This is a genomic window from Streptomyces sp. A18 (assembly GCF_059026065.1).
Window position 1 is genome coordinate 113710 of sequence record NZ_JBWLKL010000004.1, and the last position, 56439, is coordinate 170148.

Sequence of the window (56439 nt, forward strand, 5' to 3'; positions counted from 1 at the left end):
GGTGGAGGAGAGGCGGGGACGGGGGCGGGGGGTTGGCCGGAGACGTATTAGGGGGACGTAACAGTGGCAAAGGGGGAGCGGGTCCGTGGATGGCAGGGCCAGGCCGTGGCCGCTCCCCTGAGCCACGGCCTGCCCGCCTCAACCATGGGCCGACCATGCGGGAGTGTGTCGGCCTTATGGGAGTCCGGGACTCTCGGGTACCCGGGGTGGGGCTGTCGACACAGGTTGAATGCGGGAGGACTCAGGACGCAGGGCTCAGGCTCAGGGCCCAGGGCCACGGGAAGCTTGGACAGTCGGACGGGAAGCCTGGACGGTCGGACGGGAAGCCTGGACGGTCGGCCGAGGCGGAGTGGGAGAGCGCGGGCTAGCGTCCTTCTCGGCAGGAAACACCAGTGAGGGGAAGGGCCCGATGGACCAGCGAACGTCCGACCGCAACGCCGGCACGACCACCGAGTTCGAGAGGGACGTCGTCAAGCTGTTGCTGGAGACGATGGGCAAGGTGGCCAAGGAGGGGCGTGAGGACGTCGGTACGGAGAGCGTGCTGAACGCGCTCGTGTCGGGCGACTGGGCCGCGGGTAACGCCATCGCCCCCGGCGTGAGGGCCTCCGGCTCGCTCGGCGCCTCGATCGGGCACCGGGGGACATCCGTGTGGGTCAGTGGCGACGCGGGTGACGGCGCGGTGGGAACTGCGGACGACGAGCGGGAGATCGACGCCCTCTGGCGTGAGGTGCGGTACGACGAGGCCAAGAGGCTGCGCTGGAAGAACCGTAAGAAGAAGAGGGAGGAAGAGGCGGCGGGGCGGCCCCCGGGCGCCCTTGAACTCCCGCCGATGACCGGCGCGTTGAGGACCTGCCTGCGCAAGTCGCTGGAGGCCGCACGGGAGGAGGGTGCCGTTTCGGTACGCGTCAGCCACGTGGCGCGGGCCCTTGTCGTGCTGCCCGATACGCGTGCCCGTGAGGCTCTGGTGGTGGAGAAGCTGGACGTCACGGCTGCCTCGACCGCGCTCGACGCGTTGCGGGGAAGCGATGAAGTGCCGGAGCCCGGCACGGTGTTGGTGCTGCGCAAGGCGGGGACGTTCGGGAAGAGCGGCAATCCGCTGACCCGGAAGTTCACCTCCTGGATCTTCGGGGGCGGCGCTGGGTTCGGCTCTGCGGTCGTGGGCGTGGTGCGCTCGGAGGCACAGCGAGTGGCGGTGCGACGCGGGACGCCGGAGCGGGAGCCCATCGATGCGGTGCTCGGCATCCTGGCCCTGGAGCGGTCGTTGGCCGTCGCGGGGCGTGAGCTGCCCGAGAAGCTGGCGGCGGCGAACCAGGGGGCGGAGTTGCTGCGCCGACACGGCGCGCGATTGGACGCTCTCGCCCGACTGCTGCTTCCCTCTACGGGGTCCGCCGAGGTCGGGGAGGGGGAGCCCCCGGAGTTCGACGGCGGCGCGGACTACGAGCGGCGGCTCCTGCACGTCACGCAGCTCACCGCTTCCGCTCAGGACTCGCCCACGGTCGGTACGACCCACCTGCTGGCCGCCCTGCTGGACGAGACCGGGACGGACGCGGAGACCGCGGCGGAGATCGCGCGGGTGCTGACCGAGGCCGGGGTGGACGTCGCGGGGCTGCGGGCGGAGCCGGAGCTCCGGGTGCCGGGTGGGGCGGCAGAGGCGGCTTGAGGCTGCAGCAGTAGCCCAATGTGCTTGACAGAAAACGCCGTTGAGAGCGGCACCCACACGGAGGAAGACATGAGCCCGGCAGTGCGACCGTGGAGGCGGATGTGCCGCGAGGCCGCCGCGATTCGGGATGCGGTGCGCGGCGCGCCCCGGCGGACGGTCGTCACCGAGTCCGTACTCACCGGCGTGGTCCTGCTGTTCACGCTGGCGCCGTTTCCGCTGATCCCCCCTGCCCACCCGGTGCCGGCGGCCCTCCTGGGGGTGTGGGCGGCGCTGCTCGTGCCCGCGCGGCGGAGGTATCCGTCCCTCACGGTGCTGTGCTGCGTGCCGGTGATCGCCGGGGACAACGTGTGGGCGGCGGTCGTGGTGCCCGCCGTCGTGTGGTCCGCCGCGCGCCGCATCACGCCCGCACGGCGCGCCTGGGCGGTGGTCGGGACGATCGGGGCGTGCGGTGTCGGAGCCGTGGTCGTGTCGATCGCCGCGCAATCCCTCGGCGGGCTCCCGAAGACGCCGTACCTGGCCGCGGGCGTCGGCGTGGTCGCGCTGTTCATCCTGCTGCCCGCGCTGTCCGGCCTGATGCTGGGCCGTCGCCGTCCGCTGTCCGGGCTGCTGCGGGAACGCAACGCGTACCTCGAACAGGCCCGCTTCCTCACCGAGGAGGCGGCCCGCATGGAGGAACGGGCGCGCATCGCCGCCGAGATGCACGATCTGCTCGGCCACCGCATCGGCCTCATCTCGGTGCACGCCGGAGCCCTCCAGCTCGCCGCCGAACGGCAGGCACCCCCGCTGGCCCCCCAGGCCGAACTCCTGCGCACCACCGCCGGAACGGCCATGGACGAACTGCGCGGCATCCTCGGCGTCCTGCGTCATCACTCCGGCGAGGAGACCGCCGAGCGGGGGACCCGCGAGGATCTCGCGGCCCTGGTCGCGGATTCCCGGAGCGCGGGGGCCGACGCCGAACTGCACTGGAACGCGAGCGCGACCGTGGTGGCGGACGCGGACGCACGCACTCGGCAGGCCATCCACCGTGTCACCCGCGAAGGGCTCGCCAACGCGTTGAAGCACGCGTCCGGCGCTCCTGTCCGTGTGATGGTCCACGACGAGGGGGGCATGGTGGTGGTCGCGGTCGTCAACGACGCTCCTCCAACGCCCGGTTCACCCGGGGGCGGCAACCGCAGCGGACTGGTCGGCCTCCAGGAGAGGATCGGCCTGCTCGGCGGAACGCTCGACGCGGGGCCGCGCCCGGAGGGCGGTTTCGTGCTCGCCGCCCGGATACCGGCCCGGCCCGACGTGCCGCCGGTGTACGCCACTTCGTCCGGGCCGGTGGTGTCCTCCGGCGGGGCGGGCTCCCGGGGCTCCCGGCCCCCGCTGTCCACGGAGGTGCTCACGTGGCCCCGACTCCTGGGCGGGGGCTGTGCGGCGATGCTGGTGCTGTTGCCGACGGTCGGCGGGACCGTCGTCCTGCTGATCATGGCGGTCCTACACTGAACCGATGATCCGAGTGCTGATCGCCGACGACGAAGCGCTGATGCGCACCGGGATCCGGCTGATCCTGGAGAACGACGACGAGGTCGTGGTCGCGGCCGAGGCGCAGGACGTCCGCGAGGCCGTCGAAGCCTGCCGCACCCACCCCGTCGACGTCGCCCTCCTCGACATCCGCATGCCCGGCGACGGCATCGCCGGCGCCGCGGAGATCCTCCGCCACTCGCCCCGCACCCGGGTGGTGATGCTGACGTCCTTCGGCGAGGAACCGAGCGTCACCCGCGCCCTGCGCGCCGGAGCCCACGGCTACCTCCTCAAGGACATCGGCCCCCGTGACCTCATCGACGCCGTACGCCGCGCCGCCGCCGGAGAGCCCGTCCTCGCCCCGCAGGTCACCCGCCAACTCGTCGACTTCCGGACCAGGTCGGGCGACGGCAGCGAGGCCGCGGCACGCCGGACAGCGGACCTGACCCCGACTGAACGGGACGTACTCCGGCTCCTGGGCACCGGCCTGTCCAACGCCGAGATCGCCGCACGACTCCACCTGAGCTCCGGCACGGTGAAGGCCCACATCAGCAGCATCCTCACGCGTACCGCCTGCACGAACCGCGTCCAGGCGGCGGTCCTTGCGCAACAGGCGGGGCTGCACGATCGCGACTGACGCGGTCATCCGCGGCTCCGAGCTGCACCGGACGAGCCGTGACCCTGGCCCTGGAGGGCCGGCAGAGGGCCGCGCACGAGCTGGGTGCGTCGCTCGTCGCCGGCTCCCATAGCGCGGAAGTTCCTTCCCACCTCGGTGAGGGTCAGCCGGTCAGCCCGCGGTTGGGGCCGCCTCGAAGCTGAGCCACGACCTCGAGCCGCGGAACATCCACCGCTCATCCACTCGCGTCGATCTGGATGCCAGAAGGGGGCCACCGCCGGAAAACCGGAGGAGGATGGTCCCAGAGATCAGAAGGTGCGTCGTCCCAATCATTCGTACGCTTGAAGTCGGTCCACCCATGGGCGAGGACCAGCCGGCGGCAGTTGGCACATCGATAGGCTTCGAATCCCACGTTGAGACGGCTGTCCTGATCGGGGACCACTTCGGCACCGCCGACCGGTCTCATGTGAGCCAGCCGTCCGCACCACCCGCATGTCGTGCTCGCCATAGTCGGAGACTGGTGCGCAACGCCCCGATGGGCATGAGATTTGTGACCGTTGCGCTCGCGGACCAGAGCAAGCCGCAGGGCAGGCCCGTGCCGACGGCTTCGGAGCCCTCAGCTTGGGAAGCTGCGATGATCTAGGGATGATTGGTCGCTGAGCTGGCCAAACAAAGGAATCACGGTTCACGTTGGTGTGGTGGCGAAACCGTGATTCCCCGTGGCTCCCCTCCCGATCTGGTGCGACTGTGGTGCGGGGCGACGCTGCTCGTGTTGGCCTTCTGATGGTCTTGGCGCCCTGGTGGGTGAGGCTGTCTACTGCCCGCGTCGAGCCCCGGGGAGGCCAGGAGGTGTCTGGACATCAGCGTTGACTTGGCCTCCCAAGGTCATGACGTTGAGGGTTGCAGAGTTTTCGTTGGCGATTGCGCTCTCAACGCGAGCGACGAGCGTGGTGAACGCTTCATCCTCTGAGAGCTTTTTGTACGGGCCGACCTTGGTTTCGAAGTAGATCCGCTCGTGACCGAGGAGTTGTTCGGTCGATCTGTAGTTCTTCCACTGCTCGCGGTAGCGGTACACGCTCTCCAGCGAGACGGAGCCGACTACAACCAAGCTCAGCACTGTGGCGGTGAGCTTCGCGAACGACAGATCGAGATTGACTAACACGGGAACCAGTGCGCCTCCGACTACGGAGACTGTGCGCATCCGAAGGTGCATAGCCTTTGTCTTGACAGCCTTCTTGTCGTACCACGCTTGGTACTGAGACAGCCGGTCCTCCACGTAGTCCTGTGCAGAAGCAACAGGACTGGAGGTTGAGGGGTGAGTCTCAAGTGACTGATTGTCATTGGTCCCTGGCATGCGGGGAGTACATCGGCGGTGGCCTGGTGTAGTCAACTCTTCGGTGACGCTCGATCTCGACCGTTCGCCGCTGTTGGTGTCAGCGGCTGGTGTCGTGAGAGGAACGGGGGCTTGCCAGTCGTTCCAGGATGGGCCGTGATCCCTGAAGTGGGGACGAGCTACCGATTACTCCAGCTTCCGCGAGGACAATGAGCGTCAGCTTTGCACCGACACCCCCGATGGTGTTCGAGATCATGCCCACCACCACCTCTCGGATCTTCAACTTACTTGTGTGCTGCCGCGCTTTGGCCACCTTGGGCTCGATCACCCGCGTGATCAGCTGCTTGGTTCCCCACGCCAGGATCACGCCGACGATGAGGTAGATCGCCATTACCTTGCAGTCAAGCACCCACGGAAGCCCCAGGTTCGAACTGAGGCTTCCCCCTTTCAGGGATCACGGATGTATCCAGCGTACGTGGCGTCGCTGAGGCACGCGGTCGGTGGAGCGGCTGCCTAAAGTCGTGGAGCCGACCGGCCCCAGTCACAGACGTTTGAACCTTGGAACCCCTCAGGCCAGACTTTCTAGGCCGAGCTTCGCCAGCCGCGACCGAATGGCGCTGGGCTTCCGGCCGAACTGCTCCCCAAGGGTGTCGAAGTCACGTTCCCCTTGCTGGTAGAGCGCAAGGAGCTGCGCGTCGTCCTCCGGCGTCCATGGATGCCCCATCCGCGGGTAGTGAGCGCGTAGTTCTTCCGGCGACTCGCGCTTCCTGCTGGCATCGCCGTGAGGGCAGACAGACTCGATGATATTGAGCGGGAACTCTCCGACGTGAGTACCTGCGAGCCAGAGGTTCAGGTTGCCGTCATCGAACGTGATCCGGTCGGCCTGGATGGTGACTGCTCGCCGAAGCACGTCGCTGTCGTCCGGGTCTTCGTGAAAGTCGGTGAACGTGAGACGGAACGCTGCGCGCACGGTGAATTCCCCCATGGGCCTCATCCTGGCGCGTTCAGCGGGTACGCGGAAGATCAGTTCTCGCCCTTGCCCGGCGGCGCGCGCCCGCGCCGTGCGCGGGCCTTGATGAAGTAGGGAAAGTTCCACCGCGCCGTGACCCCGACGAACCGGTGCGGGGTGTCGGCAGTCAGTCCCCTCGGCTGCGGTGCAATTCATGCCCTCTGCACTGGACACGCCCCAAGGAGCGTCCGAGCTCGCCGAGTCCCTGTTGCCGTCGCTCGGGAACCGCTGGCTGCACACGCAAGCCGTCGCCGCCCGTGCTCAGGAGGCTTCAGCAGCAGTGCCCGAGGGTGAACGTGACCTCCTTGTCGCCGCGGCCTGGCTGCATGACATCGGCTACGCCCAGGAGTTGAAGGAGACCGGGTTCCATCCACTCGATGGGGCTCGCCACTTGGAGAAGTCGGGTGCGCCGGCGCGACTCGTGCGGCTGGTCGCCCATCACTCTGGCGCCGTCTATAAGGCAGAACAGCGGGGACCGTCCGCAGAGTTGGCCGTCCACGAGGGAGAGGATTCACCGCTCCTGGACGCTCTGATCTACGCCGACATGACCACCGGCCCCGCCGGACAGTCCTTCGACTTCGACCGTCGCATGGATGAGATCTTGGAACGGTACGAGCCCGGCAGTGCAGTTCACACCGCGATCACGAAGGCACGCTCGTACCTCGGTGCTGCTGTCGAGCGGACGCGTGCCCGCCTCGGCGAGTGATCAACCGATGTAGGGCTCTTGCCCACCGGCTAGGCCGTGATCGATCCGCATGCGCATGGACGGGTGGATGTTCAGCTCGTCCAACTTGGTCGGCTCGACGAATGCGACTTCCTTGCTCTCGCTGCTCGTACGGAGTGAGCCCCCGGTGATCCGGGCCGTGAAGCAGATCGAGAACTGCTGCCGTACCTCGCCGTCGTCGTACGCCATGACGTGAGTCGGGTTCGTGTAGAGCCCACCAGGCCGGTCACCTCGACGTCGAAGCCCGTCTCTTCCTTCGTCTCGCGCACCGCGGCATTCGCAACAGACTCGCCGACGTCGACTCCGCCGCCGGGCAGTGCCCACAGGTCGTTGTCGGTCTTGTGGATGAGTAGGACCTGTCCCGCCTCGTTGAGCGCGACGGTTGTCACTGACGGGACGATGCTGTTTGCCTTGGGAGCGTTCGGGTCGTTGACGTAGTCGACACGGGCCATGACTCCAGCGTCGCACGTCCGCCGGCGGTTGTGGCCAGTGCCGCATCAGCCAACGTTCGCCCTGGTGCGATATCTGTCCCCACCCGTCGACCGGTAGGCGTCAACTGCGATGGTTGGGGGATGAACGGTGACTTCTTGGTCCGGCACCATCACCAGTTGACCGCGTGGCTGAGGGATGGAGACGCAGAAAGCCTCGACGCATTCCTGGGCGCGCACCACGACGCCTTCGTACTCGTGACGACAGATGGTGTGATCCTCGACCTTGAGACGCTGCGAGGATCCCTGCGTAGTGCGGGCGGCAGCCAGCCTGGATTGTCGATCGAGGTCGAGGAGATCACCAGCGTCACCCCCGAGGTGTACCGGTTCCTGGAGCGCCACAGCGTGGGCGGCGCTGTCGTGGGCGTGCGGGTGGTGACGGCCGTGATGGGCGACGGGTTGCTGCTCAGTGTGCAGGAGACTGCCCGCCGGTAAGGGCAAACGTTGCCTGATGCGGCTCTAGACGGCGTTCGCTCGATCCCATGCGTAGTCGAAGCTCTTCATGTAGTGCCGGAAGCTGCGGGCGCCTGGGAGGTAGCGGAAGTGCAGGACCGGCTCCTCAGGAAGAGGCGACCCGGTCGCCCGTGACCGCCCGCGTTGATGTCAGAAGTAGATGTCAAAGGCCCCGGACCAAGATCGGTCCGGGGCCTTTTCGCTTGTGCCCCCGGCAGGATTCGAACCTGCGACACCCGCTTTAGGAGAGCGGTGCTCTATCCCCTGAGCTACGAAGGCGTACTGGTGCCGCCACGGATGGCGGTTCCAGACAGGGTAGCGGATCGGGGTGGGGCGGCGGTGTCTGGGCGGGGGGTGGGGGAGTCAGGCGGGTGGGGTCCAGGGGCCGAGCCAGTCGGCGATTTCCTGGTCCGCGGCCTGGGCGGCGGTCAGGTGGGGGCGGTCTTCGCTCTCCGTGCCCGAACCCGCGCCCGTGTTCTCGTACTCCGCGAAGCGGTCGTCCTTCCAGGGGAAGCCGCCCATGTCCGACCACGGAGCGGTACGGATGGCGCCGCTCAGGGTGGTGTCGCGGATCGTGGTCTGCGGGTCGAGGCTCGCGTCGCCGCCCGCGTGCCAGTTGCGTCCCAGGTGGAAGCTGCGCGCGGACACGTCGCCGGTGATCGTGCTGTTCGTGATCAGGAAGCCCTTGCGGTCGGCGGGGGTGCTCGGTGCCGTCACGTAGCCCTGTGACGTGCCGTCCCAGCGCTTCTTGAGCGTGATCACCGAGCGGTCCACCACTGCTGTTGCCCTGCCGAAGATGAAGTCCGTGTTCCCGATGATGTACGAGTTCTTGATGTATGCCCGGCCCTGTTTGTCCTTCGCCGCCGTGTCCAGGAGGAGCGTGTCCTGGTCTCCCTCGATGATCACGCCGTCCAGGTACGCCTTGTCGGCCGCCGTGCGCAGGGCCACCGCCTGGTGTCCTGCCATGTCCTGGTTCGCCTTCTCGTCGAAGTCGTTGGAGATCGTCAGGTTCCTGGCCCGGAACTCGTCCGCCTCCGCGGCCACCGTCGCGCTGCCCGATGTGCCGTAGGTGCCGGAGCCGTCCGGCTTCTGCGTGCCGGCGGCGTTGTCGTACACGATCACAACGTCCTTGCGGCTGCCGCCCGTGCCCTGGAGCGTGATGTGCGGCTTGGTCGCCGGGATCTTCACCGTTTCCCGGTACGTGCCCGGTGCGATGGAGACGGTGACCCGCGAGGAGTTGTTCGGCGGTACCGCGTCGATCGCCGACTGGACCGTCTTGTACCGGGCGCTGCCGTCCTTCGCCACCGTGAGGACGTCGTCCGCCGAGCCCTTCGCCACTGCCGCACGTGGGCCCGCCCCCGCCTTCACCTTCGCCGGGACCTCCGTCCCCTCGTCGAGCTCGTACGCGTAGAAGCTCTTCGGGTCGAACGCCGTGCCGCCGCTCTCGTTGCGCCCGCTCGTCCCTGCGAAGACATTTCCGCGCTGCACCACCGAGGCCGAACTGTCCTTCGTCACCGGGTTGTTGATGCCCTCGAAGTAGCTGTTCTCCAGGAGCATCTTCGTCTTGCCGCGCGAGTAGTTCCCGTACGACGACGTGATGTCCGTGCCCGCGACGTCCTGGAGGTAGTTGTTGTAGAGGTGCGCGTGGGCCACGTTGTCGGTCGACGGGTTGCGCTGTTCCGTCTCACGGATCCAGTTGTGGTGGATCGTGATGTCGGCCGTGGTGTTCTCGGTCCAGCCGATGCCGAACGTCTTGTTGTTGTCGCTGAGTTTGTTCCAGGACACCGTCAGGTAGGTGGTGTCCTTGCGGCTGTCTATCAGGCCGTCCGCCATGTGCCGCAGGTCGTTGTGGTCGATCCAGACGTGGTGCGCGCCGTCCATCTGTACGGCGTCGAAGTCGTGCTCCTTGTCGTTCCACGTGCCCGCGTAGGAGTCCCGGATCGTGAGGTTCCGGAGGATCACGTTGTGCACGCCCTGGCCCAGGAAGAAGCCGCCCCCGACGATCTGGCCCGAGGTGCCGGAGCCCACGATCGTCTTGTCGGACGCGACCTTGATCTCCTTGCCCTTGGGGTCCATCGTGATCGTCGCGGCGACGACGATGACGTACGGCTCGGAGGCCGTCGCGTACTTCTCCAGGTCGGCGAGTGTCTTGACGGTGACCGTCTTTCCTTCGCGGCCGCCGTAAGTTCCGTTCTGACCCAGTGCGTTGACCGATGCGAAGCCGTCGGCGATGTCGTCGGCGATGTCGTCGGCGGCGTCAGCGGCCCACGTCGCGGTACTCGCCGCCGACGCCCTCGGCTGTGCGTCCTCGCCGAAGATCCCGAACGTCGTGCCGTACGCGAGACCCGCCGCGGCCACCATGGCGACCGGGACGCCGACCCTCAGGCCCAGTCGCCCCCTGCGGTGCCGCGCCCCGCGATCGTGCTGCTTGATCTCTGACATGTGCTTCATCCGCCCTGGCAGTCGTGGGTGTGCGTTGCGCAGGGCAGTCGCCACCACCGGGCGGATTGGTTGCCGGAGCCGTCGGAGGCGCCGGACCCGCAGGGTCAGTCCGAGCCGGCCGTCGCGGCCCCGTCCCGCTCCGCGAGATCCGCGTCGATCGCCGTCCGCAGCTCCGCGAGCAACGTCTCGAACCTCTCGATGAGTTCGGGCGGGTACTTGGCCATCGCCGCGTCCATCCGCACCGCGAGCGGCGTGAAGAACTCGTCGGCGCGCTCCCGGATGTCCTGGCGGCTGCGCAGCGTGACCACGCGGCGGTCGGCGTGCTCGCGGGTGCGGACGATGTGGCCCGCGCCTTCGAGGCGGTTCAGGAGCGCGGTCGTGGCGCCCGATGAGAGCAGGATGCGCTTGCTGAGGCGGGCCGGGGAGAGCGGTGTGCCGCGGTCCTCCGCGGTGACGATCTCCAGGAGGGCGTCCGCGTCCGTGGAGTGCAGGCCGAGCCAGATGGCGAAGCGGCGACTGAGCTCGTTGTAGCGCTCGCCGTAGCCCCTGAGTCCGTCCATGAGGCGCTCGCGCTGCGCCGTCACCTCGCCGGGTGTCGGTTCCGCCGTCGGTTCCGCCGTCGGTTCTTCCGTCGGTCCCGCCGCCGGTTCATCCGTCGCCACCGCGCCCGCCTTCTCTCCCTGCACCTGCCGCACCTGCCGCCTTCGCCGTTCGCGCTCGTGCTTTGACAACTTACCGGCCCGATATTACCTTCACCATCAAATTACTTCACCATGGAGGTATCTCGTGTGCGATCCGTCCCCCGCCCGTCGTGACCCGTCCCCCGCCCGCCGATGGCTCGGCCTCCTCGCCATCGCCCTCGGAGTCGCCCTGATCGTCGTGGACACCACGATCGTGAACGTGATCGTCCCCTCGGTCATCCAGGACCTGGACACCGGCTCCGCCCAGGCGCAGTGGATCCAGGAGTCGTACGCGATCGTCTTCGCCGCGCTGCTCCTGCTGACCGGGCGCCTCGCGGACATCTTCGGTGCCCGCCGGATCTTCGTCGTGGGCGTCGTCGTCTTCGGCGCGACCAGCGTGCTCGCCGGGCTCGCGCCCGGCAGCGGGCTGCTGATCCTGGCCCGCTTCCTGCAAGGCGCGGGCGCGGCGATGATCCTGCCGACCTCGCTCTCCCTCCTCAACGCGACCTTCACCGGAAAGGCGCGCGGCCAGGCCTTCGCCATCTGGGGCTCGACCATCGGCGCCGCCGCCGCGCTCGGCCCGCTGCTCGGCGGCTGGCTCGCCGAACACGTCTCGTGGCGCTGGGCGTTCGGCATCAACGTGCCGTTGTCCGTCCTCGTCGCCGCCGGGGTGCTGCTCTGCATGGCTCCCTCGCCGCGGACCAAGGGCCGGTTGGACGTGGCCGGTGCGGTGCTCTCCGCGGTGGGGCTCGGACTGCTCGCCTTCGGGCTCGTCGAAGGGCGTACGTACGGCTGGATCGTCAGTATCGAGCCGCTGGAGGTGCTCGGGGTCAGCTGGGGGAGCGGGCCGTCGCCCGTTCTCGTCGCCCTCGTGCTCTCGGCCGGCACGCTGTTCGCCTTCGTCCGGCGGCAGATCGTGCTCAGCCGGGACGAGGACTCCGCACGCGTCCTGATGGACGTACGGCTGTTCTCGATCGCCTCCTTTCGCAACGGCAACATCGCGACCCTGATCATCGGCCTCGGCGAGTTCGGCATCGTCGCGGTGCTCCCGCTGTGGCTGCAGTTCACCCTCGGCTACAGCGCCCTGGAGGCCGGGCTCGCGCTCGTGCCCATCGCGATCGGCAGCTTCGTCGCGACCGGGGCCGGCTTCCCGCTGGCGGCCAGGGTCCCGGCGCTCGGGCAGGTGCGCATCGGGCTCGCGCTGGAGGTCGCCGGGCTGGCCGGGGTCGGGTTCATCGCCGCGCCCGACAGCTCCTGGTGGGCCGTCGCGCTCATGCTCTTCGTGTACGGGATCGGCGTCGGGTTCGCCACCGCCCAGGTCACCAACGTGGTCCTCGCCGAGGTGCCGCACGAGAGCGCGGGGCAGGGATCCGGCATCCAGAGCGCCTTCCGCCAGCTCGGTTCCGCGCTCGGGATCGCCGCCCTCACCACCGTCTTCTTCACCACCCTCAGTACGCACCTGCGCGACCGGCTGAGCGATGCCGGGCTGCCGGAAGGACGCGCCGACCATCTCACCGGCGCCGTCACCGACAGCGCGGGAGCCGCCATCGGGCCCCTCGCGGACCGCCCGGAGACCGCGTCCGTCGCCGCCGCGGCACGGGCGGCGATGACCGACGGGGTCGCGCTCGGCTGCTATGTCGCCGCGGGCTTCGTCGTCCTCGGACTTGTGGCCACCTTCCTCGTGAAACCGGCCGCCACCACCGCGCACGAGGCCACGACCGCCGAGGATCAGGGCGACGTGGTCGCCCAGGTGTAGGCATGCAGCCGCAACGCGAGCTGGATCTCCAGGGAGCGCTCCGGCGACTGCCAGTCGCCGCCCAGCAAATGGCCGATCCTGTCCAGGCGTTGGACCACGGTGTTCACATGGACGTGGAGGGAGTCCTTCGCCTTGGACTGGCTCATTCCGCACGCGTAGTAGGCCCGCAGGGTGTGGATGAGTTCCGTGCCCCGCTTGGCGTCGTAGTCCACGACCGGGCCCAGCGTGCGGCGTACGTACGAGTCGAGGTTCGTGTCCTCGCCCAGGAGTACGCCCAGGAAGCCGAGGTCCGGCAGGTCCGCGCCCTGGCCCGTGTGCCCGAGCGCGCGCAGCGCGGACAGGCACCGCAGCGCCTCGGCGTGGGCCAGGGCGAGGGCCTCGGGGCCCGTGGCGGGGCCCGCCGCGCCGACCGTGACCGGGGCGCCGGCCGCCTGGGTGAGCTCCGCGGCGAGCGCGCGGGCGCGGGAGCCGGTGTCGTCGGCCGGGGTCACCAGGACCACGTGGTCGTGGTGCAGGCCGGACAGGCCGTGGTGGGTGCGGGCCGCGCGCGCCGCGGAGGAGAGCAGGAGCCGGCGCGCGGCCGTCTCGCTGTGGGCGACGAACACCGAGTGGGGTAGCCGCAGATCCACGTCAAGGCGGCGGGCCCTGGCCGTGAGGCGGCCCGGGGTGCCGGAGAGGGAGAGCAGGTCGCCGAGGAGTTCGCCGCGTACGCGGTCCTCGGCCTCGGCGGCCGAGCGGCGCAGGAGCAGCAGCAGCGCCGTGACGACCCCGGCGCGCTCGAACAGGCGGCGGTCGGCCTCGCCCAGGTCGGCGCGGTCGGTGAGGGCGATGCTGCCCAGGAGCTCCGGTCCCGCGAGGACCGCGCACACCCAGGTGCCGTCGAGGGGGACGGCCCGGCCGCTTGCGCGCGAGGCGGAGACGGCCTTGGCGGGCGTAGTACGGGGGTCGGCGGCCACGCGGGCCAGTTCCGTGCCGTCCGCGTCGTGGATGAGGGTGCCGCCGCGCAGGAGGGCGCCGATGGCCGTGGCGACCTCCGTGAAGTCACCGCCGCGCAGCACGAGATCGGTCAGGCGGTCGTGCGCGTCCTCGGCCCGGCGCAGCGCCTCGCTGTGCGCCTGGATCGTCCGCGAGGCCTCGTTCAGGTCGACGAGCGCCGCCCTGGTCTCTTCCATGAGGCGTGCGCTGTCGATGGCGATCGCCGCGTGGTCGGCGAGCGAGGACAGCAGCGCGCCCTCGTCCGGCGTGAAGGCGCGGGCGGTGCGGTCGGCGGCGTACAGGACACCGATGACGTGCGTGCCCTGCCGCAGCGGCACGCCGAGGATGGCGTGCAGGCCTTCTTCGAGTACGGCGCTGTCGATGGGGTTCGTGTGCTGGAAACGGGGGTCGACCTCGTAGTCCCCGGTGGCGTACGGGCGGGCGGTCTGGGCGACGAGGCCGCCGAGCCCCTCGCCCATGCCCAGGCGCAGATTCTGGAACGCGGCGGAGACCGAACCGTCCGTCACACGCATGTAAGTGTCGCCCGCCACCGGGTCGTTGAGGGAGAGGTACGCGACGTCCGTACGGAGCAGCAGCTTGGCGCGGTGCACGATGGCGCGGAGCACCGCGTCCAGGTCGCGAAGCGCCGCGAGGTCGCCCGCCGTGTCGAAGAGGGCGGTGAGCTCGGCCTCGCGGCGCTGGTGCTGGTTCAGGGTGCGGCGCACGCGCAGCGCGGTCTGCGTGGCCTCGTCGATCGCCGTGAGCTCGGCGCCGCTCGCGCCCGCCGCGCGGGCCGCGGCGGCGGGGCGCGCGAACTGCTCGGCGGGCGCGTCCTGGGCGAGCAGGTCGAGCAGCTCGCGCAGGGCGGCGCACGCCTGCTCCCGGCGGGCGGCGTCCGAGGAGCCGGACACGTCTGGGGAGTTGGGCATACGACGGGTCGCCTCCGGGAGCGGGTGCACGTGCTGGTGGTGCTCGTGCTGATGGAGTGCTTCAGCTTCCGATTGTCGCCGAGGCCGTCCTTGCCGCACCCTCGGACGGAGATCCCTTTTCGGCGAGCGAGCGGCCTCGCGTCTCCTTCGCCACAAGCACGGTGAGCGTCGTGATCACCACCGTCACGCAGACATACAGCGCCACCGGCGTCGCGGAGTCGAAGTCCTTGAGCAACTCCACGGCGATGATCGGCGCGAGCGCACCGCCGATGATGGACGCGAGCTGCGAGCCCATGGACGCCCCGGAGTAGCGGACCTTCGTGTCGAACATCTCGGAGATGAAGGCGGCCTGCGGCCCGTACATCGCGCCGTGCAGGAGCAGCCCGACCGTGACCGCCAGGGTGATCACGGTGAAGGACTTGCTGTCGACGAGGGCGAAGAACGCGAACGCCCACGCGGCCATGCCCACCGAGCCGATCAGGGTGACGGGCCTGCGGCCGATGCGGTCCGAGAGCGCGCCCCACAGGGGGATCGTCACGAAGTGCACGGCGGAGCCGATGAGTACGGCGTTCAGGGCGGTGCTCTTGGGCAGTTCCAGGTGCACGGTGACGTAGACCAGGACGAAGGCCGTGAGGATGTAGTACGAGACGTTCTCGCCGAGCCGGGTCCCGATGGCGGTGAGGACGCCGCGCCAGTTGTGCCGGAAGACCTCGACGACGGGCGCGTCCTGCTTGGGGGCCCCACCCGAGGCCAGAGCCGCCTCCGCCTCCGCGCGGGCCTGCGCCTCCAGGAAGAGCGGGGACTCCGAGACCGAGACCCGTATCCACAGGCCGATGATCACGAGCACGCCGGAGAGCAGGAATGGGATGCGCCAGCCCCAGGCGAGGAACGCCTCGTCGGACTGGATCGCGGCCAGGAGCGCGAGGACGCCGGTGGCCAGGAGGTTGCCGCCGGGGGCGCCCGCCTGCGGCCAGGACGCCCAGAAGCCGCGGTTCTTGTCGTCGCCGTGCTCGGAGACGATCAGGACGGCGCCGCCCCACTCGCCGCCGAGGGCGAAGCCCTGGATCAGGCGCAACACCGTGAGCAGGATCGGGGCGCCGACGCCGAGGGTGGCGTGGGTGGGCAGCAGGCCCATCGCGAAGGTGGCGCCGCCCATCATCAGCAGGCTCAGGACGAGCAGCTTCTTGCGGCCGATCTTGTCGCCGTAGTGGCCGAAGACGACACCGCCGAGAGGCCGGGCGGCGAAGCCGACCGCGTAGGTGAGGAAGGAGAGGAGCGTGCCGACCAGGGGGTCGCTGTCGGGGAAGAAGAGAGTGTTGAAGACCAGGGCGGCGGCGGAGCCGTAGAGGAAGAAGTCGTACCACTCGATGGTGGTGCCGATGAGGCTGGCGCTGATGATGCGGGCGATACCTGGCTTGCCCGGGGTCTTGCCCTGGGCACGCGGCGTTGCGGCTGCCATGGCGTGATCCGTTTCTCGATGGGGACGTTTCTCGATGGGGGCGTGGAATGGCGCTGGACGTGGAATGGCGCTGGGGAAGCGGGAGTTCAGCCGGCGGTCCAGCCGCCGTCCAGGGGGAGCGAGGCGCCGGTCATGAAGCCGGTGTGCGGGCCGCAGAGCCAGAGCGCGGCGGCGGCGACCTCCTCGGGCTCGATCAGCCGCTTGGTGGCCGAACGCTTCAGGAGTACGTCGGTGAGGACCTGCTCGGGGGCGATGCCGTGGGCGGCGGCCTGGGCGCTGATCTGGTCCTCGACCAGGGGGGTCCGGGTGTAGCCGGGGCAGAGGCAGTTGCTGGTGACGCCGTGCTCCGCGCCTTCCAGGGCGGTGACCTTGCTCAGGCCCTCCAGGGCGTGCTTGGCGGCGACGTAGGCGGACTTGAAGGGGCTGGCGCGCAGGCCGTGCACGCTGGAGATGTTCACGACGCGGCCCCAGCCCTGGGCGTACATGTGGGGCAGCGTCCGGCGCAGCAGGAGGAACGGCGCGGTGACCATGACCTTCTGGATCAGGTCGAACCGCTCCGCGGGGAACTCCTCGATGGCGGCGACGTGTTGGAGCCCGGCGCTGTTGACGAGGATGTCGACGCGCGGGGGCAGGGTGTGCAGCGCGGCCGGGTGGGCGAGGTCCACCGGGTGGGCCTCGCCGTCGATCTCGCAGGCGACGTCCTTGGCGGCGTCGGCGTGCACATCCACGACGTGGACGAAGGCGCCGGCCTGGGCCAGGGCCACGGCGCAGGCCCGGCCGATGCCGCTCGCGCCGCCGGTGACCAGGGCGGTGCGTCCGGTGAGGTCGGTTCCGGCGGGGGCGAGGCCGCGGGACACGGCGTGGGCGGCACCGCGGGGATGGGGGCTCGTCATGGCCGGAAACGTAAGGGTGCGCCGGGCGGGGATCCCATGTGTGCGGCCCACATAACCGGGGAGCGTGTCATGTGGTCGGGTGCGCCCGAACGGGTACGCATGCGGTGACCCACGTCACCCCGGGCGGCCCGAAAGCTGTGCTACCTTGCGAACAGCACGTGTGTACGCCGCCTTCTGCGGCGCCGGTGCCGATCTTCTTTTCTTCCGCCTCAGCGAGGCTCCCGCAGCTCCGTGGCTTCCGTGGTTTCTGTCATTCCGCGCAGCCCTGTGCCGCAGTTCTTCTCTCCGCCCGACATACGGGACGTGAACACACCGTCCCGCCGGGCCCCTTCATTCGCATGCCTGCGAAAGGACCCCACCATGAGTACCGCAACCATCACCCGCAACAAGACCACCACCAACACCACCAACAACACCACCACGACGAACGCCGCGGCCCCTGCCGTCGCCGCCTCCGGCATCCTCGACGTCAGTCACAACGCCAACGGCCATCTGCGTACCGGCGATTGCCTCCCCACCCCGAACGACGTACAAGTTCCCTCCGCCCTCATCCGCCGGCTCGGCCTGCGCGCGGGTGACGTGGTGCAGGGTGAGTGCGGGCGGCCCCGCACGCTCACCTCCGTCGAGCGCGTCAACGGGCACTCGGCCGAAGCCCTGCACCGGCGCGCACGCTTCGGTGACCTCACCCCGCTGCACCCCCGCGAGCGGCTGCGTCTGGAGACGCCGGGCACGGGCGGCGGCAGCATCGCCACCCGCCTGATCGACCTCGTCGCTCCTGTCGGCAAGGGGCAGCGCGGCCTCATCGTCGCGCCGCCCCGCACCGGCAAGACCGTCCTGCTCCAGCAGATCGCCGCCGCCGTCAGCGCGAACCACCCCGAGGCGCACCTCATGGTGGTCCTGCTCGACGAACGGCCCGAAGAAGTCACGGACATGAAGCGTTCCGTACGCGGCGAAGTGCTCGCCTCGACCTTCGACCGGCCCGCCAAGCAGCACATCGCCCTGGCCGAACTCGCCGTCGAGCGCGCCAAGCGGCTCACCGAGGAGGGCAAGGACGTCGTCATGCTCTTCGACTCCCTCACCCGGCTCTGCCGCGCCTACAACAACGCGGCGTCCAGTGGTGGCCGCACCCTCTCCGGAGGTGTCGACGCCGCCGCCATCCAGGGGCCCAAGCGCCTCTTCGGTGCCGCGCGGCTCGCGGAGGAGGGCGGGTCCCTGACCATGCTCGCCACCGTGCTCGTGGAGACCGGATCGCGCGCCGACGACTACTACTTCGAGGAGCTCAAGGGCACCGGCAACATGGAGCTCCGCCTCGACCGCGGCATGGCCGAGCGACGCGTCTTCCCCGCCGTCGACGTCACACCTTCTGGTACCCGCCGTGACGAACTGCTCGTGCCCGCAGACGAGTTGACCGCCGTACGCGGCCTGCGGCGCGCCCTGCACGGCAGGGACGCGCAGACCAACCTGGAGGCGCTGCTCGACCGTCTGCGCAAGACGTCGAACAACGCCGCCTTCCTGCGTCAGGTGCAGCAGACCGTGCCCGGCGCCGGTTCATCGAAGGTCAACGGCGGCTGAGCTGTGGCCTCAAGGGCGCGTGACATGCACCCGGTAGCGGCCCTCGGTGTCGATGTCCGACACCGTGATGCGCACGCCCGACTTCTTGTCCGTGAAGGTCTGGCCGGGCTCGTAGGTCGCGTCGGAGAGCTCCGCGTGGACGTTCGGCTGGCGCGTGCAGCCGCCGCTGTCCTTCGTGGAGTCGGAGACGGTGACCGGTCCCTGGCCCGTGTCGACCTCCGCGTCCACCCGGTAGACGAGCACCCCGGGCTTGCAGATCGCCTCGTCGTTGCCGCCGCGGGTGCGCACCTCGACCGCGTACCCCGTCGTCGCGCTCAGCGGCACGAAGGCGAGCTTGGTGCCGCCGTCCGTGGGCAGCGGGCTCAGCGTGTGCTCGGTGGTGCCCGCGTTCGACGCGCAGCTGATCTGGTCGTCGCCGATCCAGCCGAGCTTCCACTTGTGCCAGGCCAGCAGGTCGTTGTTGGCGCCCCAGTCCTCGCTCATGATGTCCCAGTGGCCGACCGCGCCGCCGCCCTCCTGCGTGTAGAGGTCGGGCAGGCCGAAGACGTGGCCGTTCTCGTGGGGGAGCACGCGGTAGCCGGTCTCGCGGTAGCTGCCCGAGCCGTCGTCCTGGCGGCTGTAGACGAAGGACGCGTTGGAGACCGGGACGCCGTCCGCGACGGGGGCCTCGGTGTTGCCCGCGAAGGTCACCGAGAGGACCGTGTCGAGCGCGGAAGGGCCGGCGTTCGGGGTCATGAGGATGTTCACCAGGTCGTACTCGCGGAAGTCCACTTCCGGGTCGGCCGCCGTCACGATGTCCTGGACCAGCTCCCGGTAGCCGGGATCGAAGGGTGCCCCGCGCTCTATCCCGTACTGCTTGAAGCTCTTCGGCATGCGCAGCCAGTCGGGGATCGGCGATTCCGGGCGGTAGTCGAGACGCCCGTAGGAGCTGGTGCGGAACCAGTCCGACGTCTGGGGGAAGAACTCCCCGAGGCGGTCGAGGGCGGTGCCCTCGCCGGGGGCGTCCGAGAAGTCGATCATGAGGTTCAGGGCCCGTACGGTGCCCGTGGAGCGGGAGTAGCCGGCGGGTGTCGGTACGCCCTCGGACATCTGGACCCCCATCGTGCCGTTGATCATGCACGGGCTGAGTGCCGTCGCGCGGGCCAGGGACGCGGGGCCCGCCGCCGTGGGGGACTCCTCCATCAGGCGGCCGGTGCTCGCCGATGTGGTGACCGTGAGGGCGAGGACCGCACATGTGGCGAGTGCCGCGCCACGTCGTGCTCCGCGTATCTGCCTCCAGGTCGGCTGCTGCATGCGTGGGCCTTCCCCTTGCGGCAGCCCCCGGTCCTGGCTGCACCCTTTCGATCACCCTGTGCCGGAGGGTGCGCGGGCGCTCGCTGGGTGCGACCGATCGTGGGTTTCCCGCTCAACGAGGGGCGTGACGCGGGTCACAGGAAGAAAGTCGAGCGACGGGAAATATCCGGGGACTCTCTCCCCGTTTAGACCTGTGTCCGAGCGAAACGGGGAGTGATTCCCCGCATCGCGCATCCGAGGCCGCGGAACCGCCCAGAGCCTCGATCACCAACTTGATCACCAGCTTGATCACCAGCTTGAGGAGAGCCGCCGTGGAGACCGCAACCGCCGCGCAGCGCCGCACGCCCCGCCCGCGGGCCGACGCCCTGCGCAACCGGGAGCGGATCGTCGCCGCCGCACGCGAGATGTTCGTCGAGTTCGGCCCCGATGTGCCGCTCGACGAGGTCGCGCGCCGCGCCGGCGTCGGCAACGCCACGGTCTACCGGCACTTCGCCGACCGTTCGGAACTGGTCCACCAGGTCGTCCTGCTCGTCACCGACCGCGTATCGGCGCACGCAGATGAGGCGATCGCGGCGGCCGACGCCGACCCGGGCGTCGCGTTCGAGGCCCTGCGCCGCTTCGTGCACGCATCGGCCGAGGAGCGGATCGGAGCCCTGTGCCCGATCCTCCAGGAGGCCTTCGACCCCGAACACCCGGATCTGGTCGACGCCCGTGAGCGGCTCGAGGCCGTCACCGACGGGCTCATGCAACGGGCGCGCGCGGCCGGGCAACTGCGCACCGACATCGCCGTCGGAGACCTGATGATCGCCCTCTCCCAGCTCACCAGGCCGCTGCCCGGTACGGCGTGCCCGAACATGGACCGCTTCGTCCACCGCCATCTGCAGTTGTTCCTCGACGGCCTGATGGCACCGGCCCGCTCCGAGCTGCCCGGTGAGGCGGCGACCTTGGAGGACCTGCGCCAGTCCTGAGTCCCGCCTGACCCGCCCGACCCGCTCGACTGCACTCGACTTCATTCGGCCCGATTCGTTCGACCCGACTTCTTCGCTCGACCGCTGCGTATGCGGCACGCGCTGTTCGCGCCGCACGCGTCGCTTTCCGTCACTTTTTCACCACTCGTACCGCTAGGTGGCTATTCCCATGTCAGAAACAGATCCCAGGCGCTGGAAAGCGCTGATATTCATCGCGCTCGCGCAGCTGATGGTCGTGCTCGACGCGACCATCGTGAACATCGCGCTGCCCTCCGCCCAGCAGGACCTGGGCATCTCGGACGGCAACCGCCAGTGGGTCATCACGGCCTATGCCCTGGCCTTCGGTGGCCTGCTGCTCTTCGGTGGCCGCATCGCCGACCTCTGGGGCCGCAAGCGCACCTTCGTGACCGGCCTGATCGGCTTCGCCGCGGCCTCCGCGCTCGGCGGCGCCGCGACCGGCGAGGCCATGATGCTGGGCGCCCGCGCCCTCCAGGGTGTGTTCGGCGCGCTGCTCGCGCCCGCCGCGCTCTCGCTGCTCGCCGTGATGTTCACCGATGCCAAGGAGCGCGCCAAGGCGTTCGGCATCTACGGTGCGATCGCCGGTGGTGGTGGCGCCGTGGGCCTGATCCTCGGTGGCTTCCTCACCGAGTACCTGAACTGGCGCTGGACGTTCTTCGTGAACATCCCCTTCGCCGTCATCGCGGCGCTCGGCGCGTACTTCGTCATCCGTGAGCCGGCCGGTGGCCGCAACCGCTCGCCGCTCGACATCCCGGGCGTGATCCTCTCCACCCTCGGTCTGGTCGCGCTGGTCTACGGCTTCACGCGCGCCGAGTCCGAGGGCTGGTCGGACTCCGTGACGATCGGCATGTTCGTCGCCTCCGCCGTCCTGCTCGCCGCGTTCGTCTTCACCGAGGCGAAGGTCAAGTCGCCGCTGCTTCCGCTGCGCGTCCTGATGGAGCGCAACCGCGGCGGCGTCTACCTGTCGCTCGGCCTCGCGATCATCGCGATGTTCGGCCTGTTCCTCTTCCTCACGTACTACCTGCAGATCGTCCAGGGCTACTCGCCGGTGAAGACCGGCTTCGCGTTCCTGCCGATGATCGTCGGCATGATCACGGGCTCCACGCAGATCGGCGCCCGCCTGATGACCCGCGTCCCGCCGCGGCTGCTCATGGGTCCCGGCTTCCTGGTCGCCGCCGGCGGCATGCTGTTCCTGACGCAGCTCGAGGTCGGCACCTCGTACGCCGGTGTGATCCTGCCCGGACAGCTGCTGCTCGGCCTCGGCATGGGTACGGCGTTCATGCCCGCCATGTCGCTCGCCACGCACGGTGTCGAGCCGCGTGACTCCGGTGTCGCCTCCGCGATGGTCAACACCTCGCAGCAGGTCGGCGGCGCCATCGGCACGGCTCTCCTGAACACCATCGCCGCCTCCGCCACGACCGCGTACATCACCTCGCACGCGGCGGGCGCGACGACTCCCGCGGCGCAGAAGCTCCTCCAGGCACAGGCCATGGTCGAGGGCTACACCAGCGCGATCTGGTGGGCCGTCGGCATCCTGGTGGGCGCGTCCGCGATCGCCTTCGCCCTCATCAACACCGGTGCCCAGGGCGGCGCTCCGGCAGCCTCGGGCGACGGCGAGGGTGTCGAGAAGTCCGACGAGATCCGGATCCCGGTGGTCGCGCACTGACCCCGGGCAACCGGCTCTCCATACGGGGGGCCTAGCGGAGCCAGGGCAGGTCCGCCCCCGCCTCCTTCGGCTGAAGTCCCTCGGCGACGATCATCATGATCTCGCCGAGGGACTTCTGCTGTTCCGGGCTGAGCCGGTCGAAGAGTGCCTGGCGCACGGCGGCGACATGGCCGGGCGCGGTCCGGCGCAGGACGTCGTACCCGTCGTCGGTGAGGATCGCGAACTGGCCGCGCTTGTCGGATGGGCAGTCCTCGCGGCGCACCCAGCCGTTCTTCTCCAGGCGCGCGATGGCGTGCGAGAGACGGGACCGGGTGATCTTGGTGTTCCTGGCCAGCTCCGTCATGCGCAGCCGCCGTCGCGCGGCCACGGACAGCTGGACCAGGAGGCCGTAGTAGATGTGCGGCATGCCGGCGTCGCGCTGCAACTGGCGGTCGAGGTGATCCTCCAGGAGCGTGGTGGCCTGGAGGTATGCGAGCCAGGTGCGCTGTTCCTCGCCGTCGAGCCAGCGCGGTTCCCCGTCGGGGGGAGAAGTGGGTGCCGTGTCCATGTACTCCACTGTACGCAGCCCTTGATTGAGAGTTAAAGTAAATTGTCATTGTGAGTTCACGCGTGGTCCCGGAGGCGCCGTCATGACCGATATCCAGGAGCGCATGCCCGCCCTGTACCTCAGCCACGGAGCCCCGCCGCTGGCCGACGACGCGCTCTGGCCCGACCAGCTCCGCGCCTGGTCGGCGCGGCTGCCGCGCCCCAAGGCCATCCTCATGGTCTCCGCCCACTGGGAAGAGGCCCCGCTCGCGCTCGGCGCGACCGTGACAACGCCGCTGGTGTACGACTTCTGGGGCTTCCCCGAGCACTACTACCAGGTCACGTACGCCGCCCCGGGCGCCCCTCAACTCGCCGATTCCGTACGCAAATTGCTGCGTGGGGCGGGCACGCCGGTGCAGGACGTCCCGGATCGCGGGCTCGACCACGGAGCGTATGTCCCGCTCGTCGAGATGTATCCGGACGCGGACGTCCCCGTGCTCCAGATCTCCCTGCCGACCCTCGACCCGCGGCGCCTGCTCGACATCGGCCGCAAGCTGGCCCCGCTGCGGGACGAGGGCGTGCTGATCGTCGGCAGTGGCTTCTTCACGCACAATCTGGCGGCGCTGCGCCAGGGCGGTACGCCGTCGTGGTCGGTGGAGTTCGACGCATGGGGGCACGAGGCGCTCGACGCGGGCGACGTGGACGGCCTCCTCGACTTCCGGCACAAGTCCCCGGCGGGCGAGCTCGCCCATCCGCGTACGGAGCACTTCGCGCCCCTGTTCGTGACGCTGGGGGCGGCGGATGCCTCGGGCGACCTCGGCGGGCAGCGGAGTGTGATCGACGGGTTCTGGATGGGGCTCGCCAAGAGGTCGGTGCAGTTCGGCTGAGCCGAGCCGAGCCGCGCCGAGCTGAGGCGAGCTGAGCCGAGTCGAGCCGAGCCGAGTCGAGCTGGGCGCTAGGCCAGTGGCTCGCTGATCTCGATCGCGCGCAGGGCGGACGTCAGGGCCCGCTCGTCGCCCACGTCCAGCGCCGTGTCGGTGAACTTGATGACGTGCTCGTCGCCGTGCGCCAGGGCCCGTTCGAAGACCTCATCGGGGGAGAAGGTGCCGGGTGCGGTGTACGCGACCGGGGCGTCCGGGGCGTACATCGACGTCACGGCGGCCGATGCCGTCCAGGCCGCGTGGAGGCTCGGCGCCCACAGGGTGCGGGGGAGCGCGGGCAGGGCGCGCAGGACGGCGTTGGGTGCGGTCGACGCGTGCACCAGCATCGTCTCCTCGCCGTGGCCGTGGGTGGCGTACCGGTGGGTGGCGGCGCGCACCAGCTCGGTGAGCCCGCGGTGCGCTTCATCCGGGTCGCTCACGCCGGCCGCCCACGCGGGGAGGCCCGCGACCCGGCCCAGCCTGGCGGGGAAGCTGCCCTCGGCCCGGTCCGGGATGGGCGCGACGGCGTCCAGGGCGTCGGCCGCGTTGCCCGCGCTCACCGGCAGGAACTCGACGCCGGTGACGGGGTGGTGGCGGGCGGCCCAGTAACCGAGGCCGTGGGCGAGTTCGGTGAGGCGGGGTCCGGTCGCGCCGCCCGGCCCGTCGCTCGCCAGGAGCGTGCGGACCGCGTGGCCCACCCGGATCACGGGGTGCGTGGAGCCGCCGTACAGGCCGGGCAGCAGGCGCGGCCACCACGCGGCGAGTACGTCCCGCCAGGGGCGTTCGCCGATCTCCCGGCCGAAGTACGCGATCCAGTCCGCCGCGCGGCGCGGATCGCCCAGCGCATCACGCCAGTTGTCGCCGGTGATTGACTCGACCGCACTCGGGTACGCGTCCAGCTTCGGCGTGTACAGGTCGAGCCAGCGGTGGACCGCCGCGGACCGCCCGCGCGCGGCGAGCGCCTCGACGGCCATCGGCGCGTGGTTGGTGAGCCGTCCGAGCCGCTCGGGGCCCGAGGCGTGCAGGCGCTGCAGGGCTTCGTCGAGGGTGCCGTCGCGGGTGCCGGTGGTGTCTGCTGTGGCGTCCATGGGCGCACGCTAGGCGGGGCGCGAGCGGGGGCGTACGGTCGTGCGGCCTAGGTCAGGGCCTAGGTCAGGGCTTAGGGCGGGCCGGGTCAGGACCTAAGACCCGGGTCAGGGCCGGGGGCCCAGGGGACGCTCGTACCAGGCGACGTCCCAGTAGCGGCCGAACTTCCGGCCCACTTCGCGGTACGTGCCCACGTGCCGGAAGCCGAAGCGTTCGTGGAGGCGGCCCGACGCGTCGTTCGGCTGGGCGATCCCGGCGTAGGCGCGGTGCAGGTCCTCGCCCTCCAGGGCCTCGAAGAGCGCCTTGTAGAGCAGGGTGCCGATGCCGCGTCCTGCGGAGTCCGGCGCGCAGTAGACGCTGACCTCCACCGAGGTGGCGTACGCGGGCTTGGCCCGGAAAGGAGAACTGGTGACGTACCCGAGGATCAGGCCGGAATTCCGCTCCTGGGCAACCAAGAGGCGGTGGGGGCCGTCTTCAGGGTGGGAGAGCAGCCAAGGGCGGCGCTCTTCCGGCAGGAAGACGGCCGTGTCGAATGTGATCGCCGTCTCACGTACGTAGTGGTTGTAGATAGCGGTCAGGGCCTTGAGATCGGCCTCCGTGCCCGCCCTGACCTGCACCTCTGTACGTTCCGACGGCATCTGGCCCCCTCTTGTGGCGGCACAGGGTACTGCAACGTCAGGAAAATAGATGCGCGGCTTGGGAATTCTGTCCGGATTCCAGTCGTTGTTTCCATCGGAAGCAGGGCACCCGGAAGGGTGTGGTTTCCACCACAGAGGCCCGTGAGAAGGGCCGACCAGGACCTCCACACGCAAGGGAGCACGCATGGCAACCCGTGCCGTCGCCCGTCGTAAGTCCGCCACCTCCGGCGAGACCGACGCGGCACGCAGTGTTCGCGCCGTAGGCGGGGAGATCGCCGACCGCGACCTGGTCGGCATGTACCTCGACGAGATCGCGCGAACGCCGCTGCTCGACGCCGCCAAGGAAGTCGAGCTGTCCCAGATCATCGAGGCCGGGGTGTACGCCCGGAAGATAATCGACGGCGAGGTCGAGGACTCCGTCACCGGTGCTTCCGCCTCCCGCGAGGAGCTCGAGGCGCTGGTCGCCGACGGCGAGCGGGCGAAGGACGTCTTCATCCGGTCGAACCTCCGGCTCGTCGTCGCGGTGGCCCGTCGCTATCCGCGCAGTGGCCTCCCGCTCCTGGACCTGATCCAGGAGGGGAACGCGGGCCTGGTCCGCGCGGTCGAGAAGTTCGACTACGCCAAGGGCTTCAAGTTCTCCACGTACGCCACGTGGTGGATCCGCCAGGCCATCACGCGCTCCATCGCCGACCAGTCCCGCACCATCCGGCTCCCCGTCCACCTGGTGGAGGAGCTGGGCCGGATCCGCCGGGTCATGCGTGAGTTCAACCGCAAGCACGGGCGCGACCCGGAGCCGGAGGAGGTCGCCGCGGAGCTCGACTCCACGCCGGCCCGCGTGACGGACGTCCTTGACTGGGCGCGCGACCCGGTCTCGCTGAACATGGGCGTGGACGACAGCGGGGACACGCAATTCGGTGACCTGCTGGAGGACACCTCGGCCGTCTCCCCCGAGCAGTCCGTCCTGACCCTGCTGCGCAGCGAGGAACTGGACGACCTGATCGGCCGCCTCGACCAGCGCACGGCCTCCATCATCAAGATGCGGTACGGCATCGAGGACGGCCGCGAGCGGACCCTGACGGAGGTCGGCAAGCAGCACGGGCTGACGCGCGAGCGGATTCGGCAGATCGAGAAGCACGCGTTGCTCGAACTGAAGAAGCTGGCCAGGGACACGGGCTTCGACGCGGCGGCCTAGGCCTGAGGCGGCCCGCAGAGCCATCACCCATAGCTCCCCCACCCATTGCTCCCCCATAGCTGAGCCCCGGTGCCATCCCCCCCCCGGCACCGGGGCTCATTTCTTTGCCTTGGGGCGGTGGGGGGCGGGCAGCCCTCGGGCTGGGGGCGGCAGCCCTCGGGTCACGCTCCCGATGCTCGGGTCAGGCGGGTGCCCAAGTCCCTTAGGGCAGCCCGCAATTCCGGGGGCTCGTGGGCCTCGAAATCGCAGCCCGTCAAGGCGATCCGTACCGCCAGCCATTCGATCGCGTCCGTCACCGTGGCCCGCACCCGGCACGTCGTGGCCGTCACGGGCTCCGGCGTGCCCAGGGGCGCCGGGAGCCTCGACGCCACCGTCTCCGCGGACGCCGCGAACGTCACGTCGATCTCGTACGAAGGCTGGCCCCGCCACATCGACCGGCGGATGAACTCCGCGGCGTCCCCTGTCGGAAGCTCTCGCGGGACGAAGCGGGCGCCGGTCGCGAAGGGGGACGACACCCGGTCCACCCGGAACGTGCGCCAGTCGTCGCGGTCGATGTCGTACGCGACCAGGTACCAGCGCCGCCCCGTCGACACCAGCCGGTGCGGCTCCGTCAGGCGGCGGGACTCCGTGCCGTCGCCGGAGCGGTACGCGAAGCGCAGGCGCTCCTGGCCCGCCGCCGCGGACGCCATGACCGTGAGCGTCTCCGGCGCGATGCTGGCGCCGTCCCCGCTGGTCAGAGGCGTCGTCGCGATCTGCAGGTTCTGCACCCGGTGGCGCAGGCGCGAAGGCAGGACCTGCTCCAGCTTCGCCAGGGCCCTGACCGACGCCTCCTCCACGCCCTCCACCGCGTGCCCCGCCCCCGCCCGCAGGCCCACCGCGATCGCCACCGCCTCCTCGTCGTCCAGGACGAGCGGCGGCATCGCCTTGCCCGCGACCAGGCGGTATCCGCCGGCCGCCCCCTGGCTCGCCTGCACCGGATAGCCGAGGTCCCGCAGCCGGTCGATGTCGCGCCGCACCGTACGGCGGCTGACGCCCAGCCGCTCCGAGAGCTCACCGCCCGGCCACTCGCGCGGGGTCTGGAGGAGCGAGAGGAGCTGAAGGAGCCGAGCCGGGGTGTCCGTACCGCCGGACCGTGGTGAGGACTCGGCCTTGGTTTCCGAGGTCGTTCCGGGAGTCGAAGTCATGTCTTTCAGGATGCCGCGCATCTAGGACATGCACTGGCCTATATGACTCCTAGTCTCCTCTCATGACTTCCAGCAGCCCCGCCACAGCACCGACCGGAACGGCCGCCACAGCCGACCGGCGTCGCTGGTTCGCCCTCGCCATCGTGATGACCGCGGCCTTCATGGACCTCGTCGACGTCACTATCGTCAACATCGCCATCCCGTCCATCCAGGAGGACGCAGGCGCCTCGTACAGCCAGATCCAGTGGATCACCGCGGGCTACGCGCTCGCCTTCGCGGCCGGACTCATCACCGGTGGGCGGCTCGGCGACATCCACGGGCGCAAGCGGATGTTCCTCATAGGGATCGGCGGCTTCACCGTCGCCTCCGCGCTCTGCGGATTCGCCGCCAACCCGGAGATGCTGGTCGCGTCCCGGATCCTGCAGGGCGGCATGGCCGCGATGATGGTGCCGCAGGTCCTCTCGATCGTGCACGCCACCTTCCCGGCGCACGAGCGGGGCAAGGTCTTCGGGCTCTTCGGGATGATCGTCGGGCTCGGCGCCGTCTCCGGGCCGCTGCTCGGCGCGCTGCTCACGCAGTGGAACCTCTTCGGGCTCGAATGGCGCCCCATCTTCCTCATCAACCTGCCCGTCGGGATCGCCGGACTGATCCTCGGCAGCAAGTTCATCAGTGAGTCCAAGGCACCGAAGGCCCTCAAGCTCGACCTCGTCGGCGTCGTCCTCGTCACGCTCGGCCTGCTGATGGTGCTCTACCCGCTCACCCGCGGGCGGGAGTTGGACTGGCCGCTGTGGGGTTACGCCATGATGGCGGGCGGTCTCGTCGTCTTCGGCGCGCTCATCGCGTACGAGAAGGTGAAGGCGGCGAAGGACGGTTCGCCGCTCGTGGAGCTGTCCCTGTTCAAGGTGAAGAGCTTCGCCGCGGGCATCGCGGTGCAGACCGTGTTCGGCGTCGTGATGGGCATCTTCTTCCTGGTCTGGACGATCTACATGCAGACGGGGCTCGGCTGGACCGCGCTGCGGGCAGGCACGACCGGGATCCCGTTCTCGATCGCCGTCTCGGTGGCGGCCGGCATGTCCGTGCAGAAGCTCGTCCCGCGGTTCGGGCGCAAGGTGCTGCAGGGCGGCGCGCTCCTCATGGCCGCCGGTGTGCTGCTCTACATCTGGGAGGCGGACCGGTACGGCGCGGGCATCGCGTCCTGGCAGATGGCTCTGCCGCTGCTCGTGATGGGGGCGGGCATGGGCTTCATCGTCGCGCCCCTGACGGACGCCATCCTGTCGGACGTGCCGCGTGAGCACTCGGGGTCCGCGTCAGGGCTGCTCAACACCGTGCAGCAGATGGGCACGGCGCTCGGACTCGGCCTGGTCTCCGTGGTGTTCTTCGGCGTGATCGACGAGAAGGCGGCGCGGAGCGAGATGCCGATGGAGATCGCGGGTGCGTTCCAGAACTCGCTGTGGTGGGTCGTGGGTGTGCTCGTCGCCATCTTCCTGCTGATGTTCGCCCTGCCGGGCAAGCCGCGTCAGCATGTCGAGGGCGGGGGCGTGACGGATGGGACGGACATGACGGACGGGACGGACGTGATGGGTGTGACGCCCGAGGGCCTCGGTGAACTTCCGGAGCGGGAGCACGCGTTGACCCCCTGAGCGGGTAGCGGAGTTGACCCCCTGAGCGGGTAGCGGCGGGGCGCGGCCCGGGTGGAGCCTAGAGCTCCGCCTGGGCCGCCGCCGTGTCCAGGGACTCGAGTACGGCACCGGGGTTGCCGTCCTTCGCCACGGCGGCCCCGATCTCCTTGCGGATGGCGGCCCGCACTGTCGGCCACGAGCGCAGGTTGACCGGCTGGAACTGCGCCTGCGGCATTTGGTCGATGAACTTCCACAGCGGGCGCTGGGCCGTGTCCGCGCGCAGTGCCGCGGAGGCGGAGCTGGTCACCGGGAGCGCGGCCTGGCCGCCGCCGTACGCCTTCGCCGACTTGCGGCCGTAGAGGTAGCCGAGGAACGTTCCGCACGCGTCGCCGTGGCCGTTCCGCTTGAACGCCATCAGCCAGTCGCTCAGGCCGACGGGCGCCGCCGCCCCGCCGCCGCGCGTCGGGAACGCGGCATGCGCGTAAGGGAACTTGACCTTGTCGGCGGCGCCCATGAGAACCGGGTGCGCGATCAGCATCCCGATGTTGCCGCGCAGGAACTGCTCGTACGCTGCCGTCCTGTTGAGCCCGGCCGGGTCCGCGCCCGCGAGCCCCTTCGCGACCAGCTCGTCCCGCAGCCAGGTCAGGGTCTGGACGTTGCCTGCGGTGTGGAAGTCGTAGCCGGCCAGGCCCGAGTAGCCGCCTTCGTCCGCGAGCAGCCAGGACAGGACCTCGTCCTCGGCGGCCTCAGGGCCCAACTGCAGCCCGTACGGAGTCTTCACGCCGATGCCCTTCAACGCCTGGGCCGTCTGGCGCAGCTTGTCCCAGGAGGTGGGGGCGCCGGTGAGGCCGGCCTGCTTGAAGAGGGCCTTGTTGTAGAAGAGGCGCGGGGTGCTGGCGAGGAAGGGGATGCCGTACTGGATGTGCTTGACGGAACCCGCCTCGGCGTACGAGCGGGTGAAGTCGGCCTCGGTGCGGATGTCGAAGAGGTCGGACGCGCCGTAGAGCTGATCGTCCTCGGCGTAGGGGGCGAAGACGTTGGACTGGGCGATGTCGGGGGCGTTGCCGTCCTTCACCCGGCGGGCGAGCGTCCGGTCGAGCTTGTCGAAGGGGACGCGGTCCAGGGTGATCTTGACGGTGGGGTGCGCCTTCTCGAAGGCGGCGATGAGGCCGTCCCACTGGTCGCCGATGGAGGAGCCGACGCTTTTGTCGTAGCTGGCGACGAGGACTTTGAGGGTGGTGGTGTCGCTGCCGCCGGCCGAGCAGGCGCTGAGGCCGACTCCGGAGAGGCCGAGGGTGGTGGCGCCGGTGAGGCGGGCGGAGTTGGTCAGGAACTGTCGACGACGCACGGGGCTTGCCACCTTCGTAAACGCACTGGATCTCACCACATGTGGAGCGGTGGCAGATTCTGTCACATGGGCATGATGTGACACGGGTGGGTGGGTGGCTGTGGGGCTGCTGGCCGCCTGGCCGTGAGCTGCTGGTCGGCCGGCCTGCTGGCCGTGGGGCTGCTGGCATAACCTGCCTCGCATGCCCGGAAGCCCGCTCAACTCGCCCGATTCGTACGGCTCGCTCGGTCCGCTCGGTCCGCTCGGCTCGCTCACGGAGCGCCGTAGGGCGGAGACACGCCTGGACATCGCCCGTACCGCGGCGGCGCTCTTCGTCGAGAACGGGCTGCGGGCCACTCGTGCCGAGGACATCGCCCGCGCGGCGGGCGTCGCGCCGCGTACCTTCTACCGCTACTTCGCGACGAAGGAGGATGCCGTGGCACCGCTGTTCGCGGCGGGCGCGCAGCAGTGGGCCGAGGCGGTGCGGGGTGCGCCGGCGGGGCTGTCGGTGCGGGACGCGCTGCGGCATGCGGCGGCGAGGGCGCTGGTCCCTGACAGCGACGCGGCGCCGGGGCTCGCGATCGGGGACGCGGAGGCGTTGGAGTGGGTGCGGGCGCTGCTTCGGATGGCGGGGGAGAGCGCGGCGCTCCGGGCGGTGTGGTCGGACGCCTGCCACGCCTCGGAGCAGACGCTGCTCGCGGTGTTGGCGGAGCGGGAGGGCGCGGGCGAGGCGCCATCGCTGCAGCTGCAGCTGCAGCTGCAGCTGCGGCTTACGGCGGGGGTGGCCAGCGCGGCGGTGCGGGTGGCGGTGGAGACGTGGGCCGCCGGCGATGAGCGGGCCGGGGGGCCGGGGGGTCCTGCGGCCCTGGCGGCGCGCTGCATCGAAACCCTGGAGGGCTTCCGCTGGCCGTAGGGCCCCCGCCCGGCTGTGGGTGCGGGGCCGTGCCGGTATGTCCGTCCTCGCTATCGTCCAATGGCCGTGGGGCTTCTTCGGTTCCGGAGTCGTCGGGAGCCGTGCTCCGGGCGGACATACCGGCACGCCCCCTCCCGAGCGCTGCCGACTGCGGATACGCGCGTGCTGCGGGCCCGCCCACTCTGGTCGTACGTGCTCCCCACCCTGCGTGCTGTACGCGCAGCCGATTCGCCCACCCCTGCTGTTGAACGCACCCCCAACCACCCCCGCCTGTCGACCCCCTGACACCCGCGGGGCAATCGGGTGGGTGGGAAAGGCTTGTTCGGGCAGGGGTGGACGCGGGGTTTCGGTGGGGGGTGATGCCGGGGAGTGGGGGTCCTTGGGCCCGGCAGGGCAAGGGAGGAAGTCCGTTTGTGTCCGGGTTGAGTCCGAGCCTGTTTACTTTGCGGCGGCGCAGCCGTACTCTGCGGGTGAAACCACAGGTTCGGGCATCAGTCGGAGGCAAACAGACATGTACGCACCGGAGCGCCAGCAGGAGATCCTGCGGCTCGCGCGCGACGGCGGGCGAGTCGACGTGCTGTCGCTCGCCGAGGAGTTCAAGGTCACCGCCGAGACCATCCGGCGCGACCTGAAGGCCCTCGACCGCGCAGGTCTCGTCCGGCGCGTACACGGCGGTGCCATACCGGCAGGACGCCTCGACTTCGAGCCCGACCTCGCGGAGCGGGAGGGCACATCCGCCGATGAGAAGGACCGCATCGCCCGCGCAGCCCTCGCCGAGCTCCCCGCGGAGGGGAGCGTCATCCTCGACGCCGGGTCGACCGTGGCCCGCCTCGCCGCCTCCCTCCCGCTGGAAGCGACCTTCACCGTCGTCACCCACGGCCTCCCCACCGCCGCCCGCCTCGCCGACCACCCCGGCATCCAGCTCCACCTCATCGGGGGCCGGGTCCGCAGCCGTACGCGCGCCGCCGTCGACGCGTGGGCGCTGCGGGCGTACGGGGAGATCCGCGCCGACGTCCTCTTCGTCGCCGCGAACGGCTTCTCCGCCGAAGGCGGGCTCACCACCCCCGACCTGGCCGAAGCGGCCGTCAAGCGCGCGGCGATCGGCGCGGCACGCCGCGTGGTGCTCCTCGCCGACTCCACCAAGCACGGCCAGGAGCACTTCGCCCGCTTCGGCGGCCTCGACGACGTGGACCTGCTGATCACCGACACCGGACTCACCCCCGAGGACGCCGCGGCCATCGAGAGCGGCGGCACGGAGGTGATCCGGGCGTGAGCGGCAGGGACATGAACACGGGCAGCAGCACTCAGGTCGGCAATGAAACGGTACGTACGCGCATGATCCTCACCGTCACCCCCAACCCCTCCCTCGACCGCACCTACGAGGTCCCCTCGCTGGACCGCGGCGAGGTCATCCGGGCCACCGGCGACCGGATGGACCCGGGCGGCAAGGGCGTCAACGTATCGAGGGCGGTCGCCGCGGCGGGCGCGGAGACGCTCGCCGTGCTGCCCCTCGGCGGCGCGCCCGGCGCGCTCGTCGCCCAGCTCCTCGACGAGCAGGGCATCAAGGTCGCCCCGGTCCCGGTCGCGGGCCAGACCCGCTCGAACATCGCCGTGGCCGAACCGGACGGCACCCTCACCAAGATCAATGCCGCCGGGCCCGAACTGACCTCAGTGGAAGCCGAGTTGCTGCTCTCTGTGGTGCGGGAGCGGTCCTCGGGTGCCGATTGGATCGCCTGCTGCGGGAGTCTTCCGCGCGGCCTCGCCCCCTCCTGGTACGCCGACCTCGTGGCCCGCGCGCACGCCGCAGGCGCCCGTATCGCCCTCGACACCTCAGGCCCTGCGCTCCTCGCCGCGCTCGCCGAGCGTCCCGACGTCGTCAAGCCGAACGCCGAGGAGCTCGCCGAAGCGGTGGGCCGCCCCCTGGCGACGGTCGGCGACGCGGTCAAGGCCGCCGAGGAGCTGCGGGAGTCGGGCGCACGGGCCGTCCTCGCCAGCCTCGGTGCCGACGGGCAGTTGCTCGTGGACGACTCGGGCGTCTACTTCGGCAGCGCACCGGTCGACGCCGTACGCAGCAACGTCGGCGCCGGCGACTCATCCCTGGCCGGTTTCCTCATCGCGGGCGGCACCGGCGCCGCCGCCCTCGCCTCGGCCGTGGCGCATGGCGCCGCAGCGGTCCAGCTCCCCGGCAGCGCGATGCCGACCCCGTCGGACCTCGCGCCCGACGCGGTCACCGTGACGTCGGAGGTCCCCCTGGACCGCGTACTGACGGAGCCCGTGTCATGACTCCTCACCTCTGCCCCACCCCCGTCCCCACCCCCGCCCTCCGGGCGATACGCGTGCGAAGGAGCCCGCGATGAGCGAGATGATCACCGCGGAACTGGTCGACCTCGAAATCGACCGGTCCGCCGGAACCAAGGAAGCGGCGGCCCGTGCCCTCGCCGAGCGCATGGTGGCCCTGGGCCGGGTGACCGATCTGGAGGGTTTCCTCGCCGATGTGGCGGCCCGCGAGGCGCAGATGCCGACCGGCCTCGACGGCGGCATCGGCATCCCGCATTGCCGCAGCGCCCACGTCACCGAACCGACCCTGGCCTTCGGCCGCTCGGCCGAGGGCATCGACTTCGGGGCGCCGGACGGGCCCGCCGACCTGATCTTCCTGATCGCCGCTCCTGCCGGGGCCGATGACGCCCACTTGACGATTCTGTCGTCGCTGGCACGGCAGTTGATGGACGAGGAGTTCACGGGTGCGCTGCGGGCCGCGACGGACGCGGAGTCGGTGGCCACCTTGATCAGTGGCGATAGTGGGCGGGCGGAGGGGGAAACCGTCGCGCGCAGCGCGGCGGAACAGCCCGCGGACCCGCAGCCGGAAGACGCCCCAGCCCCGGCGGAGCCGTTTCGCATAGTCGCCGTCACGTCCTGCCCAACAGGCATCGCCCACACCTACATGGCCGCCGAGTCCCTCGAAAACGCAGCCCACGCGGCAGGCGTGGACATCACGGTGGAGACCCAGGGGTCAGCGGGCTTCACCCGCCTCGACCCGGCGCTCATTGCCTCCGCGGACGCGGTCATCTTCGCGCACGACGTCCCCGTACGGGACAAGGACCGCTTCGCCGGGAAGCCCACGGTCGACGTGGGCGTGAAGGCAGGCATCAGCAAGCCCGCCGAACTCATCGCGGAGGTCCGGGCGAAGGCCGCCCGGGGCGAGACCACCGCGGACGTCGGGCCGAGCCCCGTCGACAACGCCGGGGACAGCGGCGACGGTTACGGCACCAAGCTGCGCAAGTGGCTGATGTCCGGCGTCAGTTACATGGTCCCCTTCGTCGCCGCGGGCGGCCTCCTCATCGCGCTCGGCTTCGCCATCGGGGGCTGGCAGATCGACAAGGCCCCCTCCGTCGCCGAGCACTTCGCGTGGACTGAGGCCACCAGCTGGGCCGCGCTCCTCTTCCAGATCGGCGGGCTCGCCTTCGCCTTCCTGGTGCCGGTCCTCGCGGGCTACATCGCGTACGGAATGGCCGACCGGCCAGGACTCGTCCCCGGATTCGTCGGCGGCTCCGTCGCCGTCACGATCAACGCGGGCTTCCTCGGCGGTCTCGCGGCGGGTCTGATCGCGGGTGCGGTCGTCATGGGCATCCAGCGCGTGAGGATCCCGACCGTCCTTCGCGGGATCATGCCCGTGGTCGTGATCCCGCTGATCTCGTCCGCGATCGTCGGCTTCCTGATGTTCTTGGTCATCGGGAAGCCCATCGCCTCGCTGCAGAGCGCGCTGACGGACTGGCTGGAGGGCCTGTCCGGCGCCAACGCCATCATCCTGGGCGTCATCCTCGGCCTGATGATGTGCTTCGACCTCGGCGGCCCGCTGAACAAGGTCGCGTACGCCTTCGCCGTCGGCGGCCTCGCCAACCCGACCGAGGGCAGCCTCAAGGTCATGGCCGCGGTGATGGCGGCCGGTATGGTCCCGCCGCTGGCGATGGCCCTGGCCACCACGGTCCGCGGCCGGCTCTTCACCAAGACGGAACGCGAGAACGGCAAGGCGGCCTGGTTCCTCGGTGCCTCCTTCATCACGGAGGGCGCGATCCCGTTCGCCGCGGCCGACCCGCTGCGGGTGATCCCCGCCTCGATGGCGGGCGGTGCGGTCACCGGCGCCCTGTCGATGGCCTTCGGCTGCACGCTGCGGGCACCGCACGGCGGCATCTTCGTCGTGCCGCTCATCGGGCAGCCCCTGCTGTACCTGGTGGCGATCGCCGCCGGTGTCGGCGTCTCGACGGTGTCGGTCATCCTGCTCAAGGGCGCCCGGAAGACGACCTCGCCGGAGAGCGGCGCCACGGCCGATGACGCCGTGACGGAGAAGCGGGTGCCGGCGGCTGTCTAACCCCCCGGTCGTTCGGGCAACGAGGTTGGGCCACGAGGTTCGGCCCCTATGAGGGGGGTTGTGCGACATGCGTCACTTCAGGACGTAAGTCCCACAACCCCCCTGTCGTTAGCCCCGGATCGTGTTGTCTACTGTGCGGCATGCTCCAGAATGTCTCGATCCTCCAGCAGGCAGGCGTGGCCGTACTGGCCGCTGCGACCGTCGTCTGGGCCGTGGGCCTGGTGCGGGTGATGCGGCGCGACCAGGTCGACGTGGAGGTCTGGCGCCGGTCCCAGGCGCTGCGCTCGCTGCCCGCGCAGGCGGGTCCACCGCGTACGGAGGCCGTCGAGCTGACGGCGGACGAGCGGGCCGCCTTCGCGGGTCTCGTACGGCAGTTCGGCGACGGCCGCTCCTGAAGCCGTCCGTCGCACCTGAGGCCGTACGCCGCCCCTGAGGTCGTTACGCCGCCCCTGCTGGCCCCGCTACTTCATGCGTTGCCGCGGAACACTCCTCGCGCGCTGCTCCATCGCCGCGCGGGCCGCTTCCTCGGAGACGTACACCTCGCACCTGTGCCGCTTGTCGGGCGTGACCGTGTGCTCGACCTCCCAGAGGCTGAGCTCGCTGCCGTCGAAGAGCAGGAACGCGTGCTCATAGAGCGAGAAGCACAGGCGCGCCTCGCCCACCAGGCAGGGGCGGCCGAAGGCCTGCGTGATCTGATGCGCGAACGCCGAGCGCAATAACCGCTCGATCTCCTCGGCGGGACGCCCCTCGCCCACCGAGTTCTCCGCGCGGCGCAGCAGCCGGCGCGCGTGATCCGCGGAGTCGTCCGGGACGTACGTATGACGGGGCTCGTCGTCGGCGACCGAGAGTTGGAGCACGACCGGCTGCTCGCAGACGGTGGCGGGGGTGTCGGGCGGGAGCGGCAGGCGCGAGGTGGCGACACCGGCCTCCTCCTCGTCCGCGTACAGCTCGTACTGGGCGGGGCCGACGGGGCCCGTGTTGTGTACGAGCTCCCAGAGGGTGAGCGTGCTCGCGTCGGCGAGCAGCCACGTGTGCCGGTACGTCTCGCGGTGCAGGCCCGCGCTGTGGTGGGCGGAGTGCAGCGAACTGTCGTACGCGAGCGCCGAGTCCAGGCGTCCTATCGTGTCGTCCGGCAGGTCGAAGGAGTTCAGGGCGCGGCGAAGAAGCCGCTCGAGATGCTCCTGCGGAGAGTGCGGGGACTTCCGCTCGGCCGACTGCGGCTCCGATTGTGGCTCGTACGCCGTCTCGTACTCGTACGGAACGCTCAAGGTTTCTCCCGGCGTTGCTGCATGTCACCTTGTGAGTGCATACCGTAGCCCCTGCGTCGGACATCATGTCCGGGAACGGGAAAACGTACGAGCCGCACGGCAAATTCCCGTGCGGCTCGCGGTGTTGGGCCTGGTGAGAGGGCCGGTGCTGCGGCGAAAATCAGCCCGCGCTGCCCGCCGTCCACTGGCTCCAGGACATGTTCCAGCCGTTGAGGCCGTTGTCCGGGGCGATCGTCTCGTCCGGGGAGCCCTTGACCGTCACGACGTCCCCGATGAGGGAGTTGTCGTAGAACCACGCGCCCGGCGTGCTGGAGTCGCCCGCGCCCTGCGCGTCCTGGAGCCCGACGCAACCGTGGCTGGTGTTGGCGCTGCCGAAGATCGAGGGCGAGCCCCAGTAGTTGCCGTGGATGAAGGTGCCGGAGGACGACAGGCGCATCGCGTGCGGGACGTCCTTGATGTCGTACTCACCGCCGAACCCGACCGTGTCGCCGTTCATCCGGGTCTGGGTGAACTTCTCGGAGATCACCATTTTCCCGTTGTACGTGGGGTTCTGCGGGCTGCCCGCGGAGATCGGGATGGTTTTGATGACCTTACCGTCCCGCTCGACCGTCATCTTCTTGGCCTTCACGTCGACGGTGGAGACCTGCGCGCGGCCGACGGTGAAGGTGACGGTCTTGTTCTGCACGCCGGTGGCGCCGTCCGCGCCCTTCACACCCTCCAGGTCGATCTTCATCGTGACCTTGGAGCCGGCCTTCCAGTACTCCTCGGGCCTGAAGTCCAGGCGCTGGTCGCCGAACCAGTGGCCCACGATCTTCTGGCCGCTGTCGGAGGTGACCTTGATGTGCGACTGGACGGACTGCTTCTCGGTGATCGCCTTGTCGAAGTTGAAGGAGACCGGCATGCCGACGCCGACCTTCGTGCCGCCGTCGGGGGTGTAACTGCCGATGAAGCTGTTGGCCTTCGAGACGGTGGTGAAGATCGAGTTCTCGGTCGCCTCCTTGCCCTCGGCGTCCTTCGCGTCGGCCGTGATCTTGTACTTCATGCCACGCTCCAGCTGGGCCTTGGGCTTCCAGCTGGTGCCGTCGGCGGAGAGCGTGCCGTCGACCGCCGCCCCGGTGGAGACCAGGGTCATCTTCACCTCGGTCAGTTTTCCGCCCTCGACCTTGACGCCCGTGGCGTTGATGGAGGCGCCGGTCGAGCCGTCCTTCGCCGAGATGGTGATGTCGGCGCCCTGGGTCTTGGACTTGCCGTCCTTGCCGTCGCCGTCACCGTTGGCGTCCGCGTCGCCGCCGCAGGCCGTGAGGGAGAGCGCACCCACGGCGGCGAGCGCGGTGGCCGCCAGAAGGGCGCGTCGCCGGGGCTTGGCTATGTGCGACGTTGTCACGGGCTGCTCCATCGTTGTGTCTTTGTGCGAAGTGCGCGTTCTGATCCAGTACGGGTTAAGAGCGGCCTGCGGGCGGAAAGGTTCCGTCCGCTTGATGTGAGGGCGGGCACAGGAATAGGGCCCGTCGGCGGCCCAACGGGCTCTGGTTCGGGGCTATTTGTAGCTGTTCTTTCTGGGAATTCCCTTAGGGGTTTCTTTAGGAGTTATGTGGCGTAAAGGTCGCGGTACGAGGGGAACGTGCCGCCCGGTGTCCCCACGGACTCCGCGGCCAGGAGTGCCCGGACGATCGCCGCCGTCACCATGTCCGCGCCCGCCGCGAGGATCTCGTTCAGGGCGAGGGGGTTCTGCCCGGCTTCCGGAAGGGGGCGCTCGCCGGTCGCGAGGGCGAAGACCGTGTCCCCGTCATTGAGGAGATGGACGGGGCGCACGGCGCGCGCCATGCCGTCGTGCGACGTGCCGGCGAGCTTCTGCGCCTGGGCCCTGGTGAGTTCGGCGTCCGTGGCGACCACGGCCAGGGTGGTGTTCAGCGGCGGCGGCCCGCTCCTGGCAGCGGCTTCGGCGAGGCGACGCGTCGCCTCCTCGTGGACGTCGGCGCCGGGGTAGACCACGGGACGCCCCTCGAAGTACCGCCCGTACAGCGCCCCCGTCCGCGGATCGACCCCCGAGCCCGCCGCGTTCGCCACGACCAGGGCGGCGACCGTGACACCCGACTCCAGCCTGACGCTCGCGCTGCCGATGCCGCCCTTGACCTTGCCGACCACGGCGCCGGTGCCCGCACCCACGTTCCCCTCCTCGACCGGCGTGCACGGCTCGGTGCCCGCGGCGGCCTCCACGGCGGCGCGGCCCGTCGTGGCGCCGGGGCGCGCCGTGAAGTCGCCGCCACGGCCGAGGTCGAAGACGCAGGCGGCCGGGACCACGGGGACGACGTGGGAGGGATCGGGGCCGACCCGTACGCCGCGGCCCTGCTCCTCGAGCCACGCCATCACACCGGTCGCGGAGTCCAGGCCGTACGCGCTGCCGCCGGTCAGTACGAGGGCCTCGACGCGCTGCACGAGGTTGCGGGGGTCGAGGGCGTCCGTCTCCCGCGTGCCGGGGCCGCCGCCCCGTACGTCCACGGCGGTGACGGCGCCGCCCTCCGGTGCGAGTACGACGGTGGTGCCGGTGAGGTGGCCCGCGTGGGTGAGGGTCGCGTGGCCCACGCGGAGCCCGGATACGTCGGTCAGGGAGTCGGAGGTCATACCGACTTGCGTATCACGAGGGCGAGTTGCGCGCCCTCAGCCGAGCCCCGCGGTTGGTGAGCGTCACGCCGGTCGCGACGGTGGCCGTCGCCACGAGCCCCGCGACCAGGACGGCCCAGCCGCCGGCGAACGTACTCGCGAGCGTCGCCAGCGCGCTGACGGGCAGCACGAGTTGCTGGGCCAGCCCCACCTTGTAGTAGCGGGAGTGCAGCAGCCAGACGGTGAAGAGGTACAGCGCCATCGGTACGGTCACGGCGGCGGACGCGGCGAGCGTCGAGATGTGCGCCTTGCCGACCGCCTCCTCGACCGCGACCTCGAGCCCGGCACCGATCGCGGCGGCCGCGCCGAGGATGACGTAGTGCCCGTATCCCCACAGGAACGCTTGGCGGTTGGTGCTCAGACGGCCGTGGATGGGCACGACGAAGTAGATCCACCAGGCGGCGAAGACCATCAGGAGGCCGCCTGCGGCGATGGGCAGGAGCTCGCCGAGCGCGTCGTTGTCCTCGATGCCGGACTTCACCGCGATGGTGGCCGCCGCGATCGTCTCGCCGAGCACGATGATCGTGAACAGGCCGTACCGCTCGGAGATGTGGTGCGGATGCCAGGCCGTGGTGTAGCCCCGCTCCGCGAACACCGGCACGCACATCTCGGCGATCGCCATCGCGAGGAACAGCCAGGGCCGGGCGCCCTCGGGCAGGAACAGCAGCCCCGACCAGCCGATCTGACAGACCAGCACACCGCACGCGTACCGCAGCGCGGTGGTGCGCTCCGCGCCGGTGGCCGACCTGGCGACGCGCAGCCACTGGGTGGTGAGCGCGACCCGCATGATCAGGTAGCCGAGCCAGATGAGGAGGAAGTCGTGCTCCTTGAACCCCTTGGACACCCCTGCGGCGAACACGAGCACACCGGCGATCTGTACGAGGGTGACCACGCGGTAGAGCACGTCGTCGTTGTCGTACGCCGACGCGAACCACGAGAAGTTGACCCACGCCCAGAACAGCGCGAAGAACACCATCGCGTAGTTGAGCACGCCCTCGCCCGCATGCCCCTCGGCGACGGCATGCACGAGCTCGACCCCGGCCTGCGCGACCGCCACGACGAAGCAGAGGTCGAAGAAGAGCTCCAGCGGAGTCGCGGCGCGATGTGCTTCCTCGCGCCCCCGAGCCAGGAGAGGCCGCATGGAGGCGGGTGCGGGAGGCGGGGTCGGTGTCGGGCCTGGGGCCGGTGTGGACGTCATGCGGCCAGCACACCAGAAGGCTCCCGCCGAACCGGGCTGCGGCGCCCAGCGGGTCGGCAGTGACACCCGGCCGCCGTACGGCAGGGGGTCGGAGAGGCCCCGCGCCGTATGGCAGCGGATGCGGCAGCGGATCCAAGAGGTCCGAAAGCCCCCTGACTCTGGTGCCTTTGGGCCGGTCGGTCGATGTCCTACGCCTCTGCTCGCGAAGAACCGCGCACGCGACCGTGGAAACGTCAGGCCCCGGAGCAAGGTCGGGACCGGTAGCGAACTGGGAACCAACATGAGATCGCCTGCCACCCAAGAAGCGCAGACCGCACCAGTGGACGCGACGTACGACACGACGCAGTACCGACCCGGCAAGACCATCACGGACTGGGAGCCGGAGAACGAGCTCTTCTGGAAGTCCATCGGCAAGAAGGTCGCCTCCCGCAACCTGTGGATCGCCGTCCCGGCGCTCCTGGTCGCGTTCGTCGTCTGGCAGGTGTGGTCGGTCACGGCGACCAACCTCAAGGACGTCGGCTTCGGCTTCTCCACCTCGCAGCTGTTCTGGCTGACGGCCATCCCCGGCATCACCGGCGGCACGGCCCGCGTCTTCTACACGTTCCTCGGCCCGATGATCGGCCAGCGCCGCTTCACCGCGCTCTCCACGATCGTCCTGGTCATCCCGCTGATCTGGCTCGGCATCGCGGTCCAGGACCCGAACACCTCGTACGGCGTCATGGTCGCCATCGCGGCCCTGTGCGGTGTCGGCGGCGCGAACTTCGCCTCGTCCCTCGCCAACATCGGCTTCTTCTTCCCCAAGCGCGACAAGGGCAACGCCACCGGCATCAACGGCGGTCTCGGCAACCTCGGCGTCTCCGTCGTCCAGCTGGTCACCCCGATCGTCATCACCAGCTCGGTCCTCGCGGTCGGCTCGGCCCAGCACAAGGCCGACGGCACGCCCGTGTGGCTGCAGAACGCCGCGTTCCTGTGGGTGCCCGTCCTGGTGATCCTGGCCGTTGTCGCGTGGTTCGGCCAGAACGACCTGAAGGTCGCGTCGACCCCCTTCAGCCAGCAGAAGATCATCTTCAAGCGCAAGCACAACTGGCTGATGACCTGGCTCTACGTCGGCACGTTCGGCTCCTTCATCGGGTTCGCTGCGGCTCTGCCGATGCTCATCAAGACGACGTTCACGCCGATCGACGCGGCCTACTCCGCGGCCACCTACGCCTGGATGGGCCCGGCCGTGGGCGCGCTCGCCCGCTGGGCCGGCGGTTGGATCGCGGACAAGATCGGCGGGGCGAGGGTCACCATCATCTCGTTCGTCGGCATGGCGGTCTCGATCATCGGCGTCATCAACTTCCTTCCCTCCGGCGGCGACAACGGCAACTTCTACGGCTTCTTCGCCTGCTTCCTGGCCGCGTTCTTCTTCTCGGGCATCGGCAACGGCTCGACGTTCCGCCAGATCCCGGTGATCTTCCGCAGCCAGCACCTGAAGGGCCTGACCGAGGGCACGCCCGAGTACACGAAGGCGCTGAAGCAGTCGGAGATGGAGGCGGGCGCCGTCACCGGCTTCACGTCCGCCATCGCGGCGTACGGCTTCTTCTTCATCCCGGCGATGTTCGCCAACTTCGCGGTGACCAGCGCGATGTGGGGCTTCGTGGCCTTCTACGTCAGCTGCATCGCGGTCTGCTGGTGGTTCTACGCCCGCAAGGGCGCGGAGTCCCCGAGCTGACGCCCCGAGTGGCGTCGGCGGGATGGGCCGGGTGTGGGAGCACCCGGCCCGTTCGCATGTCCTCACCTCGTACCACGAGCTGCCCCGGAAATTCTTGTGAATGCGTTCACAAGCGAACTTGGGTCCAAAGTCCCGAGGAAAGTTGCAGGTCAGGGGCGATCTGTCCGGTTCGGGGTGCGGCGAGAGGGGACCTCGGGCCCTGAAGTGGGGACCATTGCGGAGCCGCTGATCGATCGAACCGCTGTGCAATGGAGGCATAGCGAAAAGGCGATTCGGAAGGTGCCGGCGATGACTGCCACTCCCGCGGAAACGACAGTGCACGGCGAGGCATGGGACGGCTTCAAGGGCGGTCTGTGGCGGGACGCCATCGACGTCCGCGACTTCGTGCAGCAGAACTACACCCCGTACGAGGGCGACGACTCCTTCCTGGCCGGCGCGACCGAACGCACCACCCAGGTCTGGCAGAAGCTCCTGTCGATGTTCCCGACCGAGAACGAGCGCGGCATCTACGACGTCGACGTGAAGACCCCGTCGCGCATCGACGCCTTCAAGCCCGGCTACATCGACGGCGGCGCCGCCGACCACGCGGACCTCATCGTCGGCCTGCAGACCGACGCCCCGCTGCGCCGCGCCATCATGCCGAGCGGCGGCTGGCGGATGGTCGAAAGCGCACTCAACGCCTACGGCTACGAGGCCGACCCCGAGGTCAAGGAGGTCTACACACACCTCCGCAAGACCCACAACGAAGGCGTCTTCGACGCCTACACGCCCGAGATCCGCGCCTGCCGCTCCTCCGGCATCATCACCGGCCTGCCCGACGCCTACGGCCGGGGCCGCATCATCGGCGACTACCGCCGCGTCGCCCTCTACGGAGTCGACCGCCTCATCGCCGCGAAGGAGGCCGACAAGGCACTCCTCGGCGAGGAGTGGGCCACCGAGGACGTCATCCGCGCCCGCGAGGAGACCTCCGAGCAGATCAAGGCCCTGGGCGAACTGAAGGCCATGGCGATGTCGTACGGCCACGACATCTCCGCCCCCGCCACCACCGGCCGCGAGGCCGTCCAGTGGCTGTACTTCGCCTACCTGGCCGCCGTGAAGGAGCAGAACGGCGCGGCCATGTCGATCGGCCGCATCGACAACTTCCTCGACATCTACCTCCAGCGCGACATCGAGTCCGGCCGCATCACCGAGGCCGAGGCCCAGGAGTTCATCGACGACTTCGTCATCAAGCTCCGCATCGTCCGCTTCCTGCGCACCCCCGAGTACAACGAGGGCTTCTCCGGAGACCCGACCTGGGTCACCTGGTCCATGGCCGGCATGGGCGAGGACGGCCGCCCGCTCGTCTCGCGCACCACGTTCCGTGCCCTGCAGACCCTCTACAACCTGGGCCCGGCCCCAGAGCCGAACCTCACCGTCTTCTGGTCGCGCGAACTGCCCCCGGGCTTCAAGGACTTCGCCGCCAAGGTCGCCATCGACACCTCGGCCATCCAGTTCGAGTCCGACGACCTGATGCGCCCCAAGTACGGCGACGACACCGCGATCGCCTGCTGTGTGTCGGCGATGGCCGTCGGCAAGCAGATGCAGTTCTTCGGCGCCCGCGTCAACGTCGCCAAGGCACTGCTCTACGCGATCAACGGCGGCCGCGACGAGAAGACCGGAAAGCGCGTCGTCGAGGGCTTCGAGCCCATCGAGGGCGAGTACCTGGACTACGACACCGTCGTCGAGCGCTACGACGCGATGCTCGGCTGGCTCGGCAAGACGTACGTCCACGCGTTGAACGTCATCCACTACATGCACGACAAGTACGCCTACGAGCGCGTCGAGATGGCCCTGCACGACCAGGAGATCCTGCGCACGATGGCCTGCGGCATCGCGGGCCTCTCGGTCGCGGCCGACTCGCTCTCCGCCATCAAGCACGCCAAGGTCAAGGTCATCCGTGACGAGACGGGCCTCGCCGTCGACTACGAGATCGAGGGCGACTACCCCGCCTACGGCAACAACGACGACCGCGCCGACCACATCGCCCGGCGCATCGTCTCGGACTTCATGGGCAAGATCCGGCAGCACCCGACCTACCGGAACGCGGTGCACACCCAGTCCGTCCTGACGATCACCTCGAACGTCGTCTACGGCAAGAAGACCGGCAACACCCCCGACGGCCGCCGCGCGGGCGAGCCGTTCGCCCCCGGCGCCAACCCGATGAACGGCCGGGACGAGCACGGCTACATCGCCTCCGCGCTGTCGGTCGCCAAGCTCGACTACGACGACGCCGAGGACGGCATCTCGCTCACCAACACGATCACGCCGGACGCCCTGGGCCGCACCCCCGAGGAGCGGATCCAGAACCTCTCCGGAGTCCTCGACGGCTTCATGGCCAGCGACGGCTTCCACATGAACGTCAACGTGCTCGACAAGGCGACTCTGCAGGACGCCATGGAGCACCCGGAGAACTACCCGCAGCTGACCATCCGGGTCTCCGGCTACGCGGTGAACTTCGTCCGCCTGACCCGCGACCAGCAGCTCGACGTCATCAACCGCACCTTCCACGGCTCCCTCTGAGCCACCGGCTCTCCGCGAGCCACCCCTGATCCGCGGCCCCGGAGCCGGACCCTCACTCCGGCTCCGGGCACCGCGAATACCACGTCCTGCCAGTAGTCCGGGAGTTCTGCCATGGCTGTCCTGCTCGACACCGCGATCGACACCGCGACCCCGGCGGCCGCGGTCACCCGGCGCCCCGTCACCGGATCCATCCACTCCTGGGACCTGTCCACCGGCGTCGACGGCCCCGGCAGCCGCTTCGTCACGTTCCTCTCGGGCTGCCCGCTGACCTGTCTGTACTGCCACAACCCCGACACCTGGCGGATGCGCGACGGCAAGCGGACCACCGCCGACGACGTCATCGCGGAGGCCGCCAAGTACACCAAGTTCATCTCGGCGGCGGGCGGCGGAGCCACCGTCAGCGGTGGCGAACCCCTCCTCCAGCCCGTCTTCACCGGCGAACTGCTGCACCGCCTCAAGCACGAACTGGGCCTGCACACCGCCCTCGACACCTCCGGCTTCCTCGGGGTGCGCGCCACCGACGCTCTGCTGCGCGACGTCGACCTCGTGCTCCTCGACATCAAGTCCTGGGACCGTGAGACGTACAAGAAGGTCACCGGGCGCCCGCTGCGGCCCACCCTCGACTTCGCCCACCGGCTCGCCGACCTCGGCAAGGACGTCTGGGTGCGTTTCGTCCTCGTTCCCGGACTCACCGACGACCCGGACAACATCGAGGGCGTCGCCCGCTTCGCCGCCTCGCTCGGCAACGTCTCGCGCGTCGACGTGCTGCCCTTCCACAAGCTGGGGGAGGCGAAGTGGGACGCCCTCGGCAAGGACTTCACCCTGCGCGGCACCCCCTCGCCCACCCCCGGACAGGTGGTCGCCGCCAAGGAGATCTTCGCAGCTCAGGGGCTCACGGCTGTCTGACTCCCGCAGCGGCGCCCCACGGACGTACCCTGGATACATGAGCACCGCCCCCGCCCCCGAACCGCGCGATCCGAAGGAATCGGAGACCCCGAAGGGCTCCGAGGCGCCGAAGAAGCCGAAGAGCGCCCTGGTTTTCGACGACCCCCTGTCGCAGCAGTCTTCGGACGACACGGACCGCGGGTGGGGCGAGCGGCCTCCGGTCGGCGGCGACAGCGCCGCCGACCTTGCGCGCTTCCTCGACGAGAAGCCGCCCCACCACTTCTGAGCCCGCTCTAGCGCTCGTCGTGCCCCGAGCCGCGCTGCGCCACCAAGGCGTCGCGGATCTCCTTGAGGACCTCCAGCTCCGAGATCTCGATGACCTCCTGCGTGCCCTCCTTCGCGGCCTTCCGCGCGGCCTGCCTCGCCAGATACTTGGCCATGGGCAGCACCATCAGGAAGTAGACGACGGCCGCGGTGATCACAAAGCTGAGGGTCGCGCTGAGGACCGTGCCCCACATGATCGGGATGCCGGTGACGACCTCCCCCGCGTCGTTCATCTTGCAGGGGTCCTTGAGGCACGAGCTGTAGCGATCGAGATCCTTCGTTCCGAAGGCACCGACCAGCGGGTTGATGACACCCTTCACCACGGAGTTCACGACGTTCGTGAACGCGGCTCCGATGACCACCGCGACCGCCAGGTCGATGACATTGCCGCGCATCAGGAAGGCTTTGAAGCCGTCCCAGAGACCCGGTTCGTTCTTCTCGCTCACCACGAGGCCTTTCGTTGCAAATGCAGTTCGTGAAACAGACAGCTCCGCAAACTACGTCAGGGCCTGGTAGGACTGTCCAATTGGGTACCTCTAATGAGGGACTTGACAGGAAGTCAGTGCAGTCGCACACATCGTGAATCAGCACAGCGTCACCGCCAGACGCATGCTCGCACCGGCTCCGGCGAGCCGAGCCGCCGTCGACCGCGGCACCGAGAGCACGACCAACGCCCCTGCCTCGGCCGCACCTTCGGTCGCGCCCTCCTGAGGCTCGGGCACCTCGGTCACCCTGGCCCCGGCCGCCACCACCCGTGACGCGGAGCCGTCGGCGCCGATGACGTCGACCCGATCGCCCCGGTGCAGCAGACGCACCGTCTCCGCGTCCGCGATCCGCACCGGCGCCGTCACCCAAGGAGCGGCCCGCTCCGGCTGCCGCGAGGGAGAGGCGGCCGTCGGATGCCCCTGCGGCCGAACCCGCTCGGCATCCCGCGGCCCCGCCGCCACGAGCGCCGCCGCGGTCACGGCGAGCCCGGCGGCCACCGCCCGGCGTCTGTGCCGCAGCAGCCTTCGCAGCCGGTGCCGCCCGCCTCGTACGCGCACGGGGGCGAAATGCGGCACCGGACAGGGTGGGGGAGGAGGAGAAGGGGACGAGATGTCTGAGGGAACGTGCGCCACGACGGCCACCGCCTGCGGAGAGTCGAGAGAGCTGAGGATCTTGCCTTCCGCTCTCACGATGCAGGCCCGCGCCGAATCCCGCTGAGCCCCGTGGACTACTCGCCGGTTGTGGACAACTCCGTCACCCGCAGGGGAAGTTCCGCCCCCGAACACCCCCGGAAGCCCCCGGAAGCCCCCGAACATCCCCGAACACCCCCGGGCGCCACCCTCCGCCCCCACCCTTCGGTCACTTCACGGCAACCGAATCCCCGGATCCATCCCGCCCAGCGCCCCCGCACACAGACACTCCCGCTCACCCTCCGCCGGCAGCCCCGCCACCGCGTCGAACAGCACCGTCCGCAGCCGGTCCACATTCGCCGCGAACACCTGGAGCACCTCCTCGTGCGAGACGCCCTCGCCGCTCTCCGCACCCGCGTCCAGGTCCGTGACCAGCGTCAACGACGTGTAGCAGAGCTCCAGTTCACGGGCGAGCACGGCCTCGGGGTGCCCGGTCATGCCGACCACCGACCAGCCCTGCGCCGCATGCCAGAGCGATTCGGCACGGGTCGAGAACCGCGGCCCTTCGACCACCACGAGCGTCCCGCCGTCCACCGGCTCCCACTCCCGCCCCCGAGCCGCCTTCAGCGCGGCACCGCGCCCGACGGGGCAGTAGGGGTCCGCGAGCGACACGTGCACGACGTTCGGAATGCTGCCGTCCGGCAGCGGAACCCCGTCGAAGTACGTCTGCGTCCGCGCCTTCGTGCGGTCCACGAGCTGATCGGGCACCAGCAGCGTCCCGGGCCCGAACTCGGGCCGCAGCCCGCCCACCGCGCACGGGCCGAGCACCTGCCGTACGCCCACGGAGCGCAGGGCCCACAGATTGGCGCGGTAGTTGATGCGATGCGGCGGCAGATGGTGTCCGCGGCCGTGCCGGGGCAGGAACGCGACCCGCCGTCCGGCGATGTCACCGAGGAACAGGGAGTCGCTGGGCGCTCCGTAGGGGGTGTCGACCTGGAGTTCGGTCACGTCGTCGAGGAAGGAGTAGAGGCCGGAGCCGCCGATGACACCGATCTCGGCGCGTTCCGTGCTGGTCGCGTTCGCCGTGTTCACCATGCCGAGCACAGTAGCCGGGCCGTCGGAACGCCGAGATCCCCGCTGTCGGAGGACAGCGGGGACCTGGAAGCAAGACGTGCGGGGCGCTCTGTCCTAGGCGGCGGACGAGCTGGACGACGAGCTCGAGGACGAGCTGGACGACTTCGAGTCCGAGCTTGAGCCCGAGCCCGAGGAGGACGACGAAGCGCCCGCGGAGGACTTGGAATCCGACTTCGAGTCCGACTTCGAGTCCGAGGACTTCGAAGCGTTCGCCGTCGACGGCGTGCTGCTCGACGACGAGCCGCGGCTGTCGTTGCGGTAGAAGCCGGAGCCCTTGAAGACGATGCCGACGGCCGAGAACACCTTCTTGAGGCGTCCTTCGCAGCTCGGGCACACCGTCAAGGCGTCATCGGTGAACTTCTGCACCGCCTCGAGGCCCTCGCCGCATTCGGTGCACTGGTACTGGTACGTCGGCACTTGCTTCCTCCTGGCACTCTCACTCGATGAGTGCTAACGACGGTCCATAGTGACGTATTCCGCGAGATCAGTCCACCGTGACCGGCTCGCGGTGACCGACGCCACGTGCCACGGTGCGCCCGACGGACCGCGGAACGAGCCGCGAGCGCAGGGTCACGAGCACCGCGAGGGCCAGCGCCGTACCGCCCAGCGGCACCAGGAATCCGGCGCCGTCCCAGAAGCGGTCCTCGAGCTGTCCGGCGACCGTGACGGCGGCCGCCTGGCCGAGCGCGACGGCGCCGGTGAGCCAGGTGAACGCCTCGGTCCGGCCGCTCGGGTCCACGAGGCGGTCGACCAGCGTGTAGCCGGTGATCAGCGCGGGCGCGATGCAGACGCCGACCAGGAGACCGAGTCCGGCGAGCAGCACCACGGAGTGCGCGGCCCAGAGGCCGGAAGCCATGAGGGTCAGCGCCGCGTACCCGACGAGAAGCCGCCGCTGCGGGGCGATCTTCCAGGCGATGGCGCCGCAGATGAGGCCGGAGAGCATGTTGCCCGCGGCGAACGTGCCGTACAGGACGCCGTTCAGGCCCGGTTCGCCGATGGACTCGGTGAAGGCGGCCAGCGAGACCTGCATGCCGCCGAAGACGGCGCCGATGCCCAGGAAGGTCACGATCAGCACCCGCACACCGGGGATCCGCAGCGCGGAAACGTGCTCCACGCGCGCGTGCTCCTCGCGGGACGCGGGCTTGGGCTGGGTGCTCTTCTGCGCGGCGAACAGCAGGCCGCCCACCAGCGTGAGTCCGGCCTCCGTGAAGAGTCCGGCCGCCGGGTCGATGGTCGTGCACAGGGCGGTCGCGAAGAGCGGGCCCAGGACGAACGTCAGCTCGTCCGTGACCGACTCGAAGGCCGCCGCCGTGCCCGCCAGCGGGGAGTCCTGGAGCTTGACTCCCCAGCGGGCCCGCACCATGGGGCTGATCTGCGGCTGCGAGGCGCCGGTGGGCACCGCGGCCACGAAGAGAGCCCACAAGGGGGCGTCGGAGAGTGCGAGCACCGTCAGGGAGAGCACCGACACCGTGTGGATGAGTACGCCGGGCACCAGGACGGCCCGCTGGCCGAAACGGTCGGCGAGCTTGCCGCCGAAGGGAGCGAACACCGCCATGGAGACGCCGGTGACGGCCGATACGGCGCCGGCGACGCCGTACGAGCCGGTGGTGTGCTGCACCAGCAGGACGATGGAGATGGTCAGCATCGCGAAGGGCTGTCGCGCCGCGAAGCCGGGCAGGAGAAACGTCCAGGCGCCGCGGGTGCGCAGCAGCTGTCCGTATCCCGGGCGGGAGGTGACCGTGGATGCCACGGCCCGTGCCTTTCTGCCGCCTGGTAGCGCGGCCCCCCTTTTTTTCAGGGCGACGGCACCGAGAGCTGTCCTCTTGCGCGGGACTGCGGTAGATGCCGGTTGCCCACTGCGAGGACACGCGGCCGCCATACGGTCGGCGCCAGCTCTGCTTCAGACAGAGTTGGTTCAAATCAGTTCATACAGAAGAAGTGTGTCTTCATCGTACAGGGAATGGGGTCAGTAGACCTGTGAATACGGAGAATGAGGCGCCCATCACCTGCGATTGCCCCGCCCTTCCGGCTCCTGACCAGCGGTTCCCAGCCATCCGGCCAGCTTTCCGCCCTGTCCGACCGCGCGCAGCCGCTTCTCCGCCGCGTCCCGCACCGGGTCGGTCGCGACCACCAGGAGCTCGTCCCCGCGCTGCAGCACGGTCGTGGGCTGCGGCACGAACGACTCGCCGTTGCGGACGATGAGCGTGACCGCCGCCCCCGCGGGCATCCGCAGTTCGCCCACCTCGACGCCGTGCATCCGCGACCCCTTCGGGACCGCCACCGAGAGCAGGTGCCCGCGCAGACGCTCCAGGGGCGCCGATTCGATGCCCAGGTCGGCGGCGCCCGAAGAGTCGCCCAAGCGCAGCTTCCTGGCCAGCCACGGCAGCGTAGGACCCTGGATGAGGGTGTAGACGACGACCAGCACGAAGACGATGTTGAAGATCCGCTCGCTGTCGTTCACCCCGTTCACCATCGGGATCGTGGCCAGGATGATGGGCACGGCTCCGCGCAGCCCTGCCCAGGACATCAGGGCCTTCTCCTGCCAGGGCACGCGGAACGGCAGCAGGCTGACGACGACCCCCAGGGGCCTTGCCACCACGGTCAGGATCAGGCCGATGATGATCGCGGGCCAGGTGTCGTCGAGCAGGTCGTGCGGGGTGACCAGGAGGCCGAGCAGCACGAACATGCCGATCTGTGCGAGCCAGCCGAGCCCTTCGGCGAAGCCTCGGGTGGCGGGCCAGTGCGGCAGCTTCGCGTTGCCCAGGACCATGGAGGCGAGGTAGACGGATAGGAATCCGCTGCCGTGCGCCATGGCTCCGGCCGCGTAGGCGGCGACCGCGATGGCCATGACGGCGATGGGGTAGAGGCCGGACGCGGGCAGCGCCACGTGCCGCAGGCCGTAGGCGCCGAGCCAGCCCACGGCGATACCGATCGCGGCTCCGATCGCCAGCTCCAGGGCGATCTCGCCGATGAGGACGTACCAGTGCTCCACGGGCCCGGCGGTGGAGAAGGCCACGACAAGGATCACCACGGGGGCGTCGTTGAACCCGGATTCCGCTTCCAGCATGCCGGCCACGCGTGAGGGCAGCGGCACCTTCCGCAGCACGGAGAAGACCGCCGCCGCGTCCGTCGACGAGACCACCGCGCCGATGATGAGCGCCTGCCGCCAGTCGATGCCGACCAGGTAGTGGGCAGCGGCTGCCGTCACGCCGACGCTCACCGCGATGCCGACGAGCGACAGGGCGGCGGCCGCGGGCAGCGCGGGTTTGATCTCTTTCCACTTCGTGCCGAGGCCGCCCTCGGCCAGGATCACGACGAGCGCCGCATAGCCGATGACCTGCGTCAACTCGGCATTGTTGAAGGAGACGTTGCCGATGCCGTCCTGGCCGATGGCAATGCCGATGCCGAGGTACAGGAGCAGGCTGGGAAGCCCACTGCGCGACGAGATGCGAACCGCCGCTACCGCGACGAGCAGGACGAGCGAGCAGATGAGCAGAAGCTGGTTGAGGTCGTGGACAGTCAGGGGCCGTTCCTTCCCGCGCGAGCCAAGTACTTCGTTACCTTACCTAATTGTTAACGCTTCCTTGACGTCATCGAACGCCCATACGATGCGCCGGGATGCAGGTTCCTGACTCCGCGTCCGGAGGCGCAGTGCCCTGCGCCTATGGTTGCTCCAGCGCTCCCACCACCGCCCAGCCAGCCCTGCCGCTCGCGTAAGGACAGCAAGGACAGCGATGCCCTCGAATACCACCGCCTCTTCCGGTCATAAGTCCGGCAAGAAGAAGGGGCGCCGAGCCCGCCTCATCGTGATCGTCCTGGTCCTGGCCATCGTGGCGGGCGTCGGTTACGGCGCGTACTGGAGCGTCAGTACGGTGCGTGCCTCCTTCCCGCAGACCAAGGGGACGATCAAGCTCGACGGACTCTCCGGCCCCGTCGACGTGAAGCGTGACGGCAACGGCATCCCGCAGATCTACGCCGAGTCCGACGCCGACCTGTTCATGGCCCAGGGCTTCGTCCAGGCGCAGGACCGCTTCTGGGAGATGGACGTACGCCGTCATATGACCTCCGGTCGCCTTTCCGAGATGTTCGGCAAGGGCCAAGTAAAGACCGATGAGTTCCTGCGGACCCTCGGTTGGCACCGTGTGGCGCAGAAGGAATACGACACCAAGCTCTCGCCGGCGACGAAGAAGTACCTCCAGGCATACACCAAGGGAGTCAATGCCTACTTGAAGGACAAGAGCGGCAAGGACATCTCCCTGGAGTACGCCGCCCTTGGCTTCACCAACGACTACGCGCCCCAGGAGTGGGACCCCGTCGACTCCGTGGCGTGGCTCAAGGCCATGGCCTGGGACCTGCGCGGCAACATGCAGGACGAGATCGACCGCTCCTTGATGACCAGCCGCCTCGGCCCGTCCCAGATCAAGGACCTGTACCCGAAGTACCCGTACGACCGGAACAAGCCGATCGTCCAGGAAGGCGCCTACAACAGCGCCACCAAGGAGTACGAGGGCAAGGGCAGCGCGGGCAGCCAGTCGCAGACCGGTGGCGCGGCGGGCACGGGCCTCGCGGGCAACACCGAGGCTCCCAGCGGCCTGCAGTCCCAGCTGTCGGGCCTCTCCGACATCCTGGACAGCGTCCCGGACGCGGGCCTCGGCCCGAACGGCAACGGCATCGGCTCCAATTCCTGGGTGGTCTCCGGCGACCACACGATCTCCGGAAAGCCACTGCTCGCCAACGACCCGCACCTGTCACCGCAGCTGCCGTCCGTCTGGTACCAGACGGGCCTGCACTGCAAGACGGTCTCCAAGGACTGCCAGTACGACGTCTCCGGCTACACCTTCGCCGGGATGCCCGGTGTGGTCATCGGCCACAACCAGGACGTCGCCTGGGGCATGACGAACCTCGGTGCCGACGTCACCGACCTCTACCTCGAGAAGTTCGAGGGCGACGGCTACTCGTACGACGACAAGGTGCTGCCCTTCAAGTCCCGCGTGGAGACCATCAAGGTCGCGGGCGGCAAGTCCAAGAAGATCACCGTCAGAGAGACCGGCAACGGACCCCTGCTGTCCGACCGCGACGACGAGCTGGTGAAGGTCGGCAAGAAGGCCACGGTCGACAGCGCCGCCCCCGACCGGGGCGACGGCTACGGAGTCTCGCTGCGCTGGACCGCGCTCAAGCCCGGCAAGTCGATGGACGCCGTCTTCGAGCTCAACAAGGCGAAGGACTTCACGGACTTCCGCAAGGCGGCCGCTTCCTTTGAAGTGCCCTCGCAGAACCTGATCTACGCGGACACCAAGGGCCACATCGGCTACCAGGCGCCGGGCAAGATCCCGGTCCGCGGCAAGGGCGACGGCGCGCTGCCCGCGCCCGGCTGGAACTCCGACTACCGCTGGACCGGCTACATCCCGCAGTCCGCGCTGCCCTACGAGTACGACCCGAAGCGCGGCTACATCGTGACCGCCAACCAGGCCGTCGTCGGCGAGGACTACCCGTACAAGCTCACGTCGGACTGGGGCTACGGGGCGCGCAGCCAGCGCATCACCGACCTCATCCAGTCGAAGATCAAGAACGGTGGGAAGGTCTCCACCGAAGACATGCGCACGATGCAGATGGACAACAGCAGCGAGATCGCCAAGGTCCTCGTGCCCAAGCTGCTCAAGATCGACGTCAAGGACAGCTACGTCCGTGAGGCGCAGAAGCTCCTTGAGGGCTGGGACTACACCCAGGACCCGGATTCGGCGGCGGCCGCGTACTTCAACTCGGTCTGGCGCAACATCCTCAAGCTCTCCATCGGCAACAAGCTGCCCAAGGAGCTGCGGGTCAAGGGCCAGTGCCTGAACGTCGAGCCGGCCGGGAACACGGGCCCCGCCGACGAGGCCGAGCCCGTGCGCGAGTGCGGCCAGCGTGACGCGGAGACCGCGCAGCCCGACGGCGGCGACCGCTACTACGAAGTGATCCGGTCGATCCTCGACGACGAGGACAACGACTGGTGGAAGTCGCCGGGGACCCGCACGGACGCCGAGACCAAGACCCGCGACCAGCTGTTCGGCCGGGCCATGGAGGACGCGCGCTGGGACCTGACGGCCAAGCTCGGCAAGGACGTCGACACCTGGAGCTGGGGCCGCCTGCACCGGCTGACCCTGAAGAACCAGACCCTGGGCGTCGAAGGCCCCGGCTGGCTCCAGTTCATGCTCAACCGCGGCCCGTTCAAGCTGGGCGGCGGAGAGGCGGCGGTCAACGCCACCGGCTGGAACGCCGCGGGCGGCTACGGAGTGCAGTGGGTGCCGTCGATGCGCATGGTGGTGAACCTCGACGACCTCGACAAGTCCAAGTGGATCAACCTGACCGGCGCTTCGGGCCACGCCTACAGCGAGCACTACACCGACCAGACCAGCAAGTGGGTCAAGGGCGAGCTGCTTCCGTGGTCCTTCTCCGAGAACGCCGTCAAGAAGAGCACGAACGACACCCTGGTGCTGCGCCCCTGAGCAGCGCCTGACCGTACGGAACAGTGAAAGGGCCCTCCACGCGCGCGTGGAGGGCCCTTTCACGTACGGAGAGGATCAGCGGAAGCGGCGTACTCCCGACGGCGTGACGACGGCGTGCACGGGCTTGTCGTGCGCCTCCTGGGGGACGTGTGCGATGACCTCCGTGTCGTACAGGAGCACCACCAGGGCGGGATCGGCCCCGGCCCGCTCCAGCCGGGCGAGCACCCTGTCGTAGGACCCTCCGCCGCGCCCGAGCCGCATCCCGCGCTCGTCCACGGCCAGGCCCGGCAGCAGCACGGCGTCCGCCGCCACGACGGCATCGGGCCCGAGACGCGCTCCCGAGGGCTCCAAGAGGGCGATCTTTCCCGGGTGTTGTACGCGGGTCAGCGAGCCCTCGCCCTCATAGGCGGCCCAGTCCAGGTCGTTGTCCGCGAGGAGCACCGGCAGCAGGACACGTGTCCCGCGCGCGTGGAGCGCGTCGAGGAGCGCGCGCGTGCCCGGCTCGCTCCCCACGGAGACGTACGCCGCGACCGTGCCCGCCCCGGCGAGCTCATCGAGCTCCAATGCGCGGTCGGCGAGAACCGCGGCGGCCTTCTGCGCGTCATCCCTAGTCAACCGGCTTCTCACCGCGAGGAATTCTCCGCGCAACGTGCGCTTGGTTGGCTGATCGGACGGCTGGTCCGAGCCGGTTTCTTGCATGGTGCGCTCACAAACCCTTCCAGGTGCGCTCATATGAGAACAAAATGTCCGGAGCCACAGATTCCGCACATACTCACCGGTTATGGTTACGGACATGACTGAGTCTCACCCCCCAAGGATCAGCAAGGCTGTCATTCCCGCAGCAGGCCTGGGCACCCGATTCCTGCCCGCCACCAAGGCCACTCCCAAG

General features: G+C 69.7%; 48 protein-coding genes, 1 tRNA gene and 1 pseudogene (1 of these 50 only partly in view). 23 read left to right on the plus strand and 27 right to left on the minus strand.

The window, feature by feature from the left end; all coding sequences use genetic code 11:
- Window positions 1–409: 409 nt before the first annotated feature.
- The 3 genes from AC5P1C_RS08575 (at window position 410) to AC5P1C_RS08585 (ending at window position 3800) form a co-directional block, all read left to right on the plus strand.
- On the plus strand, window positions 410–1660 hold the full coding sequence (locus tag AC5P1C_RS08575) for a hypothetical protein (protein WP_493865082.1): 1251 nt from the start codon (window positions 410–412) through the stop codon (window positions 1658–1660).
- 69 nt (window positions 1661–1729) lie between these two features.
- Window positions 1730–3145 (plus strand): sensor histidine kinase, encoded by a 1416-nt coding sequence (locus AC5P1C_RS08580; RefSeq protein ID WP_493865083.1) that lies wholly within the window; start codon window positions 1730–1732, stop codon window positions 3143–3145.
- A gap of 4 nt (window positions 3146–3149) precedes the next feature.
- Complete coding sequence (locus AC5P1C_RS08585) at window positions 3150–3800, plus strand: response regulator (protein WP_493865084.1); 651 nt, start codon at window positions 3150–3152, stop codon at window positions 3798–3800.
- A 793-nt stretch (window positions 3801–4593) separates the two neighbouring features.
- On the opposite strand, the gene AC5P1C_RS08590 is transcribed toward AC5P1C_RS08585, so the two are convergent.
- The 3 genes from AC5P1C_RS08590 to AC5P1C_RS08600 form a co-directional block, all read right to left on the minus strand.
- The gene (locus AC5P1C_RS08590) at window positions 4594–5133 is read right to left on the minus strand and encodes a DUF4231 domain-containing protein (protein ID WP_493865085.1); all 540 of its coding nucleotides are present in this window, start codon (window positions 5131–5133) and stop codon (window positions 4594–4596) included.
- Window positions 5134–5212: 79 nt separating this feature from the next.
- Window positions 5213–5503, minus strand: coding sequence for a hypothetical protein (locus tag AC5P1C_RS08595; RefSeq protein WP_493865086.1), 291 nt, complete (start codon window positions 5501–5503; stop codon window positions 5213–5215).
- Window positions 5504–5680: 177 nt separating this feature from the next.
- On the minus strand, window positions 5681–6097 hold the full coding sequence (locus AC5P1C_RS08600; protein WP_493865087.1) for an SANT/Myb-like DNA-binding domain-containing protein: 417 nt from the start codon (window positions 6095–6097) through the stop codon (window positions 5681–5683).
- Between the two features lie 178 nt (window positions 6098–6275).
- Between AC5P1C_RS08600 and AC5P1C_RS08605 the strand changes: the two genes are divergently transcribed.
- Window positions 6276–6827 (plus strand): HDIG domain-containing metalloprotein, encoded by a 552-nt coding sequence (locus tag AC5P1C_RS08605; RefSeq protein WP_493865088.1) that lies wholly within the window; start codon window positions 6276–6278, stop codon window positions 6825–6827.
- On the opposite strand, the pseudogene AC5P1C_RS08610 reads toward AC5P1C_RS08605, so the two are convergent.
- Window positions 6828–7297 (minus strand): annotated as a pseudogene (locus tag AC5P1C_RS08610) (NUDIX hydrolase).
- Window positions 7298–7417: 120 nt separating this feature from the next.
- Between AC5P1C_RS08610 and AC5P1C_RS08615 the strand changes: the two are divergent.
- Entirely contained in the window at window positions 7418–7768 is a 351-nt protein-coding gene (locus tag AC5P1C_RS08615) for a nuclear transport factor 2 family protein (protein ID WP_493865089.1), read from the plus strand.
- Between the two features lie 224 nt (window positions 7769–7992).
- Here the strand turns inward: AC5P1C_RS08615 and AC5P1C_RS08620 are convergent.
- The 3 genes from AC5P1C_RS08620 to AC5P1C_RS08630 all read right to left on the minus strand — a co-directional run bounded on the left by AC5P1C_RS08620 (window position 7993) and on the right by AC5P1C_RS08630 (window position 10788).
- Window positions 7993–8065 (minus strand) — tRNA-Arg (locus AC5P1C_RS08620).
- A gap of 84 nt (window positions 8066–8149) precedes the next feature.
- Window positions 8150–10228 (minus strand): pectinesterase family protein, encoded by a 2079-nt coding sequence (locus AC5P1C_RS08625; RefSeq protein ID WP_493865090.1) that lies wholly within the window; start codon window positions 10226–10228, stop codon window positions 8150–8152.
- A gap of 104 nt (window positions 10229–10332) precedes the next feature.
- On the minus strand, window positions 10333–10788 hold the full coding sequence (locus tag AC5P1C_RS08630) for a MarR family winged helix-turn-helix transcriptional regulator (protein WP_493865364.1): 456 nt from the start codon (window positions 10786–10788) through the stop codon (window positions 10333–10335).
- Between the two features lie 226 nt (window positions 10789–11014).
- On the opposite strand from AC5P1C_RS08630, the gene AC5P1C_RS08635 reads away from it, so the two are divergent.
- Window positions 11015–12664, plus strand: a complete 1650-nt coding sequence (locus tag AC5P1C_RS08635) for a DHA2 family efflux MFS transporter permease subunit (protein ID WP_493865091.1) — start codon at window positions 11015–11017, stop codon at window positions 12662–12664.
- Here AC5P1C_RS08635 and AC5P1C_RS08640 read toward each other — a convergent pair.
- The 3 genes from AC5P1C_RS08640 to AC5P1C_RS08650 all read right to left on the minus strand — a co-directional run bounded on the left by AC5P1C_RS08640 (window position 12637) and on the right by AC5P1C_RS08650 (window position 16920).
- Entirely contained in the window at window positions 12637–14568 is a 1932-nt protein-coding gene (locus tag AC5P1C_RS08640) for a helix-turn-helix domain-containing protein (RefSeq protein WP_493865092.1), read from the minus strand. The two genes, AC5P1C_RS08635 and AC5P1C_RS08640, sit on opposite strands and share 28 nt — an antisense overlap.
- A 61-nt stretch (window positions 14569–14629) precedes the next feature.
- Complete coding sequence (locus AC5P1C_RS08645; protein WP_493865093.1) at window positions 14630–16027, minus strand: MFS transporter; 1398 nt, start codon at window positions 16025–16027, stop codon at window positions 14630–14632.
- An 86-nt stretch (window positions 16028–16113) separates the two neighbouring features.
- Complete coding sequence (locus AC5P1C_RS08650; RefSeq protein WP_493865094.1) at window positions 16114–16920, minus strand: 3-hydroxybutyrate dehydrogenase; 807 nt, start codon at window positions 16918–16920, stop codon at window positions 16114–16116.
- Between the two features lie 360 nt (window positions 16921–17280).
- Between AC5P1C_RS08650 and rho the strand changes: the two genes are divergently transcribed.
- Window positions 17281–18492, plus strand: a complete 1212-nt coding sequence (rho, locus tag AC5P1C_RS08655) for a transcription termination factor Rho (protein ID WP_493865095.1) — start codon at window positions 17281–17283, stop codon at window positions 18490–18492.
- Between the two features lie 9 nt (window positions 18493–18501).
- On the opposite strand, the gene AC5P1C_RS08660 is transcribed toward rho, so the two are convergent.
- Window positions 18502–19785 carry a M6 family metalloprotease domain-containing protein gene (locus AC5P1C_RS08660; protein ID WP_493865096.1) on the minus strand — a complete coding sequence of 428 codons (1284 nt, stop codon included), beginning with the start codon at window positions 19783–19785 and terminating at the stop codon, window positions 18502–18504.
- Window positions 19786–20096: 311 nt separating this feature from the next.
- On the opposite strand from AC5P1C_RS08660, the gene AC5P1C_RS08665 reads away from it, so the two are divergent.
- Both AC5P1C_RS08665 and AC5P1C_RS08670 read left to right on the plus strand, forming a co-directional pair.
- Complete coding sequence (locus AC5P1C_RS08665; protein ID WP_493865097.1) at window positions 20097–20753, plus strand: TetR/AcrR family transcriptional regulator; 657 nt, start codon at window positions 20097–20099, stop codon at window positions 20751–20753.
- A 169-nt stretch (window positions 20754–20922) separates the two neighbouring features.
- Window positions 20923–22437 (plus strand): MFS transporter, encoded by a 1515-nt coding sequence (locus tag AC5P1C_RS08670; protein ID WP_493865098.1) that lies wholly within the window; start codon window positions 20923–20925, stop codon window positions 22435–22437.
- A gap of 31 nt (window positions 22438–22468) precedes the next feature.
- Here the strand turns inward: AC5P1C_RS08670 and AC5P1C_RS08675 are convergent, their stop codons facing one another.
- Window positions 22469–22984, minus strand: a complete 516-nt coding sequence (locus AC5P1C_RS08675) for a MarR family winged helix-turn-helix transcriptional regulator (protein ID WP_493865099.1) — start codon at window positions 22982–22984, stop codon at window positions 22469–22471.
- Window positions 22985–23066: 82 nt separating this feature from the next.
- On the opposite strand from AC5P1C_RS08675, the gene AC5P1C_RS08680 reads away from it, so the two are divergent.
- Window positions 23067–23849: a dioxygenase family protein gene (locus AC5P1C_RS08680; RefSeq protein ID WP_493865100.1), complete on the plus strand. Its 783-nt coding sequence runs from the start codon at window positions 23067–23069 to the stop codon at window positions 23847–23849.
- A 68-nt stretch (window positions 23850–23917) separates the two neighbouring features.
- Here the strand turns inward: AC5P1C_RS08680 and AC5P1C_RS08685 are convergent, their stop codons facing one another.
- The gene (locus AC5P1C_RS08685) at window positions 23918–24970 is read right to left on the minus strand and encodes a questin oxidase family protein (protein WP_493865101.1); all 1053 of its coding nucleotides are present in this window, start codon (window positions 24968–24970) and stop codon (window positions 23918–23920) included.
- Between the two features lie 105 nt (window positions 24971–25075).
- Window positions 25076–25606 carry a GNAT family N-acetyltransferase gene (locus AC5P1C_RS08690; RefSeq protein WP_493865102.1) on the minus strand — a complete coding sequence of 177 codons (531 nt, stop codon included), beginning with the start codon at window positions 25604–25606 and terminating at the stop codon, window positions 25076–25078.
- A gap of 184 nt (window positions 25607–25790) precedes the next feature.
- On the opposite strand from AC5P1C_RS08690, the gene AC5P1C_RS08695 reads away from it, so the two are divergent.
- Complete coding sequence (locus AC5P1C_RS08695) at window positions 25791–26798, plus strand: sigma-70 family RNA polymerase sigma factor (RefSeq protein ID WP_493865103.1); 1008 nt, start codon at window positions 25791–25793, stop codon at window positions 26796–26798.
- Window positions 26799–26959: 161 nt separating this feature from the next.
- Here the strand turns inward: AC5P1C_RS08695 and AC5P1C_RS08700 are convergent, their stop codons facing one another.
- Window positions 26960–27982, minus strand: coding sequence for a helix-turn-helix transcriptional regulator (locus AC5P1C_RS08700; RefSeq protein ID WP_493865104.1), 1023 nt, complete (start codon window positions 27980–27982; stop codon window positions 26960–26962).
- A gap of 62 nt (window positions 27983–28044) precedes the next feature.
- On the opposite strand from AC5P1C_RS08700, the gene AC5P1C_RS08705 reads away from it, so the two are divergent.
- Window positions 28045–29622, plus strand: coding sequence for an MFS transporter (locus AC5P1C_RS08705; protein WP_493865105.1), 1578 nt, complete (start codon window positions 28045–28047; stop codon window positions 29620–29622).
- A 58-nt stretch (window positions 29623–29680) separates the two neighbouring features.
- Here the strand turns inward: AC5P1C_RS08705 and AC5P1C_RS08710 are convergent, their stop codons facing one another.
- The gene (locus AC5P1C_RS08710) at window positions 29681–30949 is read right to left on the minus strand and encodes an ABC transporter substrate-binding protein (protein WP_493865106.1); all 1269 of its coding nucleotides are present in this window, start codon (window positions 30947–30949) and stop codon (window positions 29681–29683) included.
- 181 nt (window positions 30950–31130) lie between these two features.
- On the opposite strand from AC5P1C_RS08710, the gene AC5P1C_RS08715 reads away from it, so the two are divergent.
- From AC5P1C_RS08715 to AC5P1C_RS08735, 5 genes are all read left to right on the plus strand, one after another.
- Window positions 31131–31841 carry a TetR/AcrR family transcriptional regulator gene (locus tag AC5P1C_RS08715; protein ID WP_493865107.1) on the plus strand — a complete coding sequence of 237 codons (711 nt, stop codon included), beginning with the start codon at window positions 31131–31133 and terminating at the stop codon, window positions 31839–31841.
- Window positions 31842–32352: 511 nt separating this feature from the next.
- Window positions 32353–33114, plus strand: coding sequence for a DeoR/GlpR family DNA-binding transcription regulator (locus AC5P1C_RS08720; protein WP_493865108.1), 762 nt, complete (start codon window positions 32353–32355; stop codon window positions 33112–33114).
- 62 nt (window positions 33115–33176) lie between these two features.
- Window positions 33177–34124: a 1-phosphofructokinase gene (pfkB, locus tag AC5P1C_RS08725; protein ID WP_493865365.1), complete on the plus strand. Its 948-nt coding sequence runs from the start codon at window positions 33177–33179 to the stop codon at window positions 34122–34124.
- 70 nt (window positions 34125–34194) lie between these two features.
- Window positions 34195–36207, plus strand: coding sequence for a PTS fructose transporter subunit IIABC (locus tag AC5P1C_RS08730; protein ID WP_493865109.1), 2013 nt, complete (start codon window positions 34195–34197; stop codon window positions 36205–36207).
- A 140-nt stretch (window positions 36208–36347) separates the two neighbouring features.
- Entirely contained in the window at window positions 36348–36602 is a 255-nt protein-coding gene (locus AC5P1C_RS08735) for a hypothetical protein (protein WP_493865110.1), read from the plus strand.
- A 66-nt stretch (window positions 36603–36668) separates the two neighbouring features.
- Here AC5P1C_RS08735 and AC5P1C_RS08740 read toward each other — a convergent pair whose 3' ends face one another.
- The 4 genes from AC5P1C_RS08740 to AC5P1C_RS08755 form a co-directional block, all read right to left on the minus strand.
- Complete coding sequence (locus AC5P1C_RS08740) at window positions 36669–37475, minus strand: DUF6227 family protein (RefSeq protein WP_493865111.1); 807 nt, start codon at window positions 37473–37475, stop codon at window positions 36669–36671.
- A 160-nt stretch (window positions 37476–37635) separates the two neighbouring features.
- Window positions 37636–38871, minus strand: coding sequence for a L,D-transpeptidase (locus tag AC5P1C_RS08745; protein ID WP_493865112.1), 1236 nt, complete (start codon window positions 38869–38871; stop codon window positions 37636–37638).
- Between the two features lie 191 nt (window positions 38872–39062).
- Window positions 39063–40097, minus strand: a complete 1035-nt coding sequence (locus AC5P1C_RS08750) for a P1 family peptidase (RefSeq protein WP_493865113.1) — start codon at window positions 40095–40097, stop codon at window positions 39063–39065.
- Between the two features lie 13 nt (window positions 40098–40110).
- The gene (locus AC5P1C_RS08755) at window positions 40111–41334 is read right to left on the minus strand and encodes a low temperature requirement protein A (protein WP_493865114.1); all 1224 of its coding nucleotides are present in this window, start codon (window positions 41332–41334) and stop codon (window positions 40111–40113) included.
- 280 nt (window positions 41335–41614) lie between these two features.
- Here AC5P1C_RS08755 and AC5P1C_RS08760 point away from each other — a divergent pair, with 280 nt between their 5' ends.
- From AC5P1C_RS08760 to AC5P1C_RS08775, 4 genes are all read left to right on the plus strand, one after another.
- Window positions 41615–43048 (plus strand): NarK family nitrate/nitrite MFS transporter, encoded by a 1434-nt coding sequence (locus AC5P1C_RS08760; RefSeq protein ID WP_493865115.1) that lies wholly within the window; start codon window positions 41615–41617, stop codon window positions 43046–43048.
- A 288-nt stretch (window positions 43049–43336) separates the two neighbouring features.
- Complete coding sequence (pflB, locus tag AC5P1C_RS08765; protein ID WP_493865116.1) at window positions 43337–45607, plus strand: formate C-acetyltransferase; 2271 nt, start codon at window positions 43337–43339, stop codon at window positions 45605–45607.
- Window positions 45608–45718: 111 nt separating this feature from the next.
- Window positions 45719–46513, plus strand: coding sequence for a pyruvate formate-lyase-activating protein (gene pflA / locus AC5P1C_RS08770; RefSeq protein WP_493865117.1), 795 nt, complete (start codon window positions 45719–45721; stop codon window positions 46511–46513).
- Between the two features lie 37 nt (window positions 46514–46550).
- A complete protein-coding gene (locus tag AC5P1C_RS08775; RefSeq protein ID WP_160505567.1) occupies window positions 46551–46778 on the plus strand; it encodes a hypothetical protein in 228 nt (75 codons plus the stop codon).
- A gap of 7 nt (window positions 46779–46785) precedes the next feature.
- Here the strand turns inward: AC5P1C_RS08775 and mscL are convergent, their stop codons facing one another.
- The 6 genes from mscL to AC5P1C_RS08805 all read right to left on the minus strand — a co-directional run bounded on the left by mscL (window position 46786) and on the right by AC5P1C_RS08805 (window position 52588).
- Window positions 46786–47265 carry a large conductance mechanosensitive channel protein MscL gene (mscL, locus tag AC5P1C_RS08780; protein ID WP_493865118.1) on the minus strand — a complete coding sequence of 160 codons (480 nt, stop codon included), beginning with the start codon at window positions 47263–47265 and terminating at the stop codon, window positions 46786–46788.
- A gap of 135 nt (window positions 47266–47400) precedes the next feature.
- The gene (locus tag AC5P1C_RS08785) at window positions 47401–47877 is read right to left on the minus strand and encodes a hypothetical protein (RefSeq protein ID WP_493865119.1); all 477 of its coding nucleotides are present in this window, start codon (window positions 47875–47877) and stop codon (window positions 47401–47403) included.
- Between the two features lie 288 nt (window positions 47878–48165).
- Entirely contained in the window at window positions 48166–49026 is an 861-nt protein-coding gene (locus AC5P1C_RS08790; RefSeq protein WP_493865120.1) for an S-methyl-5'-thioadenosine phosphorylase, read from the minus strand.
- 93 nt (window positions 49027–49119) lie between these two features.
- On the minus strand, window positions 49120–49482 hold the full coding sequence (locus AC5P1C_RS08795; RefSeq protein ID WP_493865121.1) for an FmdB family zinc ribbon protein: 363 nt from the start codon (window positions 49480–49482) through the stop codon (window positions 49120–49122).
- 67 nt (window positions 49483–49549) lie between these two features.
- Window positions 49550–50815 (minus strand): MFS transporter, encoded by a 1266-nt coding sequence (locus AC5P1C_RS08800; RefSeq protein WP_493865122.1) that lies wholly within the window; start codon window positions 50813–50815, stop codon window positions 49550–49552.
- 252 nt (window positions 50816–51067) lie between these two features.
- Window positions 51068–52588 carry a potassium/proton antiporter gene (locus AC5P1C_RS08805; protein WP_493865366.1) on the minus strand — a complete coding sequence of 507 codons (1521 nt, stop codon included), beginning with the start codon at window positions 52586–52588 and terminating at the stop codon, window positions 51068–51070.
- Between the two features lie 211 nt (window positions 52589–52799).
- Here AC5P1C_RS08805 and AC5P1C_RS08810 point away from each other — a divergent pair, with 211 nt between their 5' ends.
- Complete coding sequence (locus tag AC5P1C_RS08810) at window positions 52800–55550, plus strand: penicillin acylase family protein (RefSeq protein WP_493865123.1); 2751 nt, start codon at window positions 52800–52802, stop codon at window positions 55548–55550.
- A gap of 75 nt (window positions 55551–55625) precedes the next feature.
- Here AC5P1C_RS08810 and AC5P1C_RS08815 read toward each other — a convergent pair whose 3' ends face one another.
- Window positions 55626–56249, minus strand: a complete 624-nt coding sequence (locus AC5P1C_RS08815; protein WP_493865124.1) for a 5-formyltetrahydrofolate cyclo-ligase — start codon at window positions 56247–56249, stop codon at window positions 55626–55628.
- Between the two features lie 94 nt (window positions 56250–56343).
- Here AC5P1C_RS08815 and galU point away from each other — a divergent pair, with 94 nt between their 5' ends.
- Window positions 56344–56439, plus strand: the 5' portion of a protein-coding gene (galU, locus tag AC5P1C_RS08820) for a UTP--glucose-1-phosphate uridylyltransferase GalU (protein ID WP_389904822.1). 810 nt of this gene lie beyond the right edge of the window; only the first 96 of its 906 coding nucleotides appear in the window; its start codon is at window positions 56344–56346; its stop codon lies off the right edge, out of view.

Excerpts from the sequence above, each read along its gene's own strand:
- AC5P1C_RS08625 (WP_493865090.1), bottom strand. The coding sequence starts at position 10,228 with ATGTCAGAGATCAAGCAGCACGATCGCGGGGCGCGGCACCGCAGGGGG.
- AC5P1C_RS08775 (WP_160505567.1), top strand. The coding sequence starts at position 46,551 with ATGAGCACCGCCCCCGCCCCCGAACCGCGCGATCCGAAGGAATCGGAG.
- AC5P1C_RS08670 (WP_493865098.1), top strand. The coding sequence starts at position 20,923 with ATGTCAGAAACAGATCCCAGGCGCTGGAAAGCGCTGATATTCATCGCG.
- pflA (WP_493865117.1), top strand. The coding sequence starts at position 45,719 with ATGGCTGTCCTGCTCGACACCGCGATCGACACCGCGACCCCGGCGGCC.
- AC5P1C_RS08730 (WP_493865109.1), top strand. The coding sequence starts at position 34,195 with ATGAGCGAGATGATCACCGCGGAACTGGTCGACCTCGAAATCGACCGG.
- rho (WP_493865095.1), top strand. The coding sequence starts at position 17,281 with ATGAGTACCGCAACCATCACCCGCAACAAGACCACCACCAACACCACC.
- AC5P1C_RS08720 (WP_493865108.1), top strand. The coding sequence starts at position 32,353 with ATGTACGCACCGGAGCGCCAGCAGGAGATCCTGCGGCTCGCGCGCGAC.
- AC5P1C_RS08735 (WP_493865110.1), top strand. The coding sequence starts at position 36,348 with ATGCTCCAGAATGTCTCGATCCTCCAGCAGGCAGGCGTGGCCGTACTG.
- AC5P1C_RS08705 (WP_493865105.1), top strand. The coding sequence starts at position 28,045 with ATGACTTCCAGCAGCCCCGCCACAGCACCGACCGGAACGGCCGCCACA.
- AC5P1C_RS08755 (WP_493865114.1), bottom strand. The coding sequence starts at position 41,334 with ATGACGTCCACACCGGCCCCAGGCCCGACACCGACCCCGCCTCCCGCA.
- AC5P1C_RS08650 (WP_493865094.1), bottom strand. The coding sequence starts at position 16,920 with ATGACGAGCCCCCATCCCCGCGGTGCCGCCCACGCCGTGTCCCGCGGC.
- AC5P1C_RS08595 (WP_493865086.1), bottom strand. The coding sequence starts at position 5,503 with ATGGCGATCTACCTCATCGTCGGCGTGATCCTGGCGTGGGGAACCAAG.
- AC5P1C_RS08685 (WP_493865101.1), bottom strand. The coding sequence starts at position 24,970 with ATGGACGCCACAGCAGACACCACCGGCACCCGCGACGGCACCCTCGAC.
- AC5P1C_RS08600 (WP_493865087.1), bottom strand. The coding sequence starts at position 6,097 with ATGGGGGAATTCACCGTGCGCGCAGCGTTCCGTCTCACGTTCACCGAC.
- AC5P1C_RS08585 (WP_493865084.1), top strand. The coding sequence starts at position 3,150 with ATGATCCGAGTGCTGATCGCCGACGACGAAGCGCTGATGCGCACCGGG.
- AC5P1C_RS08575 (WP_493865082.1), top strand. The coding sequence starts at position 410 with ATGGACCAGCGAACGTCCGACCGCAACGCCGGCACGACCACCGAGTTC.
- AC5P1C_RS08700 (WP_493865104.1), bottom strand. The coding sequence starts at position 27,982 with ATGACTTCGACTCCCGGAACGACCTCGGAAACCAAGGCCGAGTCCTCA.
- AC5P1C_RS08715 (WP_493865107.1), top strand. The coding sequence starts at position 31,131 with ATGCCCGGAAGCCCGCTCAACTCGCCCGATTCGTACGGCTCGCTCGGT.
- AC5P1C_RS08810 (WP_493865123.1), top strand. The coding sequence starts at position 52,800 with ATGCCCTCGAATACCACCGCCTCTTCCGGTCATAAGTCCGGCAAGAAG.
- AC5P1C_RS08615 (WP_493865089.1), top strand. The coding sequence starts at position 7,418 with ATGAACGGTGACTTCTTGGTCCGGCACCATCACCAGTTGACCGCGTGG.
- pflB (WP_493865116.1), top strand. The coding sequence starts at position 43,337 with ATGACTGCCACTCCCGCGGAAACGACAGTGCACGGCGAGGCATGGGAC.
- AC5P1C_RS08645 (WP_493865093.1), bottom strand. The coding sequence starts at position 16,027 with ATGGCAGCCGCAACGCCGCGTGCCCAGGGCAAGACCCCGGGCAAGCCA.
- AC5P1C_RS08630 (WP_493865364.1), bottom strand. The coding sequence starts at position 10,788 with ATGGACGGACTCAGGGGCTACGGCGAGCGCTACAACGAGCTCAGTCGC.
- AC5P1C_RS08690 (WP_493865102.1), bottom strand. The coding sequence starts at position 25,606 with ATGCCGTCGGAACGTACAGAGGTGCAGGTCAGGGCGGGCACGGAGGCC.
- AC5P1C_RS08745 (WP_493865112.1), bottom strand. The coding sequence starts at position 38,871 with ATGGAGCAGCCCGTGACAACGTCGCACATAGCCAAGCCCCGGCGACGC.
- AC5P1C_RS08580 (WP_493865083.1), top strand. The coding sequence starts at position 1,730 with ATGAGCCCGGCAGTGCGACCGTGGAGGCGGATGTGCCGCGAGGCCGCC.
- AC5P1C_RS08790 (WP_493865120.1), bottom strand. The coding sequence starts at position 49,026 with ATGGTGAACACGGCGAACGCGACCAGCACGGAACGCGCCGAGATCGGT.
- pfkB (WP_493865365.1), top strand. The coding sequence starts at position 33,177 with ATGATCCTCACCGTCACCCCCAACCCCTCCCTCGACCGCACCTACGAG.
- AC5P1C_RS08750 (WP_493865113.1), bottom strand. The coding sequence starts at position 40,097 with ATGACCTCCGACTCCCTGACCGACGTATCCGGGCTCCGCGTGGGCCAC.
- AC5P1C_RS08660 (WP_493865096.1), bottom strand. The coding sequence starts at position 19,785 with ATGCAGCAGCCGACCTGGAGGCAGATACGCGGAGCACGACGTGGCGCG.
- AC5P1C_RS08680 (WP_493865100.1), top strand. The coding sequence starts at position 23,067 with ATGACCGATATCCAGGAGCGCATGCCCGCCCTGTACCTCAGCCACGGA.
- AC5P1C_RS08815 (WP_493865124.1), bottom strand. The coding sequence starts at position 56,249 with ATGCAAGAAACCGGCTCGGACCAGCCGTCCGATCAGCCAACCAAGCGC.
- AC5P1C_RS08695 (WP_493865103.1), top strand. The coding sequence starts at position 25,791 with ATGGCAACCCGTGCCGTCGCCCGTCGTAAGTCCGCCACCTCCGGCGAG.
- AC5P1C_RS08675 (WP_493865099.1), bottom strand. The coding sequence starts at position 22,984 with ATGGACACGGCACCCACTTCTCCCCCCGACGGGGAACCGCGCTGGCTC.
- AC5P1C_RS08640 (WP_493865092.1), bottom strand. The coding sequence starts at position 14,568 with ATGCCCAACTCCCCAGACGTGTCCGGCTCCTCGGACGCCGCCCGCCGG.
- AC5P1C_RS08590 (WP_493865085.1), bottom strand. The coding sequence starts at position 5,133 with ATGCCAGGGACCAATGACAATCAGTCACTTGAGACTCACCCCTCAACC.
- AC5P1C_RS08760 (WP_493865115.1), top strand. The coding sequence starts at position 41,615 with ATGAGATCGCCTGCCACCCAAGAAGCGCAGACCGCACCAGTGGACGCG.
- AC5P1C_RS08605 (WP_493865088.1), top strand. The coding sequence starts at position 6,276 with ATGCCCTCTGCACTGGACACGCCCCAAGGAGCGTCCGAGCTCGCCGAG.